45 protein-coding genes and 3 tRNA genes (1 of these 48 only partly in view) are annotated in these 57638 nt (G+C 63.4%); 24 read left to right on the forward strand and 24 right to left on the reverse strand.

Annotation, left to right across the window (positions count from 1 at the left end; translation table 11 throughout):
• A protein-coding gene (gene secE, locus ACTIEZ_RS12520; RefSeq protein ID WP_439547016.1) for a preprotein translocase subunit SecE crosses the window boundary here: on the reverse strand, positions 1-101 show its start. The gene continues 127 nt to the left of window position 1, outside the view; the window shows 101 of its 228 coding nt (coding positions 1-101); it begins with the start codon at positions 99-101; the stop codon falls past the left edge of the window.
• A gap of 178 nt (positions 102-279) precedes the next feature.
• Positions 280-355: transfer RNA gene (locus ACTIEZ_RS12525), tRNA-Trp, on the reverse strand.
• A 102-nt stretch (positions 356-457) separates the two neighbouring features.
• Here ACTIEZ_RS12525 and ACTIEZ_RS12530 point away from each other — a divergent pair.
• The 5 genes from ACTIEZ_RS12530 to rlmB all read left to right on the forward strand — a co-directional run bounded on the left by ACTIEZ_RS12530 (position 458) and on the right by rlmB (position 3640).
• Positions 458-531, forward strand: a tRNA-Gly gene (locus tag ACTIEZ_RS12530).
• Between the two features lie 353 nt (positions 532-884).
• A complete protein-coding gene (locus ACTIEZ_RS12535; protein ID WP_439547017.1) occupies positions 885-1970 on the forward strand; it encodes a diguanylate cyclase in 1086 nt (361 codons plus the stop codon).
• A gap of 89 nt (positions 1971-2059) precedes the next feature.
• Positions 2060-2146, forward strand: a tRNA-Tyr gene (locus tag ACTIEZ_RS12540).
• Positions 2147-2297: 151 nt separating this feature from the next.
• The gene (locus ACTIEZ_RS12545; RefSeq protein ID WP_439547018.1) at positions 2298-2810 is read left to right on the forward strand and encodes a hypothetical protein; all 513 of its coding nucleotides are present in this window, start codon (positions 2298-2300) and stop codon (positions 2808-2810) included.
• Between the two features lie 74 nt (positions 2811-2884).
• Positions 2885-3640, forward strand: coding sequence for a 23S rRNA (guanosine(2251)-2'-O)-methyltransferase RlmB (gene rlmB, locus ACTIEZ_RS12550; protein ID WP_439547019.1), 756 nt, complete (start codon positions 2885-2887; stop codon positions 3638-3640).
• A gap of 77 nt (positions 3641-3717) precedes the next feature.
• Here the strand turns inward: rlmB and ACTIEZ_RS12555 are convergent, their stop codons facing one another.
• Together ACTIEZ_RS12555 and ACTIEZ_RS12560 are read right to left on the reverse strand one after the other, a co-directional pair.
• Entirely contained in the window at positions 3718-6702 is a 2985-nt protein-coding gene (locus ACTIEZ_RS12555) for a TonB-dependent receptor plug domain-containing protein (RefSeq protein WP_439547020.1), read from the reverse strand.
• Between the two features lie 170 nt (positions 6703-6872).
• Entirely contained in the window at positions 6873-8246 is a 1374-nt protein-coding gene (locus tag ACTIEZ_RS12560; RefSeq protein WP_439547021.1) for a glutamate--cysteine ligase, read from the reverse strand.
• Positions 8247-8412: 166 nt separating this feature from the next.
• Between ACTIEZ_RS12560 and ACTIEZ_RS12565 the strand changes: the two genes are divergently transcribed.
• The 6 genes from ACTIEZ_RS12565 to ACTIEZ_RS12590 all read left to right on the forward strand — a co-directional run bounded on the left by ACTIEZ_RS12565 (position 8413) and on the right by ACTIEZ_RS12590 (position 14247).
• Positions 8413-8604: a hypothetical protein gene (locus tag ACTIEZ_RS12565; protein ID WP_439547022.1), complete on the forward strand. Its 192-nt coding sequence runs from the start codon at positions 8413-8415 to the stop codon at positions 8602-8604.
• An 81-nt stretch (positions 8605-8685) separates the two neighbouring features.
• Positions 8686-10431 (forward strand): N-acyl-D-amino-acid deacylase family protein, encoded by a 1746-nt coding sequence (locus ACTIEZ_RS12570; RefSeq protein WP_439547023.1) that lies wholly within the window; start codon positions 8686-8688, stop codon positions 10429-10431.
• A gap of 55 nt (positions 10432-10486) precedes the next feature.
• Positions 10487-10717, forward strand: coding sequence for a type II toxin-antitoxin system VapB family antitoxin (gene vapB, locus ACTIEZ_RS12575; RefSeq protein ID WP_439547024.1), 231 nt, complete (start codon positions 10487-10489; stop codon positions 10715-10717).
• A 2-nt stretch (positions 10718-10719) separates the two neighbouring features.
• A complete protein-coding gene (locus ACTIEZ_RS12580) occupies positions 10720-11121 on the forward strand; it encodes a type II toxin-antitoxin system VapC family toxin (protein WP_439547025.1) in 402 nt (133 codons plus the stop codon).
• 18 nt (positions 11122-11139) lie between these two features.
• Positions 11140-13449, forward strand: coding sequence for a penicillin acylase family protein (locus ACTIEZ_RS12585; protein WP_439547026.1), 2310 nt, complete (start codon positions 11140-11142; stop codon positions 13447-13449).
• A gap of 60 nt (positions 13450-13509) precedes the next feature.
• Positions 13510-14247: a hypothetical protein gene (locus tag ACTIEZ_RS12590; RefSeq protein ID WP_439547027.1), complete on the forward strand. Its 738-nt coding sequence runs from the start codon at positions 13510-13512 to the stop codon at positions 14245-14247.
• Here ACTIEZ_RS12590 and ACTIEZ_RS12595 read toward each other — a convergent pair.
• Positions 14244-15494, reverse strand: a complete 1251-nt coding sequence (locus ACTIEZ_RS12595) for a kynureninase (protein WP_439547028.1) — start codon at positions 15492-15494, stop codon at positions 14244-14246. The genes ACTIEZ_RS12590 and ACTIEZ_RS12595 overlap by 4 nt on opposite strands.
• A 70-nt stretch (positions 15495-15564) precedes the next feature.
• Between ACTIEZ_RS12595 and ACTIEZ_RS12600 the strand changes: the two genes are divergently transcribed.
• Positions 15565-16254: a cell cycle transcriptional regulator TrcR gene (locus tag ACTIEZ_RS12600; protein WP_439547029.1), complete on the forward strand. Its 690-nt coding sequence runs from the start codon at positions 15565-15567 to the stop codon at positions 16252-16254.
• Between the two features lie 61 nt (positions 16255-16315).
• Positions 16316-17428 (forward strand): alkaline phosphatase D family protein, encoded by a 1113-nt coding sequence (locus tag ACTIEZ_RS12605; RefSeq protein ID WP_439547030.1) that lies wholly within the window; start codon positions 16316-16318, stop codon positions 17426-17428.
• A 248-nt stretch (positions 17429-17676) separates the two neighbouring features.
• Here ACTIEZ_RS12605 and ACTIEZ_RS12610 read toward each other — a convergent pair whose 3' ends face one another.
• The 6 genes from ACTIEZ_RS12610 to argS are packed head-to-tail and all read right to left on the reverse strand — an operon-like array spanning position 17677 to position 23796.
• The gene (locus ACTIEZ_RS12610) at positions 17677-18819 is read right to left on the reverse strand and encodes an FAD-dependent oxidoreductase (RefSeq protein ID WP_439547031.1); all 1143 of its coding nucleotides are present in this window, start codon (positions 18817-18819) and stop codon (positions 17677-17679) included.
• The gene (gene scpB / locus ACTIEZ_RS12615; RefSeq protein ID WP_439547032.1) at positions 18816-19394 is read right to left on the reverse strand and encodes an SMC-Scp complex subunit ScpB; all 579 of its coding nucleotides are present in this window, start codon (positions 19392-19394) and stop codon (positions 18816-18818) included. Before scpB ends, ACTIEZ_RS12610 begins: the two co-directional genes overlap by 4 nt.
• The gene (locus ACTIEZ_RS12620) at positions 19387-20169 is read right to left on the reverse strand and encodes a segregation and condensation protein A (RefSeq protein WP_439547033.1); all 783 of its coding nucleotides are present in this window, start codon (positions 20167-20169) and stop codon (positions 19387-19389) included. Before ACTIEZ_RS12620 ends, scpB begins: the two co-directional genes overlap by 8 nt.
• The gene (gene nagZ / locus ACTIEZ_RS12625; protein WP_439547034.1) at positions 20169-21209 is read right to left on the reverse strand and encodes a beta-N-acetylhexosaminidase; all 1041 of its coding nucleotides are present in this window, start codon (positions 21207-21209) and stop codon (positions 20169-20171) included. Before nagZ ends, ACTIEZ_RS12620 begins: the two co-directional genes overlap by 1 nt.
• Positions 21209-22075, reverse strand: a complete 867-nt coding sequence (locus tag ACTIEZ_RS12630; RefSeq protein WP_439547035.1) for an SPOR domain-containing protein — start codon at positions 22073-22075, stop codon at positions 21209-21211. The genes nagZ and ACTIEZ_RS12630 overlap by 1 nt, the downstream gene beginning before the upstream one ends.
• Positions 22075-23796 carry an arginine--tRNA ligase gene (gene argS / locus ACTIEZ_RS12635; RefSeq protein ID WP_439547036.1) on the reverse strand — a complete coding sequence of 574 codons (1722 nt, stop codon included), beginning with the start codon at positions 23794-23796 and terminating at the stop codon, positions 22075-22077. The genes ACTIEZ_RS12630 and argS overlap by 1 nt, the downstream gene beginning before the upstream one ends.
• 45 nt (positions 23797-23841) lie before the next feature.
• On the opposite strand from argS, the gene ACTIEZ_RS12640 reads away from it, so the two are divergent.
• The gene (locus ACTIEZ_RS12640; RefSeq protein ID WP_439547037.1) at positions 23842-25095 is read left to right on the forward strand and encodes a dicarboxylate/amino acid:cation symporter; all 1254 of its coding nucleotides are present in this window, start codon (positions 23842-23844) and stop codon (positions 25093-25095) included.
• Between the two features lie 4 nt (positions 25096-25099).
• Entirely contained in the window at positions 25100-25510 is a 411-nt protein-coding gene (locus ACTIEZ_RS12645; protein WP_439547038.1) for a globin domain-containing protein, read from the forward strand.
• Here ACTIEZ_RS12645 and ACTIEZ_RS12650 read toward each other — a convergent pair.
• A complete protein-coding gene (locus ACTIEZ_RS12650; protein ID WP_439547039.1) occupies positions 25474-27216 on the reverse strand; it encodes an acyl-CoA dehydrogenase in 1743 nt (580 codons plus the stop codon). The two genes, ACTIEZ_RS12645 and ACTIEZ_RS12650, sit on opposite strands and share 37 nt — an antisense overlap.
• 58 nt (positions 27217-27274) lie before the next feature.
• Between ACTIEZ_RS12650 and ACTIEZ_RS12655 the strand changes: the two genes are divergently transcribed.
• Positions 27275-28264, forward strand: a complete 990-nt coding sequence (locus tag ACTIEZ_RS12655; RefSeq protein WP_439547040.1) for an L-threonylcarbamoyladenylate synthase — start codon at positions 27275-27277, stop codon at positions 28262-28264.
• Here the strand turns inward: ACTIEZ_RS12655 and ACTIEZ_RS12660 are convergent.
• A complete protein-coding gene (locus tag ACTIEZ_RS12660) occupies positions 28261-28518 on the reverse strand; it encodes a hypothetical protein (protein WP_439547041.1) in 258 nt (85 codons plus the stop codon). The two genes, ACTIEZ_RS12655 and ACTIEZ_RS12660, sit on opposite strands and share 4 nt — an antisense overlap.
• 162 nt (positions 28519-28680) lie before the next feature.
• Between ACTIEZ_RS12660 and ACTIEZ_RS12665 the strand changes: the two genes are divergently transcribed.
• Complete coding sequence (locus ACTIEZ_RS12665; RefSeq protein WP_439547042.1) at positions 28681-29121, forward strand: hypothetical protein; 441 nt, start codon at positions 28681-28683, stop codon at positions 29119-29121.
• A 115-nt stretch (positions 29122-29236) separates the two neighbouring features.
• Here the strand turns inward: ACTIEZ_RS12665 and ACTIEZ_RS12670 are convergent, their stop codons facing one another.
• Both ACTIEZ_RS12670 and ACTIEZ_RS12675 read right to left on the reverse strand, forming a co-directional pair.
• Positions 29237-30271: a potassium channel family protein gene (locus ACTIEZ_RS12670; RefSeq protein ID WP_439547043.1), complete on the reverse strand. Its 1035-nt coding sequence runs from the start codon at positions 30269-30271 to the stop codon at positions 29237-29239.
• Positions 30271-31347, reverse strand: coding sequence for an alpha/beta fold hydrolase (locus tag ACTIEZ_RS12675; protein ID WP_439547044.1), 1077 nt, complete (start codon positions 31345-31347; stop codon positions 30271-30273). Before ACTIEZ_RS12675 ends, ACTIEZ_RS12670 begins: the two co-directional genes overlap by 1 nt.
• A 186-nt stretch (positions 31348-31533) precedes the next feature.
• On the opposite strand from ACTIEZ_RS12675, the gene ACTIEZ_RS12680 reads away from it, so the two are divergent.
• Positions 31534-34830 (forward strand): VPS10 domain-containing protein, encoded by a 3297-nt coding sequence (locus tag ACTIEZ_RS12680; RefSeq protein WP_439547045.1) that lies wholly within the window; start codon positions 31534-31536, stop codon positions 34828-34830.
• Positions 34831-34871: 41 nt separating this feature from the next.
• On the opposite strand, the gene ACTIEZ_RS12685 is transcribed toward ACTIEZ_RS12680, so the two are convergent.
• The 7 genes from ACTIEZ_RS12685 to ACTIEZ_RS12715 form a co-directional block, all read right to left on the reverse strand.
• Positions 34872-36962 (reverse strand): beta-glucosidase, encoded by a 2091-nt coding sequence (locus ACTIEZ_RS12685; protein ID WP_439547046.1) that lies wholly within the window; start codon positions 36960-36962, stop codon positions 34872-34874.
• Between the two features lie 144 nt (positions 36963-37106).
• The gene (locus ACTIEZ_RS12690; RefSeq protein ID WP_439547047.1) at positions 37107-37529 is read right to left on the reverse strand and encodes a Na+/H+ antiporter subunit G; all 423 of its coding nucleotides are present in this window, start codon (positions 37527-37529) and stop codon (positions 37107-37109) included.
• Entirely contained in the window at positions 37526-37795 is a 270-nt protein-coding gene (locus ACTIEZ_RS12695) for a K+/H+ antiporter subunit F (RefSeq protein ID WP_439547048.1), read from the reverse strand. Before ACTIEZ_RS12695 ends, ACTIEZ_RS12690 begins: the two co-directional genes overlap by 4 nt.
• Positions 37792-38277, reverse strand: coding sequence for a Na+/H+ antiporter subunit E (locus ACTIEZ_RS12700; protein ID WP_439547049.1), 486 nt, complete (start codon positions 38275-38277; stop codon positions 37792-37794). Before ACTIEZ_RS12700 ends, ACTIEZ_RS12695 begins: the two co-directional genes overlap by 4 nt.
• A 1-nt stretch (position 38278) precedes the next feature.
• Positions 38279-39796 (reverse strand): monovalent cation/H+ antiporter subunit D, encoded by a 1518-nt coding sequence (locus ACTIEZ_RS12705; RefSeq protein WP_439547050.1) that lies wholly within the window; start codon positions 39794-39796, stop codon positions 38279-38281.
• A complete protein-coding gene (locus tag ACTIEZ_RS12710; protein WP_439547062.1) occupies positions 39793-40170 on the reverse strand; it encodes a Na+/H+ antiporter subunit C in 378 nt (125 codons plus the stop codon). Before ACTIEZ_RS12710 ends, ACTIEZ_RS12705 begins: the two co-directional genes overlap by 4 nt.
• Positions 40170-43025 (reverse strand): monovalent cation/H+ antiporter subunit A, encoded by a 2856-nt coding sequence (locus tag ACTIEZ_RS12715; protein WP_439547051.1) that lies wholly within the window; start codon positions 43023-43025, stop codon positions 40170-40172. The genes ACTIEZ_RS12710 and ACTIEZ_RS12715 overlap by 1 nt, the downstream gene beginning before the upstream one ends.
• 453 nt (positions 43026-43478) lie before the next feature.
• Here ACTIEZ_RS12715 and ACTIEZ_RS12720 point away from each other — a divergent pair, with 453 nt between their 5' ends.
• Complete coding sequence (locus ACTIEZ_RS12720) at positions 43479-44855, forward strand: tyrosine-type recombinase/integrase (protein WP_439547052.1); 1377 nt, start codon at positions 43479-43481, stop codon at positions 44853-44855.
• Positions 44856-45018: 163 nt separating this feature from the next.
• On the opposite strand, the gene ACTIEZ_RS12725 is transcribed toward ACTIEZ_RS12720, so the two are convergent.
• Both ACTIEZ_RS12725 and ACTIEZ_RS12730 read right to left on the reverse strand, forming a co-directional pair.
• Positions 45019-45942, reverse strand: coding sequence for an ArdC family protein (locus tag ACTIEZ_RS12725; protein WP_439547053.1), 924 nt, complete (start codon positions 45940-45942; stop codon positions 45019-45021).
• A 354-nt stretch (positions 45943-46296) separates the two neighbouring features.
• A complete protein-coding gene (locus tag ACTIEZ_RS12730; RefSeq protein ID WP_439547054.1) occupies positions 46297-46650 on the reverse strand; it encodes a hypothetical protein in 354 nt (117 codons plus the stop codon).
• Between ACTIEZ_RS12730 and ACTIEZ_RS12735 the strand changes: the two genes are divergently transcribed.
• The 5 genes from ACTIEZ_RS12735 (at position 46633) to ACTIEZ_RS12755 (ending at position 57369) form a co-directional block, all read left to right on the forward strand.
• Positions 46633-46818 carry a hypothetical protein gene (locus ACTIEZ_RS12735; protein WP_439547055.1) on the forward strand — a complete coding sequence of 62 codons (186 nt, stop codon included), beginning with the start codon at positions 46633-46635 and terminating at the stop codon, positions 46816-46818. The genes ACTIEZ_RS12730 and ACTIEZ_RS12735 overlap by 18 nt on opposite strands.
• A gap of 165 nt (positions 46819-46983) precedes the next feature.
• Positions 46984-48294 carry a DNA cytosine methyltransferase gene (locus tag ACTIEZ_RS12740; RefSeq protein WP_439547056.1) on the forward strand — a complete coding sequence of 437 codons (1311 nt, stop codon included), beginning with the start codon at positions 46984-46986 and terminating at the stop codon, positions 48292-48294.
• On the forward strand, positions 48291-50390 hold the full coding sequence (locus ACTIEZ_RS12745) for a hypothetical protein (protein WP_439547057.1): 2100 nt from the start codon (positions 48291-48293) through the stop codon (positions 50388-50390). Before ACTIEZ_RS12740 ends, ACTIEZ_RS12745 begins: the two co-directional genes overlap by 4 nt.
• A 236-nt stretch (positions 50391-50626) precedes the next feature.
• Positions 50627-51907, forward strand: a complete 1281-nt coding sequence (locus ACTIEZ_RS12750; RefSeq protein WP_439547058.1) for a hypothetical protein — start codon at positions 50627-50629, stop codon at positions 51905-51907.
• Positions 51904-57369, forward strand: a complete 5466-nt coding sequence (locus ACTIEZ_RS12755) for a hypothetical protein (protein WP_439547059.1) — start codon at positions 51904-51906, stop codon at positions 57367-57369. Before ACTIEZ_RS12750 ends, ACTIEZ_RS12755 begins: the two co-directional genes overlap by 4 nt.
• The last annotated feature ends 269 nt before the right edge of the window (positions 57370-57638 follow it).

The raw sequence follows: 57638 nt of genomic DNA on the forward strand, positions 1-57638 counted from the left end.
CTTGGCCAAGCGATCTTGCGCGCTTCGGTCTGCACCTGGCGCACGAATTCCGCCGGAGAAACCCGGGGCTTTTTCGCTACGTCTGCCTTGCCGTCGCTCACAAATATTCTTCCTGTTCAACGCCCATCCGAATCAGCGGGCCAAATTTGCCTGCTGCCAGCAACACCAATAACCGGCACGGGATGCCCCGAGGCCGGCTGCAGGCGACGCGATCCGCACCAGGCTTTCAACCCAGAAGACCAGTGATTCGCGTGACTTGCACGTGTCTCACCAGTCCGCTGGCAGGAGTGGAGGGGCTCGAACCCCCGGCCCTCGGTTTTGGAGACCGATGCTCTACCAACTGAGCTACACTCCTAGGCGCGGGATGCGGGCTATAAAGACGGTGGCAAGGGGACGCAAGGGGGGGCAAGTGGCGCCATTGAAACTGCGCTTGGTCTGCCGTATGAGCACCTCCAGCGCGGGTATAGCTTAGTGGTAAAGTTCCAGCCTTCCAAGCTGGCCATGCGGGTTCGATTCCCGCTACCCGCTCCATCGAAGTGCGGCTGGCTGCGTGCCGCAGCCAGACTCGCACGAGATCGGCCGGCGAGCAAAAACGGCGGCCCTCCGCCGCCGTTTTTTTGGCTCGTCTGACGGCGCGGCTTTGCCGCGTTCTTCCTTGCTTCTCCTCTTTCGAGGACGAAACGGACTCGGCGGCTCCGCCGCCGGCCGTACGCCCACAGCACGAGCCCCCCGCCCTTTCACATACGCGCGATGGGCCTCGGCGTTCGCCGGGGTGACGGGCAAAAGCCACCCCGCCCCCGCAAAAACACCGCAATTCACCTTAACCCCCTGCCCCCACCGCCGTTCTCCTGAACGCAGTTTGCACGCGCAGAAGGGTCAGACATATGCAACATCAACCAGGGCCGATGCAGGCCGTCGCCGCCGTGCCGCCGCCTGCCGATTTCGGCATTCCCACGCGCGCGCGCCAGGATGCCATTGCCTGGTTCGATCAGATTCGCGGCCTGTTGCTGTCCACCGGTCTGCCGCCGGAGCCCGCCGTCTATGATGTGCTGTGGCGCTATGTGCGCGATGATGATCATGAGCTGTCGCTGGCCATCGATCGCGCCATTGCCCATGACGCCTTGACCCTGGCCACGCTGATGGGCCTGCGCGAGACACATCTGGGGCAGATCAGCGAAGCACAGGTCAACCAGTTGATCGCCGAGGCGCATGATCAGGCCGAGGCACTGGGCCGGCGCATCGAGAGCGGGCAGACCGATCTGGCGGATTACGGCAAGGCGATTGCCGATGGTGGTGAACGGCTGGCCGGCCCGATGGACGCTGCCAGCCTGGGCGTGCTGCTGGAGCAATTGAGCCAGGCCACATCGCTGGTGCAGGCGGCCAATGCACGGCTGATCGAGGAACTGGACCAGGCCGCCGCCGAAAGCCGTTCGCTGGCCGACAAATTGACTCAGGCAGAGCGCGCGGCCGTGACCGACGCGCTGACCGGGGTGCTGAACCGGCGCGGCATCATGGCGACGATCGAGAAGGCGCAAGCCGAGGCGGTGGCGACTGGGGTGCCGCTGGCCCTGGCGGTCGTGGATATCGATCATTTCAAGCGGTTCAACGATCGATTTGGCCATGCGATGGGCGACGATGTGCTGCGCTTCGTGGCGCAGCATCTGTCCGATCGGCTGGAGGCGCATGGCGGCGCGGTCGGCCGGCTGGGTGGCGAGGAATTTGTCGGCCTGTTGCCGGGTGTGAGTGTACAGGCCGCCGCGGGCCGCATCGATCGCATCCGTGCCGACCTGGCAGCGCAGGTGCTGCGCAGCGCGGTGGACGGCAGCAGCATGGGCCGCATCAGTTTTTCGGCCGGCGTTGCCGAACATCGTCACCCGCAAGGCGCCGATCAGTTGATCGAGCGGGCCGACGGCGCCCTGTACACGGCCAAGCGGCTGGGCCGGGACCGGGTCGTGCCGGATCGGGGATAGAAAATGCAACATTGACAGGCTGGCCCGGCTGCCGCACTAGGCCGCCTCCCGCACGGCGTCTGTCTGCAGCGCCATGCCTGAAGGGCAGTGGAGGGGTGGCCGAGCGGTCAATGGCAGCAGACTGTAAATCTGCCGGGTTTCACCCTACGTTGGTTCAAATCCAACCCCCTCCACCACTTCTGTTCAACTGATATCGCGCATCGGGCTCGCCTCGTCCTGATTGGGCCACGGCCCGTCCTTCCATTCACTTTACGTTTCGCGCCGTTCGTCCAGCGTGGATGTGTCGAGGAATCGAACATCTGTCTGAACAGCAACGGGAGAATTTTCATGCGCATACTCACCACTTTGGCCGCCGCAATGCTGCTTGCGGCTCCGGCGCTCGCCGCCATCACCGTTGGTTCGACGGTCAAGGACACGTCGGGCGGCGTGGTCGGCACGGTCGCCAGCGTGGCCGACGGCAATGTCGTCGTCGACACCGGCAGCAACAAGGTGACCATCCCTGAAGCCAGCTTTGGCACCACGCCGGAAGGCCCGCTGCTGGCCATGACCAAGGCCCAGCTCGACGCCGCGGCCGAAGCGGCGGTGGCTGATCAGAAAGCGCAACTCGCCAGCGCCATCCAGCCGGGTGCCACCGTGCGCGGCACCGAAGGCGGCGTCATCGGCACCATCACCAAGATCGAAGGCGAACTGGTCGCGGTGAAAGGCGAAAACGGCGAGGCCCGAATCCCGGCATCCGGCCTGACCCTGCAGGACGACGGCTTGCATTTCGGCATGAGCGCTGCCCAGTTCGCTGAAGCCGTGAAGGCCAGCGCGCCCGCGGACACCGCCAGCAACGGATAATCGGCTCTCGCCGCCGCCAGCGCCCCTCACCTGGGGGGCTGGCGGCGGCGGCGCTTGGCCGCTATGCCGCCATCATGGGCCGTAGACCACATCCGAAAAGCCAACAGGGCCAGAAAAGCCCCTTCCCGCGCCTTTATGGCCGCCACACGGTGTTTGCAGCGCTGGACAATCCGGAGCGCAGCTTTCGCAAGCTGTGGCTGACCCCGGCCAGCGCCAAGACCATCGAGCTGCCCGAAGGCCTGACCGTCCAATATGGCGACGATCATGATCTGGGCCGGCTGTGCCCCACCGATGCCCCGCATCAGGGCTTTGTGCTGGAAGTGGAGCCGCTCGACACGGTGTGGCTCGATGAAATATTGGCGCAGGCCAATGACGGCGACAATCGCCCGATCGTGGTGCTCGATCAGGTGACCGATCCCCACAATGTCGGCGCGATCATGCGATCGGCGCTGGCGTTTGGCGCACGGGCGCTGGTGACACAGGATCGCCACAGCCCGGCCGAATCCGGTGTGCTGGCCCGCAGCGCCAGCGGCGCTCTGGAGAAGCTGCCGTGGGTGCGCACGGTCAATCTGGCACGGGCCCTGGGCGAGATCGGCGAGGCCGGTTTCTGGCGCATCGCACTGGATGGTGAGGCGGAAATGACCGTGGAGGCTGCCTTGGGCAGCACGCAGCCAGCGTTCGTGCTGGGCAGCGAGGGCGAAGGCCTGCGCCAATTGACCATGCAGAATTGCGATGTGACCGCCAAGCTGCCGATTTCCGGCGTCGAGAGCCTGAATGTGTCGAACGCGGCGGCCGTCGCGCTCTACGCCAGCGCGCGGCGCCACCCATAAAGGCAACGCCGCGCCCCAGCGCAGGCTAGACTTTGCCAGCAGGCGGGCGGAGGCAAGCTCCCGCCCGCCGCTCTGGCTTACATGATCACCCGGATGCCGAAGCGGAACACGCGGCCAAGCCCGTTGCCGATGAACGGATCATAGGACAGTTCCAGCCGCGAGGCCGGCGGCGCCTGATCGGTGAAGTTGTCGATCGAGAATTGCAACTGCGTGGTCAACCCACCAATCGGGATATCGTACAGGAAGTTGATGTCGTGCTGGGTGAAGCTTTGCACCACGGCGCCGAAATTGGTCGGGCCGAAATTGGTGCTGGCGCAATTGGCCAGGCCCACGCAGCGATCATCGTCCACACCGCCAACATAGCGGACCTGATAGCGGGCATTGAAGCCGTCGATGGCGTAGTTGATCCAGCCCGACCCGCGCAGTGGTGACACGGTCAGCGGATCACGGAAATAATTGGTGAAGCCCTTGGCCTGATAGCCGGCCTGCACCAGGACGCCGCGGAACACGAAATCATCGAACGTATAATCCAGCACGATACTGGCCTGCGCCCCGACATTCAATTTGCCGCGGCCGAGATCGGTATTGTAATCAAGCGACAGATCGATGCCGCTGGTCTTCAGGCCGGGACCGTTGACCCAATCGGTGCGCACGCGGCTGATGTCGAGGCCGGTGGTGACGCCCTGCACGCAGCCACCCTGGAAGGTGACCAGATTGGCGAACACGCTGCTGCAATTGGCAAAGCGCGTATTGTTGGGCGCCAGCGCCCCGCTGGCCACCGACGTGGCGATGGCCTGGCCCGGCGTGGTGGTTACCCGGTCCTTGACGTCAAAGCCCCAGTAATCGGCCGAAAAGGTGATGCCCGAGGTCTTGATCACTGCGCCGACATTGTAGGTGAACGCGGTTTCTGGCCCAAGGTCGTTGGGGTTGCCGAAAATATCCACCGATTTGAAGTTGTTGGCGGCGGCCTGGAGGCCGGCCAGCGTGGTGACCTGGTTGGGGACCACCTGGTTGGCTAGCGGCCCACGGAAGGTGGTGCCTAACGATCCGCGCAGCACCAGCCAATCGGTGGGGTTCCAGCGCACCGAGCCCTTGGGATTGAACGTGGAACCGACCGAGCCGCCGTAATCTTCGAAGCGGGCGGCACCGGTGACTTCCAGCGTGTCGGTGACGGGGATCTTCACTTCGGCGAACAGCGCCTTGACGCTTTGAGTCACCTGCTCCGGTCGGCTGCCACCAAGGAAGATGAAGCTGCCGACGCCTTCGATCGGCGTGCCGACGCAACTGCGATCGCCTTCGCGGAAGCAGGGATTGATGGACAGATCCGATTCCGGCCGCAGGGGCCGGGTGGACCATTCGTTGCGACGATATTGGGCCCCGAAGGCATAGGCAATCGGGCCGCCGCCCAGATCAATGGCGGTTTCACCCGAGAAGATCGCATCGGCAACAAATTGTTCTTCAACCTGGCGGGTGCCGTTGTTCACCTGGATGAAGTTGATCAGCTCGGCCGAATTTTCCGCACCGGGAACATAATTGGGGTTGGTCAGATTCTGGATCGACACCGGCTGATTGGCGTTCAGGAACGGATTGAACCATTGGCACCCATTTTGCCCTGGCGTGTTGGCGGCCACGTTGCAGTTTGGCCCGCCAAGGCCGTTGAGGGCATTCTGCAGCCGCGACCCGACCATGTCACGCGCGAAGGCGTCACGTTCGGAGCGCCACCATGTGCCATAGAATTGCGCACGGAAATTGTCGGTAAATTCCTGCTCCAGCCCGCCGGACAGGCGATAGCTCTTGTTTTCGGCACTGCCGAGGCCAGCGCCGCGCACCGGTTCCGACAGATTGCCGAGCCAGCCGAACGGGCGCCACAGAACGGCGTTGATCCCTGTCAACGGGCGCTCAGCCGTGCTTGGCAGCAAGCCGTTCTGGGCCAAGAAGGCCGGTACGCCCGGGTTGTTGGGGCTGACGGTGAAGGCGTTGGCGGAACCCGAACCACGCGGGCCCTGGGTGGGCGGGAACGACGGTGACTGGCCGACAGTGGTGTCGGTTTGGGCATAGGTGAATTCAAAATGCAGCTTGGTGCGGTCCGACACGTCGATATCCATCTGGGCATAGCCCTGATAGCGATCTTCCTCTTCGATGATGTTGTTCCAAGGCAGGAAGCTGAACCGGCAGATCGGAAGCCCCGTATTATTCGGTCCGGTCGTATCGTTGATACCGCCAACGGCGGAACAGCCGGCCGTGCCGCCATCGCGGACAAGGCCGGTGGGCGCACCGTTATAAAACGGCAGGAACGTGCCCGGCGTCGAAAGTACGGACCAGGCCGACGGGTTGACCTGGTAAGGTGTGCGGCTGAAATCACGTGAGAAGCTGGGCAGGGTCGAACGATGCTGCCAACCACCGCCGACCATCAGATTGACCTTGCCGAACGTCTGACCGACGAGGGCCGACATGGTCCAGTTGCCACGCGAGCCTCTGATCGCCGAAAAATCGCCCTGAATGATGGCGCCGTTGAAATCGCGGCGGGTGACAAAGTTGGCGACGCCGGCAATGGCATCCGAACCATAGGTCGCGGCGGCGCCATCCTTCAGGATTTCGATCGAGGAAAGTGCGAAGATCGGAATCAGATTGGTATCGGCAAAGCCGTCACCCGGCGCCAGCACGGTGCGGCGGCCATTGAACAGCACCAGCGTGCGCGTGGGGCCAAGCGCGCGCAGGTTGATGGAACCATTCCCCTGGAACCCCTGCGACGAGGTGGAAAACTGGTTGGTATCCCCCAGCGAGGCACCGACACCCGGCAACTGCTTGATGAAGTCCAGGGGCGACGTGATGCCCTGCTTGTTGAGATCGTCGGCGGTGAACACGTCAATCGGCACGGCGGCATCTTCACGGGTACCGCGGATGAAGCTGCCGGTGACGACGATTTCGGCATCGGCCGGATCGTCTGCGGCGTTATTCTGAGCCACAGTCTGGGCGGCCTGCGCGTGGGCGGTGGCGCCGTAAAAGGTTCCTGCAATCAAGGCAACAAGCGCACAACCCGAGCGCAAACGCAGTGTGGACATCGATGGCCTCCCCAAATGGGTCACCGTCTCACCTGTTCCCAACGCGGGCTGGCAGAGATCATGGCCGGAAGTTCGATGCTCAATCGCATTTCTGAGCCGGTCAAGAGACAAAATGTCACGAAATTGCGCCGAACCGCCCCCAACCTTACGATTATGTTAGAGGTGTGCTTTCAATACGCCTCGGTCTCATAGACCCGGGCAAGATTGCCGCCCCAGTTGCCATGAAACTGCGCCAGCAGGCGATCGGCATTGGTCAGGCCACTGGCCACGATCTCGCGCAGCGGGCCCAGGAATCCCTGCTCGCTGTCGCCGGCGTCGTTCAGCCGGGCGCGCGCCGCCAGCCCGGCATCGGCGATCTTCAGCACTTCGCGGCCCAGATCCTGCAGCGTGCCGCCATTCGGGCTGGCAGCGCCCAAGGCCAGCGCCGGCACTTCGCGGCGCAGGCGATCATGGTCGGCCGGCGACCAGTGCTTCACCAGATCCCAGGCGGCATCGAGCGCGGTCTGATCATAAAGCAGGCCGACCCACAGCGCCGGCAGCGCACAGATGCGATCCCAGCGCCCGCCATCGGCGCCGCGCATTTCCAGATACCCCTTCATGCGCACTTCGGGAAAGGCCGTGGTAAGATGATCCTTCCAGTCGGCCAGCCGCGGCTTTTCGCCGGGCAGGACCGCCAGCGAGCCTGCCAGGAAATCACGGAAGCTGTGCCCGGCGGCATCGATGTAGCGGCCGTCGCGATAGACAAAATACATCGGCACATCGAGCGCGTAATCGCAATAACGCTGATAGCTGAAACCGTCTTCAAACACGAAGGGCAACACGCCGGTGCGGGCCGGATCGGTGTCGGTCCAGATATGGCTGCGGAAGGATTTGAAGCCGTTGGGCCGGCCTTCGGTGAACGGGGAATTGGCAAACAGCGCGGTGGCCAGCGGCTGCAAGGCCAGGGACACGCGGAACTTCGTCACCATGTCGGCTTCGCTGCTGTAATCCAGATTGGTCTGGATGGTGCAGGTGCGCAGCATCATGTCGAGACCGAGATTACCGACCCGCGGCATGTGGCGCAGCATGATGTCGTAGCGGCCCTTGGGCATAACCGGCAGATCGGCGCGCGCCTTGTCCGGCCAGAAGCCGAGACCCAGAAAGCCGAGGCCCAGTTCGTCGCCGATTTCGCGGCACTGGCGCAGGTGGCGGTTGGATTCGGCGCAGGTGGCGTGCAGATGTTCGAGTGGCGCGCCCGAAAGTTCGAACTGGCCGGCCGGTTCCAGGCTGATGTTGCCGTCGGCACCCTTCAGCGCAATCACATGATCGCCTTCGAAAATCGGCTCCCAGCCAAAGCGGGTCATGCCCATCAGCAGATCGCGGATGCCGCCGGGTTCGGCGTAGGAGGGCGCCTGATGGTCGGTATGGCGGAACACGAATTTCTCATGCTCGGTACCAATGCGCCAGGCATGCTTCGGTTTGGCGCCGCCTTCGAAGACGGACATCAGTTGATCGAACCGTTCGATCATCGCGTCATCGCCAACGGTAGTGACCTGGTTGCTCATGATCTGCGCTCTAGCCGGGCACGGGGGGCGACGCAATTGAGCCGGGCTTGGAAATTTTGCGATATCCGGACCATCCATGAACTCGGGCCTGCACCGCTATCCGTAGAACGCCGGATGGGTCAATAAACCCCTTGCAGTCGGGCGCTGTTCACCCACATTGCCGGCGATGAAGTTTCTGTTGTCACTTTCGTTGATTGCGCTTGCGGCGTGCGGCGTTGAACAGAGCCGGCCAGCGCCGGTGGCCAATCCTGATGATTGGGGTCTGTTGGAGCCCGACGCGGCACGGCCGATGCAGGCCGAAAATGCGCCGCCTGCCGACACCCCGCCAACCGCCGCTGCGGAACGCCGCCGGGCCTGAGCAATGGCCTGACAAAGCCGCAAGGTTGCAGCCCGGCCCATATCTGTCATGCTCCCCCTTTCCCGTGGGAGGGTTTTTGACATGCATGATCTGGTCATTCGCGGCGGCACCATCGTTGATGGCAGCGGCCAACCGCAATTCGTGGGCGATATCGCCGTCGATCGTGGGCGCATCACGGCGGTGGGCCGCATCGCCGCGCAAGGGCGTGAAGAGATCGACGCCGCCGGCCTGATGGTGACGCCGGGCTTCGTCGATATCCACACGCATTATGACGGCCAGGCGACCTGGGATGCCGAAATGGCGCCTTCGTCGTGGCATGGCGTGACCACGGTGGTGATGGGCAATTGCGGGGTGGGCTTTGCGCCGGCCGCGCCGGATCGCCACGAATGGCTGATCGGCCTGATGGAAGGCGTGGAGGATATTCCCGGCACGGCGCTGGCCGAAGGGTTGACCTGGGATTGGGAAACATTCCCGCAGTATCTTGATGCGCTGGAGAAGAAATCGCGCACCATCGATGTGGCGACGCATGTGCCGCACGGCGCCGTGCGCGCTTATGTGATGGGCGAGCGCGGCGCGCGCAACGAGAAGCCGACCGAAGACGATATCGCGAAAATGGCGGCGATCGTGGCGGACGGCGTGAAGGCCGGCGCGCTGGGTTTCTCCACGTCGCGCACGATCCTGCACAAGAGCATCGATGGCGAGCTGGTGCCGGGAACCACGGCCGAAAAGGACGAGTTGATCGCCATCGGCCGTGCCATGGGCGAGGTGGGCCACGGTGTGTTCGAAATGGCCAGCGACCTAAAACGCGAGTGGGATGAATTCGGCTGGATGGCCGAAATGAGCCGCGAAACCGGGCTGCCCGTCACCTTTGCCATGCTGCAAAGCATCGCCAAGGAACTGCCTTGGGATGAACAGATGGCCGAAACCGCGCGGGCCAATGCCGACGGCGCCAATATCGTCGCGCAGATCGCCATCCGCGGCAATGGCGTGCTGATGGCGTGGCGCGGCACCGTCCACCCGTTCAAGTTCCGCCCGAGTTGGCAGGCGATCGAAGCGCTGCCTTGGGAGGCGCAATGGGCACAGCTGAGCGACCCGGCCTTCAAGGCGAAGTTGCTGGCCGAAGAGAATGTCTGGCCGGAATCCGATGTGCTGCCGTTGATCATGGCCGTCGCGCTGGGCTGGCAGTTGCAATATGAAATGGGCGACGGGTTCAACTACGAACCGACAAGAGAAGAAACCATCTGGGCGCGGGCGCAGGCGGCAGGACAAGATCCGGCCGATTATGCCTATGACCTGCTGTGCCGTGATGGCGGCAAGGGTTTCATCTATTTCCCGATTTTGAACTATGCCGATGGCAATCTCGATTTCGTCGCCGGCCTGTTGCAGCGCGATGATGTGGTGATTTCGCTGTCGGATGGCGGCGCGCATTGTGGCACCATTTGCGACGCGGCCAGCCCGACCTATCTGCTGCAGCATTGGGTGCGCGACCGGACGCGCGGCACTGTTTCAATCGAGAACGCCATCCGCCGCCAGTGCCACGACACTGCACGGCTTTATGGCCTGCACGATCGCGGTTTGATCGCGCCGGGTTATCTGGCGGATCTCAACATCATCGACATGGCGGCGTTGAAATTGGGCAAGCCGTGGATGGCGTTCGATCTGCCGGCCGGTGGCAAGCGCCTGCTGCAGAAGGCCGACGGCTATGTGGCGACGATCAAGCGCGGGCAGGTGACGTTCCGCAATGGCGCGATGACCGGCGCCCTGCCCGGCGAACTGGTGCGCGGGCCGCAGGCGGCGCCGGAGGTCGCGGCGCTGGCGGCGGAGTGAGTGGACGGCTGGGCAGCATTGGGATATACACGTGGGATATCCCACGGAGATTACGATGTCGAAGAGCGTTGCCACCAAGTTGTTCCAGTCCAACCGCAGCCAGGCCGTGCGGCTGCCGCGCGACGTCGCCTTTCCCGATCATGTGAAGGAAGTGGTGATCCGGATTGAAGGCAACCGCCGGATCATCGAGCCGGCGCAATCGGGCTGGGCAGCGTTTTTTGCAAAGCCTGGCTTTGACATGCCGGAGATTGAACCGCGCATCGATGTGGAGCGTGAGAGCTTCTGACGGTGCTGCGTTACCTGCTGGACACCAATTTGTGCGTGAGGGTTCTGAGGGACCGCCCTACCGAGATCCGCAAGCGCTTTGAGGCCGAAGCAGGAAATCTGTGTATCAACATCATTGTCTTGCACGAACTTTTGTTCGGTGCCGCCAAGTCAGCTCGCCCACAATTGGGCCGTCAGATTGTCGACGAATTCGCGAGCAATCTGGTGATTCTGCCTTTCGATCTTGAGGCCGCCGTCCATGCCGCTGACATTCGCGCCGAATTGGCAGCCACTGGCCAGAGCATAGGCGATATGGATGCCTTGATCGCCGGACAAGCGCGCAGCCGAGGCCTGATCGTGATCACTGGCAATTTGCGCGAGTTTCAGCGCGTGTCCGGCCTGCGATCCGAAGATTGGCATGCATGATTGCTCGGGGGAACTGACATGACACGAACCATTTTCGCTGCCTTGCTGCTGACCAGCGCCGCCAATGCGCAAGAGGCACCGCCGGCCGTCCATACCGAAACGCGCGCCCTGCCCGGCCTGTCGGCGCCCGGCGAGATCGTGGTGGATCGGGCCGGCATCCCGCACATCTATGCCGCGAACGCCCGCGATGGGTTTTTCCTGCAGGGTTATGCGGTGGCCCGCGACCGGCTGTGGCAGATTGATCTGTGGCGCAAGCGTGGGCTTGGCCGGCTGGCGGCCAGCTTCGGGCCGGCGTTCGTGGCCCAGGATCGCGCGTCGCGATTGTTGCTGTATCGCGGTGACATGGCGGCGGAATGGGCGGCCTATGCGCCGGCCGCCAAGACCTGGACGCAGGCCTTTGCCGATGGAATCAATGCCTTTGTCGGCGATGTGGAGGCTGGCCGCCAGCCGCTGCCGATCGAGTTCACCGCCACCGACAGCCGCCCCGAACGCTGGCAGGCCGATGATATCGTGCGCATCCGGTCGAACGCGCTGGCCAGCAACATCCCGTCCGAAGTGCTGCGCGCCCGCGCGCTGTGCGGCGGCGATGTGAAATACGAACCGCTGCGCCGGCAATTGTCGCCGATGCGCCCCGTCACCATCCCCAAGGGCCTCGATCCGTGCAGCATCCCCGACAATGTGCTGGACGTTTACATGGCCGGCACCAGCGATGTGCGGTTCGATGGCAAGAAACTGGTGGTCGCCAGCCGGGTCGATCCGGACACGCTGGAAGGATCGAACAATTGGGTGATTGCCCCCGGCCGCAGCGCCACCGGCCGGCCGATCCTGGCCAATGATCCGCACCGCGCCCATGCCGTGCCCAATCTGCGATATTTGTCCCACATCGACACACCGGAACTGAAGATCGCCGGCTCCGGCGAGCCGGCACTGCCCGGCGTCAGCTTTGGCCACAACGAGGATGTCGCCTGGGCGCTGACCATCTTTGCCATCGATCAGCAGGACCTGGTGGTAAACCCCAAGGGCACCAAACTGACCGAAGTGCGCGAGACCATCGCGGTGAAAGGCGCCGCGCCACAGGAGGTGGTGCTGAAGTTCAGCGCCGATAGCCCGATCATTCATGAGGATGCCGCATCCGGCCGCAGCTTTGCCGTGCGCGCGACGTGGAGCAAGCCGGGGGCTTCGGCCTATTTCAATGCAAGCTGGGCGTTTACCGCCAAAAACTGGGACGAATTTCTGATCGCGCGCAACCATTGGGGGGCGCCGCCGCTCAACCTGCTGTTCGCCAGCCGCGCCGGCGATATCGGCTGGGCACCGGGCGGCTTTGTACCGGTGCGCGCCGGCGGCGATGGCTTGTTGCCGGTGCCGGCCGGCAAGGCGCATGACTGGACGGGGCTGCTCGATGCCAAGCTGATGCCGGTGGTGTACAACCCGGCAAAAGGCTGGTTCGCCACCGCCAATGAGTTCAACGTGCCGGAAGGCTATCCCCACCTGCTCGCCTTGGAATGGGGCGATCGCAGCCGCATCACCCGCATCAACGAAGTAATCAGCGGCAAAGCCAAATTCAGCCTGACCGATGCAATGGCGCTGCAGAATGATGCGACATCGGCGATGGCGCAGCGCGCGGTGAAGCTGCTGGCCGGGCTGCAGGGCGATACGGCCGCCAATCGTGCGGCGCTGGCCCTGCTGCAAGGCTGGGATGGCCATGAAGGGCCTGATTCGGCCGCCGCCGCTCTGTACGAAATCTGGGCGGCGCGGACCCTGCCGGTCAGCGCCGTTAAGTCGATCGTGCCGCAGGACAAACGCCTGAACTTCGGCCGCACCAGTATCGGCAATATTCTGCCCGTGCTGGAAGACGGCGTTTTGCTGGGGAACAATCCGGCGCTGGCGCGTCGGAACATCCTGCTCAGTTCGCTAAGCATCGCGTGGGAAGAAGCGGTGCGCCTGATGGGCCCCGATCCGGCGAAGTGGCGCTGGGGCGCGCTGCATGTCGCGGATTTCCAGCCGGCGCTGACCATCGCCGGCCGCGAAGCCGAACGCCGGGTGGGGCCGCTGCCCATCGGCGGCAGTGGTTCCACACCCATGGCGATGGGGTCAGGCCCCGATTTCCACCTGGTATCGGGCGCATCGGTGCGGGTGGTGCTCGATGTCGGCGCCTGGGACAACAGCGTCGCCATCAACACGCCCGGCCAGAGCGGCGATCCGGCCAGCCCGCATTATCGCGACCTGTTCCCACGCTGGGCCGCCGGCCAATATGTGCCGTTCGTCTGGAGCCGCGAACGGGTGCTCCAAGAGGCAGAGCGCATCATCCGCATCACGCCAGCGTCTTGATGCCACAGCCCGTCGCGCGTCGGTTGTGACGGGTGCAAGTGGCTGTTAGCCGCTACCGCCATGAAACAACGTCTCATGGTGGTGGCCCTGGTTGCCCTGCAATCCAGCGCCACGCTGGCTGCCCCCGGTACAGTGCGCGGAAATCCCGAACAGGGCGGGGCTGGCTATCCGGTAATTCCTGAACCGATGCTGTTTGACATGGTACGGCCGCTCGGCGCGCGCCGCGGTGAACTGGAAGCCAATGTGCTGCTGACCAAGGGCTTGAATGGCAGCCCCCTGGAATGGGCACCTGAGGTGGAACTGGCCGTCGCCGATGGGTTCGCGGTCGAACTGGAGCTGCCGATGACCGGCGTGCGCGTCGACAGTTTCAAGATGGGCCTGCAGGGCACGTTCGGCACCGGCTTTGGCGGCAATTTCGTGCACGGCGTGCAATATCTGGGCACGATCGACCGCAAGAGCGGCATCTGGGGTTCAAGCCTGCTGTATCTGGCCGGTGTGCGGTACGACACGCATTGGTCCAGCATCACCATGATCGGCGCCAAGGCCAAGGACACGCGGCAGCCGGGCCAATCGGTGCTGTTGGTGAACCACAGCCTGTTCCGCGACGTCGGCAAGACCACCACGGCCGGGCTGGAATTCAACCACGAGGGCGGCCGTGACGGCGGCTGGGTGCTGTTGCCACAAGTGCATCAGCGCCTTGGCCGGCGATTCGTGGCCCAGATGGGCGCCGGCATGGAAAAACCGCGCGGCGAGCGCAAGGTGGCGCTGGCCTCCCTGCGGGTGATACGCGAGTTCTAACTGACGACGCCCTTTGGTGCGAAGCGATCATCCTGCCATTCGCCGCTGGCCAGCACAGCCTGCAGCGCCGCGAGCGCCAGGCCGATATCGGCAAAGCGGGTGGTGAGCGCCGGGAAGCCGAAGCGCATGGCATCGGGCGGGCGACAATCGCCAATGACTCCGCGGGCAATCAGGGCATTCATCACGCGGCGGGCCTGGGGATGGCGGATGATGCAATGCGCGCCATGGCGGCCGGTTGGGAGCGGATCGACGGTGACGCCCGCGATCGCTGCCGCGCCGGCGGCGAACAACTGCACCAACGCGCGGCTCTTGGCTTCGGCCGCAGCCATGTCGATGCCGGCGAATGTGTCGATCCCGGCCTCCAGCGCGCGCATGGCAAGGATGGGCGGGGTGCCGGTGAGCAGACGGCGCGCGGCCGGCGCCGGTTCGTGATCGGCGGCAAAATCGAACGGCGCAGCATGGCCCATCCAGCCAGTGAGCGCTGGTTCACACGTCGCCCAGTGCCGGCGCGCGACATAGGCGAAGGCTGGCGCGCCGGGGCCGCCGTTCAGATATTTGTAGCCGCAGCCCGTGGCGAAATCCGCGCCATCGGCATCAAGCTGCACGGCAATTGCCCCGGCCGAATGCGACAAATCCCAAAGCGTGAGCGCACCGACAGCCTGCGCTGCCGCACTCATCCCCGCCATGTCGTGCACCTGGCCGGACAGATAATGCGCGTGGGTGAGCAGCAGTAGCGCGACATCATCGTTCAGCGCATCCGGCAGATCGGCCCGCGGCACCCGGCGCAGCGTCACCCCGGCCAGCCGCGCCAGCCCCTGCATCACATAGGCATCGGTGGGAAAATCTTCCGCCTCCATCAGGATCGTGCGCCGATCAGGGCGCAACGCCAGGGCGGCGCTGGCCAGCTTGAACAGGTTGATGCTGACGCTGTCACAGGCCACCACAGCGTCAGGTTCGGCGCCGATGATCGGCGCGATGGCGGCGCCCAGCGTTACTGGCAGATCGATCCAGCCGGCATCGTTCCAACTGCGGATCAGGCCCTGACCCCATTCATCTGCTACTGCCTGCGCCAGCAGCGCCGGGGCAGTGGCTGGCAGCGGCCCAAGCGAATTGCCGTCAAGATAAACCAGGCCATCGGGCAACAAGAAGCGCGCCCGCGCAAAACCAAGCGGATCAGCGGCATCAAGCGCGGCGAGATGATGGGGATCGGGCAACATCGCGCCCTTGCGCCACAGCCGGCGCTCCATTACAAGATGTGACGTCCAGCCGCTCCGCAAGGGGCGGCTGTTTGCATTTTTTCCAACAGGAGCTCAGCCCATGGCCGCGCCCAGCGTTCCCTTGATGCCCCACGCCACTGCCGCCTGGCTGGTGGACAACAGCGCCCTCACCTTCTCGCAGATCGCCGAATATTGCGGGCTGCATATCCTGGAAGTGCAGGCCATCGCCGATGATACGGCCGCCACCAAGTTGAAGGGCCGCGATCCGCTGCGCGCCGGCGAACTGACCCGCGAGGAACTGACCAAGGGTGAAGCCGATCCCGATCATGTGCTGAAGATGGCGCGGCTGCCCGAACAGGCGCGGCGCACCAGCGGGCCGCGCTACACGCCGGTGTCGAAGCGTCAGGACAAGCCGGATGGCATCTTGTGGATCATCAAGAATCACCCGGAAATCAGCGACGCGCAGATTTCCAAGCTGATCGGCACCACCAAGAACACGATTGGCGACATCCGCACCAAGACGCACTGGAATTACGCCAATCTGCAGCCGCGTGATCCGGTGACGCTGGGCCTGACCAGCCAGCGCGAGATGGACGCGCTGGTCGCTGCCGCCGCCAAGAAGGCCGGCATCGACATGAGCGTCGATCCGGAAAAGGCCGCTGCCGATCGCGCCGCACTGATCAACCAGCTCCAGGCCGAGCGTTACGCCGCTGCCAATGCGCCGGAAACGCCGGTGTCGAACACCCCCGGCACGGCGCTGGAACAGGGCGAGGCGCTGTTCCGCCGGTAAGATTGTCATCATCCTGCAACAGCTTTGCGTTCAGACACGCAAGCTGGTTGCTGGGGATGGCATGATGATGAATTTCGATCGACGCGCGCTGCTGGGTGGCCTGGCGGGCAGCGCGCTGTTGCCGGGAATGGCAAAGGCGGGCACGTTCCCCACGCTGGCGGGCGTGCTCGCTGTGCCGGTGGCGCCCACGCTTGATCCCGAACTTCGGCTGACGCGCATTGGCGTCGGCTCCTGCTTCAATCAGAATCGCGACGGCGCCCTGCTGGAAACCGCGCTGCGCACCAAGCCCGAACTGTTCCTGTTCATGGGCGACAATGTCTATGGCGATACGCGCAGCCCCGATCTGAACGAACTGATCGGCGCCTATGCCGCCGCGCTGGCCCGGCCGGATTATCGCCGGTTTCGCAGTGCGATGCCGATGGCCGCGGTGTGGGACGATCATGATTTCGGGCTGAACGATGCCGGCGTGACCTATGCCTGGAAAGATGCGACGCGGCCGTTGTTCTTCGATTTCTGGAACGTGCCGGCCGATGCCGCGCGCCGCCAGACGGGCGGGATCTACGACGCCTTCGTCACCGGGCCGAAGGGCGCGCGGGTGCAGGTGATCCTGCTCGATACCCGCAGCTTCCGCAGCGATTGGACGAAAAGCCCGCAGCGTGGGGTCCCGGGCATGGAGGCCTATGTCGAAAATCCCGATCCGCAATTGACCGTGCTGGGTGACACCCAATGGCAGTGGCTGGAGGCGCAACTGGCGCAGCCAGCCGATGTCCGGATCATTGTCACGTCCTATCAGTTGCTGGCCGATGGCCATGGCTATGAATGCTGGCGGCTGTTCCCGCATGAACGGGCACGCTTTCACGCGGTGGTGAAGCGCACGCGCGCCAATGGCATACTGCTGGTGTCCGGCGATCGCCACCGCGCAGGCATCTATCGCGAGACCATCGGCACCGCTTACCCGATGGTCGAAATGACCGCGTCAGCGTTCAACATGGGCAGCAATGGCCCGCATCGCGAGGAAGCCGGGCCGAACCGGCTGGGGCCGAGCTTTTCGGCCAACAATGTCGGCCTGGTCACGCTGGACTGGGAGCGCGGCATGATCGGCCTGCGCATCATGGATGCCAGCGACACGGTGGTTTTGTCCCACGATGTCGCGATGGCAGCGCTGAAGGCCTGAGATTGCCTGCGGCAGGGTTCAAACAGACCCGCTCAGGCTGAGCGGCGTTCTTGAGTTGCAGCAATGCGGGGAAGCAATGCGGTGACAGGGGCTGTCCTACACAGCCAGACCCTGTCATCATCCCGCTGTTTTGTCGATGCCCGGCAGAGCCGCCAAAAAAGTCCGAATCCTGCCGGATTCGTCAAGTGTGTCTAAACTCAAGACCGAATTCCGATGCTCTTTCTCATGCGAATCCGACCAAAACCGCGTCAGCGCGAAAAAATTGCTGCCACGGTGGCGATGGCCCGTTCGGTCTCGCCACGATCCGGCTCTTCGCTGTCGTTGCCGACGCCGTACATGTCGCTGTCTCCGACATATTGCACGACCATGCCATCGGGGCGCGGCAGCACCGAGACCGACCGGTAATAGACGCCGTAATTGACCCCCGGCTGCGGCGCGAGCCAGCTGATCTGGCCGCGCACCGGCACGATGCTGTTATCGTTCATCAAGGCTCGCGCGCCATAGCCGGTGCAATTGACGATGACGCTCTGGCTGAGCCGCGCGAAATCGGCCGGGGTATTAAAGGTCGCGGTTTCGATGCGACCGCCCTCGCGCAAGAAATCGGCCATCATCTGCTGGCCCAGCGCCGCGACGTTGAACTGCATCGATGTAGACCGGCGGACATTGGCCACCGGAAACGGATGCTCGCCGGCGCGCAAGGCCCGGCCGCGCGGCACCAGATCGTTCAACATGCCGCCATATTCGGCAAAATGGATGGCGCCCTCGGCGCGCGGCGGGCGCGGGCCGACGGCGTCGAGCAGGGTGTAGCGATCGCTCCACGCCACCGGATCGCCGGGCAGGCCCACAAATGTCCGGTGCATATTGTAGCTATGGCGCGCCATCGCTTCCCAAGCGGCGGGGAAACCGGGCGCAACCTTGTCCACCGCAGCGATGCGCGAATCGGGGGACCAGGTGCCGGTGGCGCGGGCCGACCGCGATTGCGGCAAGCGCTCGGCGGCATAGATCGTCACCCGGGCGCCGGCGCGCTGCAAGGTGATGGCGGTGGTCAGCCCGATGGCGCCGCAGCCGATGACGGCAATATCGCGGCGGCCATCCGCCAGCGCCAGTGGCGCCGCAACGGCGGCCGATCCCCACGACAAGGACCAGCCGCTGCCGCCATGGCCATAATGATGGACGACCCGCTTGTCGCCGATACTCTCCACCTCGATGCGTGGCCCGGCAGCGCGGAACGGGCGCAGGCAGACGGTGATGTGGGTGAGCTGCGTCAGTTCGAGCCGCAGCGGCACCAGCGGCGGCGCGGCAAAGCCAGAGTGTCTCGGCGCGGCGGTGGTGCAGCCCGCCAATCCGATCCCGCCGATACCAGCGATGAGGTGGCGACGCGTCGTGATCATTCGGACCCTCCGCTGAACGGAAGATTGAGTTCGCGCGGCGGCTCCCGGTCGAGCAGGCCAGCGGCTTTCAGATCGGCCAGACCGGGCAGGTCGCGGCGACTGCCGAGGTTGAAATGCGCCAGAAATTCCGGCGTGGTGGCATATTGCAGCGGACGTCCCGGTGTTTCGCGGCGGCCGGCGGGGCGCACCCAGCCCGCCGCCATCAGCACATCGATGGTGCCGCCCGATACCGCAACGCCGCGGATTTCCTCGATCTCGGGGCGCGTCACCGGTTCGTGATAGGCGATCACCGCCAGCGTCTCGACGGCGGCGCGGGACAGTTTCTTCACGGTCTCGCGGGTGGTGCGCAGGTGATGGGCCAGATCGGGCGCGGTCTGGAACTGCCAGCGGCCGCCGCGCTCCACCAGATTGATGCCGCGCGGCGCATAGGAAAGGCTGAGCGCCTGCAGGGCCGGCAACAGATCGCCGCGCTCCCCGACATGGCGGATGATCTCGGCCAGGCTGAGCGGCGTTTCGCTGGCAAACAATATCGCCTCCAGCGCGCGCGCCAGTTCGGGATCATCGCCGTCACGCATCGCGGCGCGCCTTCATCAGGATGGGGGCGAAGGCGGCGCCCTGCGACAGCTGCAACTTGCCCTGCCGCGTCAGTTCCAGCGCGGCGACGAAGCTGGAAGCCAGCACCGAGCGGGCATAGGCTTCGTCGGCAAGATCAGCAGGCAGAAAGCGGACCAGTTCTGTCCAGTCGATGCTGCGGCCGAGCAGATGTTCCAGCCGTTCGATGGCTTCATCCAGCGCCATCACCGGGCGGCGGCGGACAATGTGAACACTGCGCGTGCGCCGCGCGGTGATCGCGCCATAGGCGCTGAGCAGATCATAATAGCTGCATTCGTAAATCGCCTGACGGTCTTCGGCCAGGCCTTCGGGATTGGGGCGGCGGAACATGTCCCACCCCAGTTGCGGGCGGGCGAGCAACTGCTGGCCGGCGCTGCGCATCGCTTCCAGCCGTTGCAACTGGAATTGCAGTTTCAGCGCCAGTTCGGCCGGATCGGGATCGGCTTCCGGGTCTTTCGGCAGCAGCAGCGCGGATTTGAGATAGGCGAGCCAGGCCGCCATCACCAGATAATCGGCGGCGAGTTCCAGGCTGAGCGCCTTCGCGTCGCGGATGAAGGCGAGATATTGATCGACCAGCGCCAGAATCGAAATCTGCGCCAGATCAACCTTTTGCGCGCGGGCCAGGCCGAGCAGCAGATCAAGCGGGCCTTCCCAACTGCCGAGTTGCAGCACCAATGTTTCACGCGCCGGCAATTCCCGGACCGGCGCGTCGAAATCGTCCGGCGCCGGATCGGCCATCAGCCCAGCGCCAGCAACATGTCGCGCGCCGCGGCCCATTCGGCGGCCGGGGTGGCATCGCCTTCCCCCATCCACGCCATGGCGGCGGCGAGGCGGGCGGCGGCGGCATCATTCATCGCCGGGGCCGCCTCAGTGATGGCGCGCATTTCAGCGAAATCGCCGGAACAATGCAGCGCGATATCGCAGCCGGCATCGAGGCAGGCCAAAGCACGCGCACCGAAATCCGCCAGCGCATTGCTGCCCGGCGGATGGCCGCCCGATTGCGGATTGCCGAGCGCATGCATACCCAGATCATCCGACATCAGCAGCCCGCCAAAGCCGATATCATGGCGGATCAGATCGATAACCGTTGGCGACAGCGTGGCGCAACGCTGCGCATCCAATGCTGTGTAGGTGATGTGCGCCGTCATCGCCATCGGCGCATCAGCGAGGCGGCGGAACGGCTCGAAATCGCGTTCCAGGTCTTCGCGGCTGGCGTGGACCACCGGCAATTCGAGATGGCTGTCGGCCAGCGCCCGGCCATGGCCGGGAATATGTTTCACCACGCCGCAGATGCCGCCGCGCTGGAAACCATCGAGCACGGCGCGGCCCAGCGCCGACACCAGCATCGGTTCGGCGCCGAAACTGCGATCGCCGATGATATCGTGGGCGCCCGGATCGCGCACATCGAGCAGCGGCAGGCAATCGACGTTGATGCCCAGATCCCGCAGCAGCGCCGCCAGCGCCAGCGCGTTCAGCCGGCACGCCTCGATCGCGGTGATCGGTGCGATATCATAAAGCTGCCCGAACCGTTCGCCGGTGGGAAACTCCGGCCAGTGCGGCGGCCGCAGCCGGGCGACCCGGCCGCCTTCCTGATCGATGAGGATCGGCACATCGCGGCCCGCCAGTTCGCGCAAATCCGCGGTGAGCGTGCGCACCTGATCTGGCGTGTCGATGTTGCGCTTGAACAGGATATAGCCGGCCGGGTTGGCGGCGCGGAACAGTGCGCGCTCGTCATCGGAGAGCGCCAGCCCGGCGAGGCCCAAGAACAGCGGCTGCATCAGCTTTTCACCACTTCGCAGGCGCCGTTGGCTGCCAAGATGGCCTGGCAAGCGGCGGTCGCATCATTGGTCTGGCCGCGCACCCGCCACAGCGTCTTGCCGGCTGACGTGGTGAGCTTTTCGACGCGCTTGCCGGTCAATTTGCCCTTGCCGGCGACTCGCGACCATTCTTCTTCGGCCTTTGCCTCGCTGGAAAAGGCGCCGATCTGCACCAACGCCGCGCCAGCGGCGGGTTTTGGCGGCGTGGCCGGCTTTTGCAGGGCGGCGGCAATATTGGCGAGCGGTTTGGCCTGGGCTGCGGGCATTGTTGCCGGCTGGGCGACGGTGGTCGCAGGTGATGGCCTGCCCGCCACCGGCGGCGCTGCTGCCGGCCGCGTATCTGTCAGTGTCTCCGGCTTCACGGCGCGTTGCTGCGCCGGCATCACCTGCACCGGTACGGGTTGCCCCGCCGCCACTGGCGGTGCCGGCACGCCGGCGCCCGGCGGCAGCAGATCGCGCGGGCGGCCGATCGGTTCTTCGGGCACGGCATTCAGATCGATCTGGCTCTGCACATCCTCGCCGCGCACGGCCTCGTGGATGACTTCGCCATCGCCTTCCAGCTCCAGGCCCTGGCGATCCTGCGGCGCCACCTTGTAGGGGCCGGCGTCGGCTTCGATCAGCGGCGCTTGCGATGCTTCCATATAGCCCTGACTGCTGCCGCCATCCTTGCGGCCGAGCAGCATCAGCAGGCCGACCGCGGCGATGGCGCCAAAGGCCAGCACGGCGATGGCGATGTTGAGCATCGGCCGGCGCCGCGACGCGTCAGCGGGCTGGGCCAGCGGCGGCGCTTCGGCCAGCCAGGGGGCGTCTTCGTCTCTACCTGCCATCAGTGCAGTTCCTCCGCCGCGGCCACACCGATCACCGCCAGACCGTTCCGGATGACTTGCCCCACGGCGCGCGCCATGGCGAGGCGGGCCGCGGTCAGATCGGGCCGATCGGCCAGCACGAAGCGGCGGGCTGCATCATCATTGCCGGCGTTCCACTGGCTGTGGAAGGCAGCGGCGAGATCGCCGAGATAGAAGGCGATGCGGTGCGGTTCGCGCGCTTCCGCGGATTGCTCGACGATGCGCGGGAAGTTTGCTGCCATTTTGATCACACCCAGTTCGTCGGGATCGAGCAGCGCAAGATCCGGTTCGGGGAGCGCAATGCCGGCTTCGACCACCTTGCGGCCGAGCGAGGCGATGCGGGCATGGGCATATTGCACATAGAAAACCGGATTTTCGCGGCTCTGTTCCACGACATGCGCGAAATCGAAATCCATCGGCGATTCCGGCCGCTTGGTGAGCATCACAAAGCGCACGACATCCTTGCCGACTTCCTCGACCACTTCATCCAATGTGACGAAATTGCCGGAGCGCTTCGACATCTTCACCGGCTCCCCGGCGCGCATCAGCTTGACGAGATTGACGATCTTGATGTCGAGCGGCACGCGTCCATCCGACAGCGCCTTCACCGCCGCCGTCACCCGCTTGACGTAACCGGCATGATCGGCGCCGAAGATGTTGACCAGCGCATCGTAATGCCGGGTCAGCTTGTCCCAGTGATAGGCGACGTCGCCGGCGAAATAGGTCCAGCTCCCGTTGGATTTGCGCATCGCCCGGTCCTGGTCGTCACCGAATTGCGTCGAGCGAAACAGCGTCTGCGGGCGCGGCTCCCAATCATCGCTGGTCTCACCCTTGGGTTTTTCCAGTTCGCCTTCGTAGATGAGGCCCTTGCCAGCCAGCGTGTCGAGCGCTTCCTGCACACGGCCGCCCAGCCCGGCTTCGGAAAAATACACGTCCTGCACGATGCCGAGCAGCGCCAGATCGGCGCGGATGCGCACCATCATCAGGGCGACGGTGCGAGTGCGGAACAGCACCAGCCAGTCGCTTTCCGGCGCATTCACATAAGCATCGCCAAACTCGGCGGCCAGCGCCTGGCCCACCGGCACCAGATAGTCGCCGGGATAAAGGCCTTCGGGGATGGTAATCGTCTCGCCCAGCGCCTCGCGGTAGCGCAGGTGCGCCGAGCGGGCGAGCGTATCGACCTGGCCGCCAGCATCGTTGATATAGTATTCCTTCGTCACGTCCCAGCCGGCGAAGGCCAGCAGGCCCGCCAGCGCATCACCAACCACCGCGCCGCGGCAATGGCCCATGTGCATCGGCCCGGTGGGATTGGCGGAGACATATTCGACATTGATGCGCCGGCCCTGCCCCACGGTGCTGCGGCCATAACCTGCGCCGGTACCAAGCATGGCGTTCAACTGCGCGTGCCACACGCTGTCGGCCAGGCGCAGATTGATGAAGCCGGGCCCGGCGACATCCACCGACGTGATGCCGGGCATGGTGCGCAGCACGATTGCCAGCGCTTCGGCCAGGGCACGCGGATTGGTACCCGCCGGTTTGGCCAGCACCATCGCGGCATTGGTGGACAGATCGCCATGCGAAGCATCGCGCGGCGGTTCGACGGTCACATTGGCCGTGGCCAGGCCGGCTGGCAGTGTGGCTTGCGCAACCAGTGTTGCGATGGCCTGTTGGACCAGCGTCCGATATTCAGCGTAAAGGTTCATGCACAGGCTTTAGCGATGGCCGACGGCGGATGAAAGGGGGGCCGGGTGCACGCACCACAGACCAGCAGCCCATGGCAACGCCTGCAGGCCATGCCCTTGTGGCAGCGCGTGCTGGTGGCGCTGGTATTGGGCGCGGCGGCGGGTTGGCTGATCGGGCCGCCGGTGTCGGCGATCGGGTGGGTGGGGGAACTGTTCGTCCGGCTGATCCGCATGCTGATCGTGCCGTTGGTGTTTTCCACCCTGGCCGCCGGCATTGTCGGGATGCAGCAGCCGGGACGCATGGTGGCGCTGGGTGTCAAGGCGGCGGCGCTCTATCTGCTGACCACGGTGGCGGCAGTGGGCATCGGGTTGGGGCTGGCGGTGCTGCTGGAACCGGGGCGCGGAATTGAGCTCGGTAACGGCACGGCGGTTGCAGTGGCGCCCGGGCCGTCACCGATGGAACAACTGCTGGGCATCGTGCCAGACAATATCGTGGCGGCCTTTGCCAGCGGCAATGTGCTGGCGGTGATCCTGGTGGCGGCGCTGGTCGGGGCGGGCGTGGTGACAGCCGGCCCGGTGGCGCGGCCGCTGGCCGGCCTGTTGACGGCGTTGGCCGCAGTCATGCTGAAAATCACCGGCATGGTGATGCAACTGGCGCCGATCGGCGTATTTGCGCTGGTGGCGGTGACGATGGCCGAACAAGGGCCCCAGGCGTTCGTGAATGTCGGCATGCTGGTGCTGGTGGTGTATCTGGGCGGCCTGCTGCACATGGGCTTCACGCATTTGGGCCTGGTGCGCCTCGCCGGCGGCATGACGGCCGGCCAGTTCCTGCGCGGTGTGCGTGCACCGCAATTGATGGCTTTTTCCACCAGCAGCAGCGCCGCCACCCTGCCCTTGTCCATCACGGCGGCCGAAACCGAACTCGGCGTGAGCCGGCCGGTGGCGGCGGGATTGCTGCCGTTGGGGGCAACCGTGAACATGGACGGCACCGCGCTGTATGTGGCGGCGGTGGCGGTGTTTGCCACCCAGGTGTTCGGCGTGCCGCTGGCAGCGCCCGATTATCTGTTGATCGCACTGACCACGGTTTTGGTGTCGGTGGGCACAGCATCGGTGCCATCGGCATCGCTGTTTCTGATCGCCGCCGTGCTGGAGGTGACCGGCATCACCCCGGCACAAACGGCGCTGGTGATCGGCTTTGTGCTGCCGTTCGATCGCCTGCTCGACATGTGGCGCACGCTGGTGAATGTGACCGGCGATCTGGCCGTGGTGCGCGCCGTTTCGCGGTGGGAAGGCGCAGCCGATTCAGATGGGGATGGATGACAGGATGCAGCACGCCGAGGCCATCACCGCCAGCCTGGAACTGGCCGCCGCGCGCATCGGCGATCCCACGGCGCTGGTCTATGCCAGGCTGTTCGCGCTGCACCCGGCGATGGAAGCTGAATTCTGGCGGGACACCACCGGCAACATCCGCGGCGAGATGCTCAATCGCAGTTTCGAGGTGATCCTTGATCTTGCCGGGCCAAAAGCCTGGGGCGATCAATTCCTTGCCAGCGAAATCCACACCCACAATGCCTATGGCATCCCGCCGGCCGTATTCGCCGATTTCCTGCCGATCGTGGCCGCTGTGATCCGCGATGGGTGCGGAGATGGCTTCACGGCGGCGATGAGTGCGGCATGGGCCGCCGTGCTGGCGCAGGCTCAGGCCACGGCCAGCCCATCCTCCGGGATCGCATAGAACAGCGCCGCCCCCCGCATCGCACTTGCGGACAGTGCCTGCACTTGCGGCAGCAGTTGTTCGGCGAAGAAGCGCGCCGTGGTGCGCTTGGCGGCGGCGAAATTGGGGTCTGGGTGGTGGCGCGACGCCAGCGCCTGTTTCGCCAGCAGCCAGCCGCCCAGCGTGAGGCCCATCAGCCGCAGATAGGGCGTGGCGCCGGCGGCGACATCATCGGGATCGTTGGCGCTGGCCAGCCACAGGGATGTGGTTTGGGCGGCGTCCGCTGCATCCTGCAGCCAGGGGGTGATCAGCTTCAATTCGGCGTCTTCATCCAGATCGGAGAGCGTGGCACGCACCTCGCCGAGCAGCGCCTTCCAATGCTGGCCACCATCTGCATGCAGCTTGCGGCCAACAAGGTCCATGGCCTGAATGCCGTTGGTGCCTTCGTAAATCGGGGCGATGCGGGCATCGCGCAGGAACTGCGCTGCGCCGGTTTCCTCGACATAGCCCATGCCGCCGAACACCTGCACGCCCATGCTGGCCACCTCGACACCGATATCGGTGGCCCAGGCCTTGGAAATCGGCGTAAGCAGATCGGCCAGCCCCAGCCCGTCCGCGTCGCCGGTATGGGCACGATCGACGGCTGCGGCGTTCAGATACACCAGCGCCCGCGCTGCTTCGGTGAACGCGCGCATGGTCATGATGGTGCGGCGCACGTCGGCATGCTCGATGATGCGCACCGGATCGCGGCCGCCGCCGAATTTCGCAGATTGCACGCGCTGCCGCGCATAATCCAGCGCATGCTGGGTGGCGGCTTCGGCCACGGCGACGCCCTGCAGGCCGACCTGCACGCGGGCATTGTTCATCATCGTGAACATGGCGCGCATGCCGCCGCCTTCGTTGCCGACCATCCAGCCGACGCAATCGTCATTGTCGCCAAAGCTCATCGTGCAGGTGGGCGAGGCGTGGATACCCAGCTTGTGCTCCAGCCCGACGCACTTCAGATCGTTGCGGGCGCCATCGGGCAGGATTTTCGGCACCAGGAACAGGCTGATGCCCTTGGTGCCGGGCGGGCTGTCGGGCGTGCGCGCCAGCACGAGATGGACGATATTGTCGGCGGCTTCATGCTCGCCCCAGGTGATGTAGATCTTCGTGCCCTTGATGCGCCAGCTGCCGTCACCGGCCGGTTCGGCACGTGATTTCAGCGCGCCGACATCGCTGCCGGCGCCCGGTTCGGTGAGGTTCATGGTGCCAGTCCACTCGCCGCTGACCAGCTTCGACAAATAGGTGGCCTGCAATTCCGGGCTGGCGTGGGCGGCCAGCGCTTCGATGGCGCCCTGCGACAGCATCATGCACAGCGCAAACGCCATGTTGGCGCTGGTGATCTGTTCCTGAACGGCCACCGCAACAGCGAACGGCAGGCCCTGGCCGCCATGGGCTTCGGCGACACCAAGCCCGGCCCAACCGCTGTCGCGATATTGGGCATAGGCATCGACAAAGCCAGGCGGCAATGTGACGACGCCATCGGCCAGCGTGGCGTGCGCCTTGTCCCCGACCTTGTTCAGCGGTTCAAATACGTAACTGGCCATCTTGCCGGATTCGGCGAGAATCGCCTCGACCAGATCGGGGGTGGCATTGGCATAGGCCGGCAGCGCGGCGAGGCCGGGCAGATCGGCGATCACATCGAGCACGAAACGCTGTTCTGTGGTGGGGGCGGTGTAGGGCATGGGTTCGGCGCCTTGGATCATTTGCGGGTTGATTGCCCTCCCGGTATAAACGCGACACATGGTTGCCGAAAGCCGCATCATTGCCGCCGACACCGCTGGCATCGCCGCAGCGGCGGAAATATTGCGCGCGGGTGGGCTGGTCGCAGTGCCGACCGAAACAGTTTATGGCCTGGCAGCGCGGGCGGATCAGCCCCTCGCGGTGGCCGGGATTTACGCGGCGAAGGGCCGGCCCAGCTTCAACCCATTGATCGTGCATGTTGCGGACGTGGCGCAGGCGCAGACTCTGGCGGTGTTTTCGCCGTTGGCATTGCGATTGGCGGCGCAGTTCTGGCCGGGGGCGTTGACCCTGGTGTTGCCACGGCGCGCGGACGCGGCAGTGGCGGCGCTGGTGACGGCCGGGCTGGACACAGTGGCGCTGCGCTGCCCTGCGCATGGCGTGATGCAGGCATTGATTGCCGCCGTTGGGCCGTTGGCGGCGCCTTCGGCCAATGCATCCGGGCGGATTTCCCCGACGCGGGCTGCTCATGTGGCGGGATCGCTGGCGGGGGTGTTGATATTGGATGATGGGCCGTGTGCGGCGGGGGTGGAATCGACGATTGTTGCGGTGGCAGATGATGGCTGGCGGTTGCTGCGCGCTGGGGCGGTGGCGGTGGAGGCGTTGGTGGCGGTGGCTGGGCCACCCCTCACCCCGCTTGACTGCGGCGAATCGCCCTCTCCCCCCGGATCAAGTCCGGGGCAGGCTACAGGGGGAGAGGGGATAGAGGCGCCCGGGATGATGGCGTCGCATTATGCGCCGAGGCAGTTGGTTCGACTGGAAGCGGTCACTGCCAAAGCCAGTGAATTTCACATCGGGTTCGGGCCTGTCGCGGGTGATGCCAACCTGTCTGAAACCGGCGACCTCACCGAAGCTGCCGCTCGCCTGTTTGACCTGCTGCACCTTGCCCAAGCCTCCGGTCGCGCGGCCATTGCGGTGGCACCGGTGCCAGCCCATGGGCTTGGGCTGGCGATCAATGACCGGCTGCGCCGCGCAGCAGCGCCCAGGGCCTAGAGTCGCTCGATCTTCTGCGCCTTGGCGTCATCCAGCGCGGCACGCCCCGCATTGGTGATGGCATAGCGGCGGCCGCGGCGGGGTCCGGCGCGCGAACGGCCGCCCGGGCCACCGCCCCAGTTGCTGCCCAACTCGTCGGAAAAGGCCTGGGCAAACGCCGCCCAGCGCGCGCCCTTGCCAGTGAAGGCACGATCGATGCCGCGCGAAAAGCCCGCGCTGAAACTGGGGCCGTCACAGTTGAAGCGCAAGTGCATCGGGGCTCAATCCAGAGTGTTGATGATTGATCCAAGATATATCTTGAGCCGCTGTGTTGTAAGAGTCATACAGGATATTCCGCTTCCTCGTACGCCATGGAAACTTCGCTATTGCGACGCGTTCGCAAATAAGCCATCATGGCCTGACAGAAGCGGGAGAGCATGATGTTCCTGAAGCACGAAGCCGACTGGCCGGCCGGCGAGCCGTGGCGGCAACCGCGCGGCGACGACCCGAACCTGTCGGCGGCAATGCGCGACCTGCTGTGGTGCCTGCGCCGTATGGCGATGCTGCAGCCGATTGGCAGCGTGCGCGATGCCCATGTGCATGCGCTGTTGCAACGGCGCTTTGGCGAACATGGCCTGGGGATCGAACATCTGTTGCGTTGCCTGATCATTGGCCTGGCGCGCCGCGCGGTGCGGCCGCTGCTGCTGCATGTGCCGTGCCGGGCGGCAATCACCGAGGATGAACGCCGGCTGTTGTGGGCACTGGGTACGATCGACTGGCCGGCGCAGTCCACGGCGCTGCTGGCGCCGATGGTCGGCACGCGCGGGGCCGAATTGCTGCCGTTGCTCGCCGGCATCGCGGCCTTGCTGCCGCGCTGATCGCTGCTGAAGCTTTCTCCCTACATAGGGGGATTAACTCTGCGTCATCTGATGTTTGCCGCCCTGCCGGGAGCCGCAGCTGGTCGCTGCCCGGCAGAATAAGCTATCGGCAAAATCAATGCCCTGACTTGGTGATCTCCACGATGATGTCGCCAGGCTCCAGCCGCTGCGCGCCGTCATCGAACCAGCCAATCGGTTGCCCGGCCCGGATGATGCGCACGCCCAGCCCAGTGGTGATCGCCGACAATGGCTGACCCTGCTCTTCGGCGCGCACCAGGCGTTCGCACAGCGCCACACGGCCGTGCGCCGCAGCAAGATCCTTGATATAATCCACGGCATGGCCGTTGGTGGCGGCGCGCGCCAGCAGATGCCCGCCCAGCACCACCGGATTGATGATGGCGTCGGCGCCGGCCTGGTGCAGCAGATCCTCGTTTTCGGCCGCGCGCACCGCCACGCTGATTCGCGCGTCGGGCGCCAGCCGGCGGGCCGACAGCACGATAAGCGCGGCAGCATCATCGCGGCTGGGCGCCACGATCACGCGGGCAGCGCGGCTGACGCAGGCCGTGGCCAGCACTGCATCATGGGTGGCATCGCCCGTGATGCCGAGCACGCCGGCGGCACAGGCATCCTCGATCCGGCCAGCATCACGATCGATCACCACGATGCCATCGCAGTTGACCCCCTGCGCAATCAGTTCGGCAACCGCGGCAGCGCCACTGGTACCATAGCCGCAGACGACGACATGATCTTTCAAATTGCGCTGCGTCATCCGGGTCCTCACTTGTTTCCAGCCACGATCCAGGAAGAACCCATAAGCAGTGCCGATGAAGATCAACCAGACAAACAGCCGGATCGGCGTGACGACAAATGTATCGAACATCCGCGCCGCGTCGCTGACCGGCACGATATCGCCATAGCCCACCGTCGTCACGGTCACGGCGGTGAAATAGAGCACGTCGGTAAAGCTGACATGGCCGTCGATCTGGTCTTTCAGGCCATCGCGCTCAAGCCAATGGCCGCCCACCGCCGTGGCGAACAGCGCCAGCACCAGCAGGACACGCAGGCCAAGGCTGGCGGCAATCGACAATGTGGCCGGCTGGCTGAGCACCGGACCAAAGCCGCGGCCGGCAGAGGAACCGCGCTTTGCCATCACTGACTGCGCGCCAGCAGCGCTTTCAGCTCATCTTCCCAGAAGATGCTCCAGGTGTGGGTGCCGTGGCCACGGCTCTGTGCGGTTTCGGGGATCAGCACGAATTTGCCCTGCGGCATGCGCCGGGTCCAGGTTTCGGGATCGCCGACGCCCGGCGGATTGATGAAATCATCGGCGCTGTTCACCCAGGTGACCGGCACGGTGATCCGGTCCAACTGCGGCCCTGGATTATAATGTCGGCTGGCGTCCAGTTGGAAGATGCGATCATTGGCGTCGGCGCTGTTGGCCATCCCTGCGGTCATCGCGCGTGTGGCCTGTGCGTCCGTGACCACACGGGTGGGCAGATCGGCCTGCATGCGAACCGGCGCGGAACTGGCCATCACCTGCAGCGCCACACCGACGCGCAGACCGTTCAACGGCGGTTTGGTGTAATTGCCGCCCTGCCAATCCGGATCGGCCCTGATCGCCTGAATGGCCATCGCCCGCCACATGCGGTTGCGCCCGGCCAGTTCGATCACATTGCAGGCCATTGGCATGATGGCAGCGGCGCGGCCGGGCAGGTCGACGCCGAATTGAAACCCCATCATGCAGCCCATGGACGTGCCCATCAGCAGCCGCAATTTCTTCACCTTCAAATGATCGAGCAGCAGGCCCTGGGCGCGCACCATGTCGGCATAATCATAGGCCGGGAATGCCATCTTCAGGCCATCGGATGGTTTGGACGACTGGCCATGACCAATGGCATCGGGCAGGATGATGAAATATCTCGATGCATCGAGCGCAGCGCCGGGCGCATAGAGGCGCGCGAACTGCGGCGCCAGAAATTGCGCGCCGCTGCCGCCGGTGCCGTGGCCGACCATCACCGCGTTGGTGATCTCGCCGGCCGCATTTCGGATCGGCGTGCCGATCGTGCGATAATGCTGGTTCAACGCGGGCAGGGTCTGGCCGTCGTTGAAACGGAAATCGCGGGAAGCGAAATCGGCTTCGGTGACGGGCGGCACCGCCGGCTGAGCAAATGCGGACGTTGCTGTGGCCGTGGCGAGCAGCAGGTAGGCCAATAAGGTGATGATGTGCATGGTCGTCTCTCCCCTGCTTGCCTTGATGCCCAGCCGGCCGGGCAACGCAACAGGAAACACTGTGCCGCCAACATTGCCCAGCAGACAGTGGATTGGAAGGGCAGGAAATCGTCGGAAATCGGCGCCTGCCGGTTGCTGCCTGCATCTGGCCTGCTACCAAGGCGCTAAATAACTTGGGGATTCGAAATGCGGGCAATTTATCTGGCAGGCGTGGCTGCGGCGGCTGTGCTGGGCACTGCTGCGGGATGGGCGCAGCCGGCATCGACACCAGCGCCAACACCGGCACCAACCGGCGTTGAGGCCTATTTCGGCGGCCTCAAATGGCGCAACATCGGCCCGGCGCGCGGCGGACGCTCGATTTCGGCTGTGGGCAGCGTGGCGCGGCCCAATGAATATTGGTTCGCGGCCACCGGCGGCGGCCTGTGGAAGACGGTTGATGGCGGCGTGTCGTGGCAGCCGCAGACCGATGGCAAGGTCGATACCGCGGCCTTTGGCGGCGTGGCCGTCTGTGAAGCCAACCCCGACATCGTCTATGCCACCACGGGCGAAGCCCAGTTGCGGGGCAACATCCTGCCCGGGAATGGCGTGTGGAAAACCAGCGACGGCGGCAAGACCTGGGCCAAGATCGGGCTTGAAAAGGTCCAGAATTTCAGCCGCGTGCGCATCCATCCCAAGAATTGCGATACGGTGTTCGTCGGCGGCTTTGGCCATTATGGCGCCGATAATGAAGATCGCGGCCTGTTCCGCACGACTGACGGCGGCAAGAACTGGACGAAGACGCTGTATCGCGACGCCAAAACCGGCGCAGTGGATATCAGCATCGATCCGACGAACCCGGACGTGGTCTATGCCGCGCTGTGGGAAGCCTGGCGCAAGCCCTGGGGCATGTCGAGCGGCGGGCCGGGCAGCGGCCTGTTCAAGAGCACCGACGGCGGCAGCAACTGGACCGAGATCAGCCGCGCGCCGGGCCTGCCCAAGGACGGCCTGCTCGGCAAGATCGGGGTGAGCGTGTCACCCGCCGATCCTACCCGCGTCTATGCCATCATCGAGCATGAGGCGGCCGGCGGCGTCTATGCCAGCAACGATGGCGGCCAAAGCTGGGAAAAACGCAACGAAAGCCGCGATTTGCGCCAGCGCGCATTCTATTACACGCGCATCCAGGCCGATCCGAAGGACAAGGATCGCGTCTATGTGCTGAACGTCAATTTTTTCCGGTCGGATGATGGCGGCAAGACCTTCCCCAAGAAGATCAAGGTGCCGCATGGCGATAATCACGATCTGTGGATCGCCGCCGACAACAACCAGCGCATGATCCAGGCCAACGACGGCGGCGCCAATGTCAGCGTGAACGGCGGTACCAGCTGGACCCGGCAGGATTTCTCCACCGCGCAAATCTATCGTCTGGCGCTGACCGGGCATCAGCCGGCCTTTGCCTGCGGCGGCCAGCAGGACAACACCACGATCTGCGTGCCGGTGCGCGGCCATCGCCATCAGAATGTGCTGGGCGGCGCCTATGGCTTTGCGGCCGGCGGCGGTGAGAGCGGCTATGTCGCATCCGATCCGCGCAACCCCGATATCTTCTATGCCGGCAGCTATGGCGGCCTGCTGACACGCTATGATCACAAGACCGGCCTGCGCCGGGTGATCAATGTGCGGCCCGACAATCCGATCGGTTATTCGGCCGGCGACATTGCCGAACGGTTCCAGTGGACCTTCCCGGTCGTGTTCGATCCGCACGATCCCGGCGCGCTGTATGTGACCTCGCAGCATGTGTGGCGCAGCCGCAACGAAGGCCAGAGCTGGGAGAAGATCAGCCCTGATCTGACCGCGCATGATCCGACCACGCTCGGTCCATCGGGTGGCCCGATCACCCTCGATCAGACCGGCGTCGAAACCTATGCCACCATCTTTGCGCTGGCGCCGTCGCGGCGCGAACAGGGCGTGATCTGGGCCGGCAGCGATGATGGCCTGGTGCATATCTCCCGCGATGGTGGCGCGACCTGGGCCAACATCACCCCGCCGGCGATGCCCAAATTTGCCAAGATCACCACAGTGGAGGACAGCCCCCACAGCCCCGGCACCGCCTATGTGGTCGCGCATCGCTTCCTGATGGACGATTTTTCGCCGATCGGTTTCAAGACGACCGATTACGGCAAGAGCTGGACGCCGATCACCACCGGGTTGCCGGCGGGCGAAATGCTGCGCTCCATCCGCGAGGACACGGTGCGCCCCGGCCTGCTCTATCTCGCCACCGAACGCGGCGTGCGGGTCAGCTTTGATGGCGGCGGCGCCTGGCACAATCTGCAGGCCAAGCTGCCCGATGTGCAGGTGTCCGATCTGGCAGTGTCCGGCCAGGATCTGGTGATTGCCACCCATGGTCGCGGTTTCTGGGTGATGGACAATGCTGGGCTTCTCCGCCAGGTGCCGGCCGACATCAAGTCCGGCGCGACGCCCGCCACCCGGCTGTTCACGCCGGCGATGGCCCAGCGCGGGCTCGATCCCGGTGTGGCGATCGATTACCACCTCGCCGCTGCCCCCAAGGCGCTGGCCATCGAGATTCTCGACAGCGCTGGCACGTTGATCCAGCGTTACGAGGGCAAGGTCGAGACGACGAAGCAGGAAGCAGCAAAGGCGCAAGCCGCCAAGACGGATTCGGCCAAGCTGGACCCGCAGAAGAAGCCGACGCCAACCGCTGACGCGCCAAATGCCGGCGGGGCGGCTGCCACCGGCGGCGATGATGACGAGGAGGACGGCCCGCCCAAGAAGCCGACGGCGACGATGAAGCCGGGCATGAACCGCTTCACCTGGAACATGCGCCACCCCGGCTACACCAGCTTTGACGGCATGATTTTCTGGGCGGCCGGCAACGGCGGCGTGGCGGCGCTGCCCGGCAATTATCGCGCGCGGCTGATCGTGGACGGCAAGCCGTTCGAACAGCCCTTCAACATCGGCCCTGATCCGCGCGCCCAGGCGACTCCCGACGCGCTGAAGGCGCGCTTCGATCTGGCCCAGGCGGTGACGGCGCGCGTGAACGAGGCCAACAACGCCGTGCTGCTGGTACGCGGTATCCGCGCGCAGGTTGATGCCTTGGCCAAGGGCGGCAAGCCGGTGCCCGCCGCGGTGCCGGCGTTGATGACCCGGTTGTCGGCCATCGAAGCCGAAATTTACCAGGTGAAGATGCAGAGCCGGCAGGACCCGCTCAACTATCCGATCAAGCTCAACAACAAGCTGGCGGCCTTGATCGGCATCATCGAAAGCGCTGAGGCACCGCCCACAGAAGGCACCCGGGTGGTGTTTGCCGATCTGTCGGCACAGCTCGATGTGCAACTGAAGGCGCTGGAGGCAGCACTGGCCGAGGGGCTGCCGGCAGCGAACGCCGCGTTGAAAGCCGCCGGCATGGCGGCGCTGGAACGCAAGCCGTTGCCGCCGGGTGACAACAAGCCGGTAGCCGGTGACGATGCGGCCGGCCAGAAGCTATGGTGAGATGGCCGCCGGGTGGCGGCTGAGGTTCTGGACGGTCATGATCACAGGCGAAGCGTGGCGATCAGCGGTGCTGGATCAGCCGCGTCGGTGGCCGACAGGATGTGATAATCACCCGGCTCCAGCAGCCAGCGCCCACCGTCACGATACTGCAAGCGGCTGATCGGGACCTGCGCTGTCACGATGCGGGTTTCGTCCGGCTGCAGGTCGACCCGCGCGAACGCGATCAGCTTGCGTGGCCAGCGTTCCACCATGCGCGCCGGCGCTTCGGCGAAGAACAGCACGACATGGCCGGCCGCCATCGTGCCATCGTTGCGCACCGCCACTGACAGGCGCAACGTATCGCCCGCCCGCTCGGCCCGCAGCGCACGCCGGTCGAACCGCGCATAGGACAGGCCGTGGCCAAAGCCATAGCGCGGCGAAACAGCATCGCGCAGCAGCTTGGGATAGCCGTGCCACAGATCATAGACGATGCTGTCGGCCACCGCATCGAAGTGCGGATAATGGCTGGCATCGCGCGCCACGCTGAACGGCAGCCGGCCCGATGGTGACACGTCGCCGAGCAACAGCCTGGCCAGTGCCCGGCCGCCTGCCATGCCGGCATAGAAGGACTGCAGGATGGCGCTCACGTCGCTGCGCCATTCCTCCACCATGATGGCTGAACCGGACACGATGACCACGATCACCGGCTTGCCGGCCGCCGCGCGTGCCGCCGCCTTGATCAAATCGACCTGAGGGGGCGGCAGGCGCAGATCGGCACGGTCACCACCACGATCTCGGGCTTTCGCCGTTAGTTGCGCCGGCGCTTCCCCACCCTGGCCCAGATTGAGGTCGCCGGGGATATATTCGCCTTCCTCGTCAGCAGTGGTGCCGACGACGATCACCACCGCATCGGCCGCCGCCGCAGCGGTTGCCGCAGCCGCAAGGTCGTTCTCGTCGCCGGTCAAAATGGCATCAGCGCCCAGCGCCTCGACCAGGCCCGCCAACGGCGTGATCACCTGCCGGGCCCGCACCCGCGACGAGCCGAAATCGCCGGTGTTTTCCAGCACCGCGAGGCGGCCGAGCACTGCCAGCTTGCGCAGCGCCACCCGATCAAGCGGCAGCGCGCCGTCGTTCTCCAGCAGCACCGCCGATTTTTCCGCCGCCTCCAGCGCCAGCGCGACATGCGCCGGCGCGGACACCAGGCTTTCCGGATAGTCCGGCAACGGCGCCTCGGCCGCTTCGACACGCAACAAGGTCGTCAGGATGCGCCGGCAGGCTGTGTCGATCACCGCGGGTTCGATTGTCCCAGCCTCCACCGCCGCGCGCAACTTGTCGCCCCATGCCCGTGGCTCCGGATTCTCGATATCCAGCCCGGCTGCGGCGCCATAAGGCTGGTAAACGCCCATCACCCAATCCGAATGCACGAACCCGGCAAAGCCCCATTCGCCGCGCAGGATGTCGGTGAGCAACTGGCGATGCTGGCCGCAATATTCGCCATTCATCTTGTTGTAGGCGCTCATCACGCTCTTGATGCCGGCGCCGAGAATCTCGCGGAAATGCGGCAGATACACCTCGTGCAGCGCGCGCTCATCGATTTGCACATCCACCCGAAACCGGCTGTTCTCGATCGAGTTCAGCGCAAGATGCTTGACCGTCGCGATCACATTGTGGGCCTGAATCCCGGTGCCGAGCGCGATGCCCATTTCGGCGAGATGCACCGGATCCTCGCCATAGGTTTCCTGCGCCCGCCCCCAGGCCGGATGGCGCAACAGGTTCACGCACACCGCGCCCGACAGATTGCAGCCCTGCGCCCGCGTCTCGATGCCCATCACTTCACCGATGCGGCGTTCCAGCGCCACATCGAAACTGGCGCCACGCGCCATGGTGCAGGGGAAACAGGTGGATTGGCCGCGCGCCACCCCGCGCGGGCCGTCGGTGAACCAGAGCGCCGGCACGCCCAGCCGATCAAGCCCGCCGCCGGCACGATACGGCCGCGCCGCCCATATCCGGCCATCGGCGGCAAAGGCCTTGAAGAAACCCTTGCCCGACATCATCGCGACTTTCTCGGCCAGCGTGGCTTCGGCCAGGATGCGATCGACCTCGCGCGCGATGCTGTCGGGGCTGTCACCGGACGGGCGGGCAGGGTCGGTCATGGCGCCTGGTTATCCTCTGGCACGGCGACGAAAATCGCGCTGGCTGTGTAACCATAGCTCAAGGCGCGCGATTCGATACGGCACCGCGCGGCCGTGTCTGACGTGCCCGGGTCCGCTAACCGACAAACGCCATCTGATCCGCTGTCAGTTTTCCGACGTGTAAGAGGGGCTGCTTGGGTTTGGCGCTTCATATGTGGCCCAGTTACTGGCGCCGTGCGTTGGCGGCGGCGGCCCGGCCGGGCCTTGCTCTTCCTGCACGCCGGCGATGCGAATCCGATGCAGATGGACCTTGGCGATCAAATTGGCCGAGATCGGCGCGGTGATGAACAGAAACAGCGTGATCAGCAGCTCATGGCCAGACCAGGTGCCGTTGCGCAGTTGAAAGAACAGCACCGATCCGATCAGCATGCCACCCAGGCCAAGCGTCGTCGCCTTGGTCGGGCCGTGGAGCCGTTCCATCAACGTCGGCAGGCGCACGAGCCCCCAACTGCCGATCAGCGCAAACGCCGATCCGATGACAATCATCAGGCTGACGGCGATCTCGATGAGGGAGAGGGACCCGATCATTCGACAATGTCGCCGCGCAGCACGAATTTGCAGTAGGCTACCGTCCCGACGAAGCCGACCATGGCCAGCAACAGGGCGGCTTCGAAATAAGTGTCGTCGGTCTCGGCAATTCCGAACAGCACGATCAGCGCGATGGCGTTGATCACCATCGTGTCGAGCGCAGCGATGCGGTCACCGATCGTCGGCCCCCGCAGCAGCCGCCACAGATTGAGCAGCAGCGCCAGCGACAGGCACGCAAAGCCGAAGATCACCGCATAGCCGATCATGGAAACACCTTTTTCAGTCGGGCCTCGTAACGCGCCTTGATGCGCGCGATTTCGGCTGCCGGGTCGGCTGTGTCGAGCGCATGGACCAGGAGATAGCGCCCGCACGCCGAAACATCGGTCGAGACCGTGCCGGGCGTCAGGCTGATCGTGCCGGCAAACACGGTTATCGCCTCTGGCGTCGCGAGGTCCATCGGTATCACCAGCCACGCCGGCCGCAGGTCTCGGTTGCGGCGGAACAGGATGATTGCCGCGATTTCGAAATTCGCTACCAGGATATCGCGAACTACCAGCACCAGATAGGCAAAACCGGCCACAAAATTCACCCGCGGCCGGCTCGGCCAGAACGGCGCGGTGAAAATCGGCAACACAAGCCCGATGACGATGCCCACCAGCAGTACGCCGACGCTAAACCGGTTCGCCATCAACAACCAGAAGACGACCAGCAGGACCGATAGGCCCGGATGCGGGATCAGGCGCCGCATGTCAGCGCGGCCCCAGCACGGCACGCGCCGTGGTTGCTGGATCGAGCAACTGTTCCGCTGCGGCGCGGGCAAAGCCCGTCATCGGTCCAGCGCCGACGAACAAGGCCCCCAGCAGCACCAGTATCGCTGTCACCGCAATCAGGTCGGCACGGCCAACGCTGGCCGGCAACGCCACGCCGATTTCCGGTTCGCTTTTCCAGAAAATCATACTGCCACTGCGCGCAAAGCCGATCACGCCGATCAGGGTTGTCCCCAGAATGATCGCCCACGCCCATTGCCAGCCGGGCAGCCCCGCTACCGATTGCAGCACCAGCAGCTTGCCGATGAAGCCCGACAGCGGCGGCAGCCCGGTTGCGGCAATCGCCGCCAGCATGAACAGCAGGCCGATGCTGGCCCGCTGGGCAAATACCGGCCCGGGGCTGGCCTGATCAACCTGATTGCCCCGGCGGCGTGCAACGATATCGGCAACCAGGAACAGGGCGGCGCCGGTCAGCGTCGAATGGACCAGATAATAAAGAGCCGCCGTCAATGTTTCGACGTGCCAGCCGGCAACCGCGATCATCAGCGTGCCGGTGGACCCGATCACCGCAAAGGCCGCCTGCTCCGAAAGGCTGCGCGCCGTGAAGACGCCGGCGAAGCCCACCACCGCCGTCGCCAACGCCGCCGGCAACAGCCATGGTGCCGGCACCCATGCCGCCGCGCCGGCATCATGGCCGAAGATCTGCGGCACAACGCGGATGATGGCATAGACGCCTACCTTGGTCATGATCGCGAACAGTGCCGCCACAGCCGGTGTCGTCACCGCATAGGTGCGCGGCAGCCACAGATGCAGCGGCACCAGCGCCGCCTTCAGCGCAAACACGCTGACCAGCAGTAGCGCCGCCACGCGCAACAGGCCCTGGTCATCAGGGCCCACGTCCGCCACCCGCTGCCCCATGTCGGCCATGTTGAGCGTACCGGTCAGCGCATAGAGCAGCCCCAGTGCGATGAGGAACAGCGATGAACCGACAATGTTGACGATGACATATTGCACCCCTGCCTTCAGCCGCGCGCGCCCTTGGCCATGCAGCATCAGGCCATAGGAGGCGATCAGCAGCACTTCGAAGAACACGAACAGGTTGAACAGGTCGCCGGTCAGGAAAGCGCCGTTCAGCCCCATCAACTGGAATTGAAACAGCGGGTGGAAATGCCAGCCGGCACGATCGGTGCGGGTGACGACAGCATGCACCAGCGCAATCAGACAAAGCACCGCCGCAAGCACCAGCATCATTGCACTCAACCGATCAAGCACCAGCACGATGCCGAACGGCGCCGGCCACTCGCCCACGGCATAGCTGCGAATCGTGCCATCATTCGCCTGCAGCAGGAGCAGCAGCGCCGCCACCAGCATGGCGGCGCTGGATGCCAGCGAAATCCCGACCCCAAGCCAGCGCCGGCGGCGCATGACCAGCAATGCCAGCGGCGCCGCCAGCGCGGGAATGACAACCGGGGCGATGATGAGTTGCTCCGCCAGGCTCATGACGTCCCGCCGTTCGTCGGATCGTCGGTTTCATTGGCGCACGCGGCATCGTCACCATCGACCTGGTCGCTGCCCGTTTCAAGAAAGCTGCGCAACGACAACACGACGGCAAAGGCGGTCATGCCGAAGGTGATGACGATCGCCGTCAACACCAGCGCCTGCGGCAGTGGATCAGCATAATCGGATATGGATTTGGACCAGATCGGGGGCTGGTTGATGGTCAATCGCCCCGAGGCGAACAGGAACAGATTGACGGCATAGGAAAGCAGGGTGAGCCCGAGCACGACCTGAAATGTGCGGCCGCGCAGCGCCAGATAGATGCCGCCGGCCGTGAGCACCGCGATGGCGCTGGCCACAAGAAATTCAAGGCTGATCATGGCTGGCGCACTGCCGGTTCAGCCGCAGGTCCGCCAGCGTCTTCTGCCGTGCGGGCAGCACGGGCGGCGCGCTGGGCGATGTGGCTCAGTTGGGCCAATGCCAGCATGACAGCGCCGAAAACCACCGCGAACACGCCAAGATCGAACAGCATTGCGGTGGCCAGCTCGACCTCCCCGATCAGCGGCACATCGAAATAGCCAAAGGCACTCGACAGGAAATTGGCGCCGAACAGCAGTGAACCCAGCCCGGTTGCGATTGCCACCAGCACCCCGAAGGCGATCAGAACATGCTCGCCGATCCGCCTGCGGTCGTCCGTCCAGTCAAAGCCCGATGCCAGATACTGGACGAGCAAGCCGATCGCGACGACCAGCGCCGCGATGAACCCGCCGCCGGGCTCATTATGGCCGCGCAGGAAGATATAGATGCCGGCTGCCAGCACCAGCGGCAACAGGATGCGGCTGGCCATCACGAACATCATCGGGTGCCGTTCCGGTGACACCGGCATGTCGGCCTGCCAGTTGCGCAGCCGTGCCCCAGCCGCACCGCGTGCCGTCGGATCGAGCAGGGCATAAATCGCCAGTCCGGCGATGCCGAGCACGATGATCTCACCCAGCGTATCGAAGGCACGAAAATCGACGAGCGTCACGTTGACGACATTGGTGCCGCCGCCGCCCTTGTAGCTGTTGGCAATATGATAGGCCGAGATAAGCTCCCCCGGATCACGGGTGAGCATCGCCCAGGCCAGCGCGCCGACGACAAGGCCGCCCGCGATCGCGAGCGTGGCGTCACGCAGCCGGATCGCGTTGCTCGATAGCGCCGGCGGCGTCTTGGGCAGCAGGTTCAGCGCGAGCAGCAGCAGGATGATCGTCACCACTTCGACAGCGATCTGCGTCAGCGCCAGATCGGGCGCCGACAGCAAGACAAACCCAAGCGCGATGACCAGCCCGATCACACTGACATAGATCAATGACAGGAAACGCTGACGCTGGCTGCGGACCATCGCCGCAGTCGCTGCCATCATCAGCGCCCAGGCCAGGATCGCGGCCGGCGGCGCCGGGATGCCGCCGCGCGCGCCGGTCAGGCGGCCGCCGCCGGCCAGGCTGCCCTCGACCACCGCCAGCACGACGACGGCAAATACGGCAAACAACATGCGCTGCAGCGATGGCGCATGAAGGGCAACGACAGCCCGCCGCACCGCCGCGTCCGTGGCAGCAAGCCCAAGATCGAAGAATGTCTTCGCATCCGGGTGCCGCCGCGCCTCATACCAGCGCAGCAGCGCATCGTGCTGCCACAACAGCAGCACACCGGCCGCGACCGCCGCCACGCTCATCGCCAGCGGCAGATTGAGGCCATGCCATAGCGCAAGATCAATGGCAGGTGCCGGCCCGCCAATCACGGCGCCAGCAACCGATGCCACGAATGGCCCGGCAAGCAACATAGGTGCCAGCCCCAACAGCACCGCAAGCGCAACCAGCAGCGCCGGCGGTGCCCACATCCCCGCAGACGGATCATGGGCCCGCGCATGGGGTTCGGGATCGCGGGCGCGGCCAAGGAACAACTGGATGGCAAAGCGCAGTGAATAACCGGCCGACAGCGCCGCCGCGAGCGTTGCCACCACCGGCACCAGCCAGGATATGCCGAACAGCGTGGCATGCAGCGTTTCGTCGAGCATCATTTCCTTGGAAATGAACCCGCCCAGCGGCGGCAGCCCGGCCATGGCCGCGGCCGCCAGCATCGCCACGGTGGCGGTGATCGGCATTACCTTGGCTAGCCCGCCGAGGCGGCGAATATCGCGTGTGCCGGTTTCATGATCGACAATCCCCGCCGACATGAACAGCGCCGCCTTGAACGCCGCATGGTTGAGGATATGAAACAGCGCCGCGACCGCCGCCGCTTCGATCGAGAAGCCCAGCAGCATGACCAGCAGGCCCAGTTGGCTGATCGTGGAATAAGCGAGAATGCTTTTCAGATCATGGCGCAGCAGCGCCACCCAGGCGCCGAACAGCATCGTCACCAGCCCGACGCCACTGACGATCACGGTGTAAAGTTCAGTTCCCGCCAGCACCGGCCACAGCCGCGCCAGCAGGAAAACGCCTGCCTTCACCATCGTTGCCGAATGGAGATAGGCGCTAACCGGCGTCGGCGCCGCCATTGCGTGCGGCAGCCAGAAGTGAAATGGAAACTGTGCCGATTTCGTGAAGCAGCCGATCAGCACCAGGATCAGCATCGGCGGATACAGCGGCGACGCGCGCACCAGATCGCCGCGGCCAAATATGGTCATCAGGTCGAACGAGCCTGCAGCCATCCCGAGAAGCAGCATGCCGCCGATCAGCGCCAACCCGCCGCCACCGGTTACCGTCAGCGCCATCCGGGCACCCTGCCGCGCTTCGGCCTTGTTTTGCCAGAAGCCGATCAGCAGGAAGGACGACAGGCTGGTCAATTCCCAGAAGATCAGCAGCAACAGCACATTGCCCGACACGACGATCCCGAGCATCGCGCCCTGGAACAGCATCAGGCTGGCAAAGAACCGCCCGGTGGCTTCATGCGCGGCCAGATAGAAATGGCCGAAGACGACCACGAGCAACCCGATCCCCAGGATCAAGCCGGCAAACAGCAAGCCCAGCGGATCGAGCATCAACGAAAGCGCGAGACCGATGGCCGGCACCCAGGGGACCGAAACCGCCAAAACGTCGCCGTCCATCACGCCCGGCGCGGCCGCCGCCACCAGAGCCAACCCAAGCCCGCTTGCCACGGCTGCCGGGCCGGAATGCCATATGCGGTTGCGACCACCAGCGGCAGCCACCACCGTTGCCGCCACAAACGGCAGCAAGATGAGCAGGGACAAGGTCACAAAAGTTAACACTGGCTGTTCGCGTTGCTTCGCTGTTCGGGAAACGGGATACCAGCCACTATCATGTGTTTGGGCCATTTGTAGACAAATGACCGCAAACCGATTGCGGACATGGATCGATCATTGTCTTGCGCATGACGGCTCCACCTTCTCAGGCGTTGGAGCCTCCGGCAAACCCGGCGCGGTTCACGCCCCGGCTGCCCCCTTTCCCTATCGGGAAGCGACTCTGGAAGACTGCTGCCAAATATACGGAAAGCTGGTGCACCCGACTGGATTCGAACCAGTGGCCTCTGCCTTCGGAGTGGGATTTGGGCAGCCGACAGCAGCCGAAACTCGCCGACATTAGCCATATGATTCAATGTTTTAGTTGACCACGGGCCGACACCGTCCGACTGTAGCGCGAGCAAATTCTGTAGCCCGGCTGTAGCTTGGCTGTAGCTCGGCAGGGACGAAATGAAGGTCAAACTGACGCTCCAAACGGTCAAAGCGATCAAGCCGGATCAGCGCTCGACCGTATGGGACACCGAGGTCAAAGGCTTTGGTCTGAGGGTAAACGCCGATGGCACCAAGACCTACATCCTGAAGTACCTCTTCCAGGGGCGGCAGCGCTGGTACACGATCGGCAAGCACGGCTCCCCCTACACGCCGACCGCTGCCCGCGATGAAGCCATTCGCTTGCTCGGCCAGGCCAAGAGCAACGAGGATCCCATCAAGGCGCGCAAGGCCGAGCGCGCCGCCAAGACCACCGTGGCCCAGCTGTGCGACGACTATCTCACGGCGGCCGAGGAGGGACGCCTGCTGACCAAGTCGGACCGGCCCAAGAAGCCATCGACCCTTGCCACCGATCGCGGCCGTATCGAGCGGCATGTGAAACCGCTGCTGGGCAAGAAGCGGGTGGTCGACGTGACGCAGAAGGACATCGAGAAGTTCATGTTTGACATTGCGGCGGGCGCGACGGCCGCGAACGTGAAAACGAAGAAGTTTGGCCGCGCCATCGTCGAGGGCGGCCAAGGCACCGCATCAAGGACGGTTGGCTTCCTGGGCGGTGTCTTCACCTACGCAGTCAAGATTGGCCTGCGCAGCGACAACCCGGTTCGCGGCGTGCGGCGGTTCAAGGACAGGAAGAATGAGCGCTATCTGACCGCTGAAGAGCTTCGCCGCCTTGGGCGCGTTCTGCAGGATGCCGAGGACGCCTGGAGAGTCTTTGAGTGCCAACGGGCTGCCTGGATCGAACGAAACCGGGCTGGCGAGGCACCTACGCCAGCGCCGGAAGCGGAGGACCCGGTGGCAGTCGAAGCGCTTCGCTTCCTGGCACTGACCGGCGCCCGCAAATCCGAAGTGCTGGAGCTGACCTGGGACTGTGTTGACCTTGAGTATGGCTATCTGCGGCTGAAGGACAGCAAGACCGGTGCCAAGGCTGTGCCGTTGGGCAAGGCCGCCATCGATCTGCTCCAGCGCATGCCAACCATCGAGGGCAATCCTTATGTCTTTCCGGGCAAGCTGCCGGGCCGGCATCTGGTTGGGCTGCCCCGCATCTGGGAGCGGCTGCGCGTCCGGGCCAATCTGGCCGACGTACGCATGCATGATCTTCGCCACAGCTTTGCCAGCATCGGTGCGTCAGGCGGGGACAGCCTACTGATGATCGGCGCCCTTCTCGGCCACCGGGATACAAGGACCACCCAGCGCTATGCCCACCTTGCCAACGAGCCGGTCCGGGACGCTGCCGACCGGATTTCTAGTGTGATCAGTGCGGCACTCGGCGGCCTGCCTTCAGCAGGGGCCAAGGAGATTTTACACAACGAAGTGCCGACTTCTGAAGTTGTGGGGTAGCATCGCGACCGGCACATATGCTCTCTAGCCGACAGTGGGGTCTTGGATCCCGCTTGATCGAACGAATCGGCAGGTACGCATATGAATGTTTTCGAGCTCGATCGGTCCCTTGTTGATCGCTATGCCTCGTTCGCGCGGTCATTTTCGGCAAATATGGGCACCTTCAAGCTGCAATCCTCGTCGACGTGCTTGAATTGAGGTCGTCGCCATCGGCCGCCGTACTTGCCGCCGCCTCAGCCAGAGCAATTATGAAATCGGCGGCTGCCTGCGCCCGGCTGGCCGCTGTCACAATGGCCTTGGGATCACCGCCGAGCACGCGCAGCCATGTCTTGATATAGGGCGCGTGATCGGTACGGGGTTCACACCCAAGTCCAAGATGCCCGGTGAGAAACGCTGCACCGAGCTCGGCCACCAGTTCCTCCATGGCATAGGCCTCCGAGCCGAACCGCCCGGACAGGTCACGATCGAGACGCTGCTTGGAGCCGGTCCAATGGACCAGTTCATGGCTGAGGACGGAATAGAAGGCATCGGGCGAGATGAACGCCTCAAAGGACGGCATGGAGACCGTGTCAGAGTGCGGATCATAGAATGCACTGTCGCTGCCATGCCAAATGCTGGCCGGGACTCGGCCCAAGAATGCCTCGGCCCGGTCGATGCGCTGGCACGGGTCCAGCTTTGCCGCCGCTGGCTCGACCGCGTCGAAACCATCAACCTGGTCGGCATTGAACACCCGGAACGCGCGGGCCACAAAGGAACCGGAGCGGGCGTCAGTGGCGTCGTCCTCGGAAGCGCTTTCCTGCCCCACCGGCTTCCACAGGAACACCGTGGTGGAGCGCTCGCCCTTGCGCACTTGGGCGCCGTTCTGGGCCCACTGCTGGTACGTTGCCCACTTGTTGGTGCGGTAGCCAACACGCTCGGCGGCAGCCCAAAGGACAAGGGTATTGATGCCCCTGTAGTACCGGCCCGTGATCGCGTTGGACGGTAGGCGCAGGCCTGCGGGATGATGCCATGGCATCCGGTAATTGTCGGCACCCGATTGGATCGCATCGATCACCTGGCTGGTGATCAGTTGGAACATGGAACGCATGAACAGCCCCTCCGTTGGGGCGAGGTTCAATTGTCTGGGGGAGAAGTTTCCGCTTTCGCCTCAATCCCGGAGATTCGCGCTGGTTTGGGGGTGCACGTCAGAACGCCTGTCCATGGTCGGATTCGGCCCAGGTTCGACGGTTTATGCCGACCAGATCGAACATGGCCGATAAGCAGAAAGCAACGGGTTACGGCATTGCTGCCGCCCACATCCCGCATCAGCGCATGTGTGCTCCGCGCCAACTTTGAAGGTCGAAAGTCTTACACGGTGTCATCGCTCGGGGGCGGGAACAGCCGAAGCACGCGGAGACGACCGAAACTCCAAGGGAACGGCGATAAGGCCAGAATCGTCGAGCTAAAGTCGAGCGGGCTCCATTTCGGTCCAAGGCTCGGCTTCCGTCTTCCGCGTGATGCCGCCGATTGCTGCCGCGACAGAACGAATGATAGAAAAATCTAACGGACTGTAGTCTACCGTCACCATCGTGCTAGGTCCAATAAAGACATTCGCATAGTCGTCTGCTGCCCATGATTCTAGAAACACATTAAAAGCTGACCAAGATCCATCAAGGTGTTCCACCTCGATTATCTTGTATTGCGGGCGCTGCATACTTCGGACATTTACTGCCCCGGCCACTTCCAATTTGATCAGGCGGGCAATCTCTTCCACAGACACATGGCCTGCAAGGATGGCTTGGCTTTCGATGCTCATCGTCTGCACTCCTATCACGTTAAGCTAATCGTTCCTTTCGCCTTCTGCCAGTGGCAGCCTGAAAGATTTGACTCAAAGCGAATTTATTTTTCTTCTCCTGACGGCTTGCGGAGCAAACTGGTGCTGGTGCTGGTGCTGGTGCTGGTGCTGCGTGCAGCCGACTGCTGACCGGGTTGGCTACTCTGCGATATCGTTGCTATGCAGGATTTCTTAGGGGGCAATCGCTGGGGCGAGCTCATTCACGGGCGGTCGTGCCGTTGCAATGACCCCGCTATATCCGGCGCTGTCACCGGACGGAATGGATGAGTGAGTTGAATGCTAGCGCGTACATTCGTGGATCTGTTTGCTGGGTGCGGCGGCCTGTCGCTGGGGCTCTCTTCGTCGGGCTTGCGCGGGCTTTTTGCAATTGAGCGTGACCCAATGGCGTTTGAGACGTTCTTAACCAACTTCGTACGAGAGAGCGCCCCGTCATCCCATCAGTTTCAATGGCCAGCGTGGCTTGAGCAGCGCGCTTGGGGGATCGATGAACTGCTTGACGGGCATAGGGATAACCTTATCCAACTCGTTGGCAAGGTAGATATTCTTGCCGGAGGCCCTCCTTGCCAAGGCTTCAGCTTTGCAGGCCGTCGCATTGAGGACGATCCGCGCAACGCCCTATTCAGCAAGTATGTAGAGGTGGTGAGGGCGATGCAACCGGCCGCATTGATCCTGGAGAACGTGCCTGGGATGCGGGTGGCTCATAAGAATGGCAATGTGGTTGGTCTGCAGGGTGGTCTCCGGGTGCGAAGGGAGTCGTTCTACGACAAGCTCGTGACCAGTCTAGACACCGCAGGTTACGAAGTGAGTGCGGAGCTGGTGGACGCTTCACGCTTTGGCGTGCCGCAGAAGCGGTCCAGACTGATCGCGATAGGCGTTCGGAAGGACCTTCATAAATGGCTCGACACCGGGATGTCGCGGGTATTTGAGCTGTTGGAGGAAGAGCGAACGAAGCAGCTCGGCATTTATGGGCTAGTCGAGCCCGTTTCTGCCCACGATGCCATATCCGATCTAGAGACTGCAGGTCGGCCCCTCGTCGGTTGTACCGACGATCAATCCCCAAGGGGTTTCCTCGAGGCAGTTCCACACAAGGCTGAGTCCACATATCAGAAACTGATGCGACGTGGTGCGACCGGCACTCCAAATAGCATGCGTCTTGCCCGGCATCGCGATGATGTTCGCGAGCGGTTTTCGCGTATCTTGTTGGAGTGTCGCAAGGGGGTAAGAATGGATGACAATTCAAGGCTAAGCTATGGCCTCAAGAAGCATCGTATATACCCAATGTCTGCTTCGGCGCCAGCGCCAACAATCACGACACTTCCCGACGATGTGTTGCATTATTCTGAGCCGAGAATCCTCACGGTGCGGGAAAGTGCCCGCCTGCAGTCCTTTCCCGATTGGTTTGAGTTCAAGGGCAAGTTCACTACGGGCGGGGATCGACGCACGCGGGAGTGCCCTCGCTATACTCAGGTCGGAAATGCTGTGCCGCCGCTTATGGCAAGAGCCATTGGCTTGGCAGTTTCGCGCGCTCTGGACGAGATCGAACTGACCCGGCGGGTATTCGGCGCTGAGGGCCAGAAAGTCAGCAAACGGCAGAACGGCCTATGATCGAGGGCGATCCGGAGTTCCCCGCGCTCCTGTTGGAATGGGCGGGAAATCGGTCTGGAGGGGTTCGCAGACCGTTTGATGACGCAAGCGGCAGGCCAAGCGGCAGCGTTGAGACCAACCTGCTATCCCGCCTTGAAGCTTGGTGCCGAGAACTGGGCGCCGGCCTGCCTGAAGCGCCTCGCATCGTCCTGTTGGTAGGTGGCCCGGGCAATGGCAAGACTGAGGCAATTGAAACAACCATCGGGTATCTGGACCGAGCACTCGGTTGCGATGGAGGGCTCGTCCTACAGTTTGCCGACGCCTTTCGTCCGAGAGAGGGCAAGGTGCCTCGCTTGGTAACGGCCAGCGTCGGCGAACTGGCTGAGCCAGCGCGCAATGGCCTTACCGTTTCCGTCGTTCAAGATGCATCAGTCGTCGCCGGTACATCAGGCATGACGGCTGCCGAACTTCTTCTAGACGAACTTGACACTGCATGTCGCGCGGGCGCCGAGCACCTCTACGTTTGCTGTATCAATCGTGGCGTGCTGGATGATGCCCTCATTTCCGCTGCCGAAACGGGACGGCTGCAGGTTCGGGCGTTGCTAGAAAAAGTGACCCGCGCGGTTAGCTTGTTTCCCGATGCGCCTTCATGTTGGCCTTTGCAAGATCACCCGCACGTCGCCGTTTGGCCGATGGACATGGAGTCGCTGTTCGTACCATCTGAGGGTAGCGGCCTGCCCCCAGCAGGACAGATACTTCGCTACGCGGTGGCTCAAGAGCGGTGGCCTCAAGCCGGTTCTTGTGATGCAGGCACACGATGCCCATTTTGCGCCAGTCGAGAGCAACTTTCGCACGCTCGTGAAGAAGGCGCATTGCTTGCGATGCTCCGTTGGTACGAGCTCGCGAGTGGTAAGCGGTGGAGCTTCCGGGATCTCTTCTCACTCTTCTCGTACTTGCTCGCTGGCCACCGCCATGAATCGCGCGCTTCCGGTCTGGCCCCCTGCGCATGGGCTGCACAACTTGTAACTGCGGACGATCAGGCGGTTCGTAACTCCAGGCCCAATCCTCGAAGCTCAACAGCAGTATTTGAACTTGTAGCTGCTCAATATCAGCATGCCTTGTTCCATTTATGGGACAGAGATGCGGGACCAGCACTACTGAAAGACCTCAAGGAACTTGGTTTGCAGGAGAATAACACTGCGATGGGATTGCAGTGGTTTTTGTCCTCTCGCAGGCCTCCGTATCTGCCAGCAATGATCGAAGGTCTGCTCGACAGTTTCGCTAGCTTGCTCGATCCTGCGCTCACCCAGGCCGAAACGCTCGCGGCCGTCAGTCGCACCACCAGTTATCGTCTTCGAGACATCGACATACGTTTTAGTCGATCAGTTTCTGAGGGACTGGAGTTCATCCGAAAATCGCGTATCTTGACACCTATTGAGGTAGATTTGCTGTTGCGTTTAGCCGAACTCGATACGCACTTGTCCCGCCAAGATGTCCGCAAGAAGCGCCCTGCGGTAGCAACGCGCGTGCAGCGAGTGTTGCGCGATTTTTCTTGTCGTCTAGTGAGGCGGACAATTGGAGTCCGGACGGGCGAGGTGATGGATGCACCGCTTTTGAAGCAGTTCCAACAGATCGTCGAGGATGGCGATGACGACGGGTTTTATGAAGTTGCACGTGAAATCGAGTCACTGCTGAATAAAAATCAGGAGTTTGAGGTCTCGTTGACAACTACATTTGGCCAACCTCTGCCTCCCCCGACCGCCCAGGCGTTGCTTGTTGTGCCTCGGCGACATGTCCAGCCTGCAGAAGTTTCTGTCCAAGGTCGGCCATTAGCTCCTTTACGTTTCCTGGAAGTCGGCGAAGGAGCCTCAGCTCAGGCCGTCGCTCTAACGTACGACCTCTTCAAGGCCGTCAAGGATGTGAAGCGTGGAATGTCAAAGGCTTCATTGCCCCGATCGGTGCTCGCGCTCCTCGATACCACCGGTGCCCGCCTAGCGGGGCCCATCGTACGCGACGCTACAGTCTTGAGGCGCGCAGAGATTTGCCTCGGCAACGGTGTCAAGGTTGAGCAACGGCGCACAAGCTTTGGTGTGTCTGGTCGGGGCCAGCGTCCATGAGCCTAGCCGATTTTCGGGAAGCTCCCTGGGGTAATTCGCACCAAGTATACAGCAAGGGGGTTCTGGCCATGTCGCCGGCTCCCGAGTACGCGACGTCAGAGGTGGTGCTTGCCTCACTCTACCGGGTTGTTGGACACCCTGGGGTGACAGAGAGCTCAGTTACTCCCCAGGGCACTCGCCTCCAGAACTTGATCAGGAAGGCGCGTGAAAGATCGTCCGCGCAAACGTTAGGCGCCTTGGACGCCGACAGCTTTGACACGTTGTTGAATTCGGTGCTCGAGAGCCCAAAACGCTCTAACCAATCTGCCAAGCGGTTTTTGCAGGTCACCCCGCTAGTGCCGCAGCTTGCTCTGTTCTCTAGCTCACCCAGATTGGCGGGCAATCCATGGACCCCTGGGGCGCTCGTCCGACGCATGATTTGCCTCGGATCACCTACCCTGGCAGATGCCGAGTTGATGTGGCGGAAGCTCTTCGACGGCCTAGCCGTAGCCGATGATGATGACGTTTTTGCTCGCTTTCTCCAGTTGGAGGTTGAGGCCTGGCTGCCTGAGCACAAGTGGACGTTCTCGCCCCTGCCCGCGGACAATGCGCCGTCGGGGCCTGACGTGGGCGACGGAGCATTCCCAGCCAGGCAGTTTGTCCGAGATCTGTCGTCCATAATTGACTGCAAGGCGCTTCTAACAAGGCGACAGTGGACCAGCTTGCTTGAAGCAGTGCTGCGTCTCGGGACATCAGCCCATGTAGTCTGGCTTTGCGAGCTACATTCCAGGGTTTGGGGATGTCTATCGGAAGCGTTAGAAGGGGCTGGACCGACGTCGGCCGCCGAAGCGCGTCTGCGAATGTTTCCCGAACGCTTCTCGTTCCTACCGCTTTCAAACAAGCCCCTGCTTGGTATCCGCGACAGCATCTCCCGCTATCTCACCGCCAGACTCGGCATCAATGCAACGCTCTGGGCCTTGGATGAGGTTGTCAATCGACCGTTGGATATTCTCGGATCAGCAGAGGGACTTGCCGAAGCCTGTGACCAGATACGCCGCCTCTGCACGGGCGCCCGGGCGAAGCACATCCGGGAGACAGTGGAGGAGCTTGCTGACAGGGAGACCAGAACCCTGCTGTGCAGAAAGGGGATTGGCTCGAACATAAATGAGTTCGTGACCTATAGCCTTCAGCAGCGCCAAACCGCCAATGCGCGCCTTCGGGGGTACGACCAAGGCTACATTCTGCGCAAGCGCGGGGCCCACAGCAGCAGTCCGTGGATCGTCTCGCTTGGCCCTGTTGCGACGATCGCCTTAGTTCATTGCTCGCTATCGGATGTCGCGGGGCCGCGCTCGGTTCACCGACTTGCTCAGCACCTTTCGCAGTATGGCGTGGCGATGGATCATCGGGACATTCCACAGAACGAGCTGGGCCACCAGCTTCGGATGCTTGGGCTCGTTTTAGATAGTCCTGATGCTGAAAGCGGGATGCTGCTCGTGCCCCCCTTTCAGGCGATTTCTGCGGATAGGGTAGGTTCGTGACAAAGTTGGCATTGGCGCTGGCCGATCGCGTTCGATCGCAGATTTCCGCTACGTCCTCAGCGGATGGTCCGCGTGAGGTTAGGCTCGTTTTCCTGGGGCCTCCGCACGACCTGATGGCGGATGTTTTTAAGTGCCTCGTTGAGCCTCAAGACCGGTCGGACGCAATCAATCTGCCCTTCCTACTGCAGGTCTCGCCGGACAAGCTTCGTCAAGGCAACCCGGCTGTCGGAGCCTCCGGTTGGTGCGATGAGGATCATCTTCTCGATCTGCGCAATCTTTCTGGGTCGGCAAGCTTCGTCGCCCTGATCCCACCCGGGGAGCATAGTATCCTCTCCGTTGGCAGCACGACCGACAAGTTCGGCGTTGCTGAAAATAACAACGGGCTTAATGCGACCTTCGAGGCATGGTGGGAGGACGGCTTTGTTCAGAGCCTAGTCGATCAAGCGCTTCATCAGGCAGGCGTGCCTACAGCGTTAATCGAACAGGCTAGGCTGCTAGTAGAGGCCGCGACCCTTGCAGCCGACGACGTTGAATCAAGTTCGTCACCTCGTTCGGGCGCCTGGCAAGTTCTATCCCGGCTTTTCTCCATTGATGGCGCGAGTGGCCTAAATCCGTGCGCCGCCGTTAGCTTGGCATGTGGAGTGCCACCGATGCGGAGTGGCTCTCTCTCCGCAAAGGAGCAGCTTGGCACTCTCAAGAGTATCGCCGATGCGATGTCCGAGGGATTTCGGAGGGGCATCGATCGACTTTCCGAGGGGGCCAGCGATGAAGACCGGGAGCATCTAGAGAGCTTTCTGGAGCACATCCGTTCCGAATGCGAGGTAGCCACGTCATTCGAAAGAGCTACTTCCGCCTACTATAGACCCTCGGATCACTTGGCTGCGGTTCCCGAATGGTGGGCGGCGCTGGACGTTGAAAAGTGGGCCGAGCTTTTAGCTGAAGAGCCCACCGCAACGGGCGACATCGCCATGACCTGCATCAATGTGCTGGCGGTTCTTAGTAAGTCGATGCCGGCGATCGTTTCCGATCAGGTCGAATTACAATTCCAAACAAAGGGCGGGAACCCAAGCGGCGCCCGTATTGAAGTGACCCGAACGCCCGCGGCCGGTAATGGGCTGATCGGAGACGTGGCAGCAGATAGCGGAGAGACGCTGGCTGACCTGAAACCGCCCCCTCACAAGCTTCCAATGACGTTCAGGGCCACAGCACCAGGATTTAAACCCGGGTCGATGAAGGTGGTTTCTCTGGCCACGTGGCAGCCCGGTGTGGTCATCGCGTGCCGTCAGGCGCGAAAGTTCTCTCCCCCCCGCAAGCCTGCAAAGAGGGGCGGCAGGTCTGGAGCCGACTGGGAGACTAGCCTCAGCTTGCCAGGACCGGGACGGTACGAGCTGCTGGTTTTCGTTTCGCCGGATATTGAGCTGGACGCATCGGCACTCCTCGCTTCGGATCAGTCAGATGGCAACACAAGCTCGCCGACATCTGTCCCCCTTCGAATGGAAACGCCGGAGGTTTATCGGGCGGAGATCGAGACCGAAGGCAATTGTCAATTTGACGTTTTCTTCTCTCGTAATGGCAAGGACGGCAAATCGGGCCGTGAGAATTGCCGGACATTTGTCACCTGCGAAGACGCGCCAGAAGTGGGATGTCGCAGCGAGTTCGAACGGCTGATCAAGGCAAACCGGCGTCAACTCGAAAGCTTTGATGCCAAGGTCGTGATCCCCATAAACCGGGCTGTGCGTTCGACCATGTTGCAAGACTGGTTGCTTGCCGAGGACGTCGTGTTGGTTTCGTATCAGCCAATAGTCATGGCTGAGGATTACGGCGACCATTGGGCTCCGCCGGCCTGGGGCGTAGGCGGCGGGCCTATCCTGTCCAAGGCCTCCTTTGTCCAAGACCCACGGCCGGCGCCGGGCGAGTTCAACCCACCGACAGCCTTCTTAGATGCTCGCGAGAAAATCGCCCGCCGCGTGCGCGGCGATGGCGACCAATCGGGAGTGTTCGAAACGGCCAGACTTGGGGAGTGGGCACTGAGGGACCATGAGTTTGCTTCCGTCGTCGAAGCTTACGTCGACTCCTACCAGGCCTGGATCGCATCGGACCCTGAGATCGCCTGCTGGTCGGACGTGATTGCAGTTACATCCCTGGATGCCAGCGGTCGAAGCCTCGCAAGAGAACCAATCGCCATCATGCTTTCGCCGCTGCACCCTCTGCGTGTAGGCTGGCATGTGGTGGCTCAGCGCCTGTTGGCGGAAGCAGACGAAGCGGGAAAGCCGTGTCCCGCAGCAAGCGTCCTCGACCCGGACTGCGTGCCCGACATTTTCTCGGTGTTTCTCCGGTCTCCTGGCGGGCTTGATCAAGTCGACTATCTGGCTGTCGAAAATGGCACGGACTACTGGTCTACTCTATGGAACGGGCGTGAGCTGGAAAAGCTTCCGACGCGCTCGTTAGATGCGCCATTCGGTGAAGCCTTCGGGGTAAGTGTCGGCGGCATATCGGTTGGATTCAGCCCAGCGCAGGTCATGCGTGCCCTTGACGATGTCACAGAGCTTCTTGCGGCCAAACCGACCATAGCCGTTGCGGTATCAAGTGCGGGGGGCTCTACCGATGCGTGCAATCAAGGCTTGTTAGAATGGTGCACGTCTCGACTTCAGGATGAGTCCCGGAGAACTCGAAGCCGGGCCGTGGGGCCTCGATCAATTGAGGTGTTCGATGATCGTCCACCTGGGGCACGGCCCGATGAGGCAACGATCGCTAACCTGTCGGAAGATACCGGCAACAGTGTAAGGTGGTATTCTGGGCAACCGGCTGACGCCGTTCCTGACCTCGGCATCATTGTCCAACTAGACATGACGGAACCCCGCTCGGAGCGGGTCGACGAGCGCACCCCTCTCAGCATCGGCGGGATGATCAGGCACCGCATTCGGCGACAGCTGCCAGGTGCGTTTCTCGCTGAGAGTCGTCAGTCGATCGCCCCTGAACCACTTGGCGATGTATTGCCCGACAAGGTGGCGGGTCTACTGGCAGCGATGGAGAACCTCGGCGCAGTCCGGACCGGGCTGCAGTTTGCCCCAAACGTCCATGAACTACAGCACATGCTGCATGATCGGCGTGCCGATTTTGTAGCGGTCTCGTCGGCAGCGATCGACCCTGCATGCTTTCTCGGAGGTTGGCTTGAAGGCGCATACCTTTGGGACTTCGACCTGCCCTCGTACTCACACCGGGCCGGCGACACGAATGGCTACTACTTGCTGTCCCAAGTTTCGGATGCCGACCAAGAGGCGCTTTCGCAAGCGTTAGGAAAACTGCCAGGCTGCGGAGGCCTCGATCCTGCTGTTGTTGCGGATGTCCTATTGGAGGTCGCACGGCGGGGCATACCAACAATCAAGGGGCTGGCAGGTGATGATGCCGGCGCCACGGGGGATCTGGGCGTATTCGTAGCGGCTCGGCTCCTTCAGGACAGATTCCGCGGCGCTGGCCGGCCGGGTGACGGCATCCTTCCGGTTATCGGCGGAACTCCCGACGACGCTGTCCTTGCCATCGTTGTACCAGTCGACCCCTTCCGCGGGTATATCAGCGACCTTTGCAAGGCACTTGGCACAGATGCCGGCGATCTGTCTCAGCTTCGGCCGGACGTGGTCGTCATCGGCATGGCCATTTCAGCCGGCCGCGTGCACATCAAGATCACGCCGGTGGAGGTGAAGTGCCGCCCACAAGCTAGATTCAGCGCGGAGGATGCGGGAGATGCCCTTGCTCAAGCCAAGGCGTTGTCATCGCTGCTGCGGGCGATGCAACCTCATGAGGGCCAACCTAAGCTGTGGGCCATTGCATTCCAGCACCTGCTGTTATCCATCATCGGGTTCGGGTTGCGGGTTTATAGCCAGCACGAAGACGTCATTGGCCACTCCGCCCGCTGGTCCGAGTTCCACGAAAAAATTGCCCGCGAGATAATGGCTGGCGGTCTGGGCGTCGAGATCGATGCGCGTGGACGGCTCATTGTCGTCGATGACAATCCAACAAGCCGCCCCTGCGACTTTGACAATGATGGCTTCGACGAGACCATAGTAATTGGCAGGGAAGACGCCGGCCATGTGGTGGCTGGAGACCCTGCTACATTCTACGAAATGGTGCGGGCACGCCTGGGTGACTGGCAACTGATGCCCGCTTCGCCACGCGACGCGGCGTCTAGCGAAATACCACAGGCCCTACCCATTGATGACGCCCCGGCTCACACGGTTGTGATCGATGCCAGCAATGAGCGGGGAATGCCTGCCCAGGAACCGATCGTTGATGCTCCCTTGTCAGAAGCCACTGTGGCCGAACCAACGAGTCCGGGCGTCGTCCTGCAACTCGGCAAGACAATCGACGGCTTCAAGCCTCGCGATCTACAGCTGAACATATCGGATACCCGTCTCAACCAACTGAATATTGGTGTCGTCGGCGACCTTGGGACGGGCAAAACGCAGCTCCTGAAATCGCTGATGGCGCAGATCGCGTCTTCGGGACCCGACAACCGCGGCCACCCGCCAAGGTTCCTCATTTTCGACTATAAGCGTGACTATAGCAGCGACGAGTTCGTGGCCGCCACCGGAGCGCGGGTGATCCGGCCACATCGGATACCTTTGAACCTGTTCGACACACGCGGAAGCGGCGATGTTCCTGCCCCTTGGTTCGAACGATTCAGATTCTTTGCCGACGTTCTGGGCAAGATCTACTCGGGGATTGGCACCGTGCAACGCGACAAGCTGAAGCGTGCCGTTAAGGAAGCCTATGACGGGGCGGCGCAAGACGTCCCACCGACGCTGCGTGAGGTGCATACTGCCTACCATGATATCGTAGAAGGCAAGCCCGACTCCCCCATGTCGATAATTGGCGACATGCTGGACATGGAGATATTTGAGGAAGACCAGTCGAAGATCGTACCCTTTGACAAGTTTCTCGACGGCGTGGTCGTGATAGCGCTAGACGCTTTGGGTCAGGACGATCACAGCAAAAACCTGCTAGTGGCCGTGATGCTAAACATGTTCTACGAAAACATGCTCAGGACCCCCAAGCGGCCGTTCATCGGACAGGACCCTCAGCTTCGTGCTGTAGACTCCTACCTTCTCGTCGACGAAGCTGACAATATCATGCGGTACGAGTTCGATGTCCTACGCAAGCTGCTGCTTCAGGGGAGGGAGTTTGGAACTGGCGTTATCCTAGCTTCCCAGTACCTTAGACACTTCAAGGCGGGCGGCACGGATTACCGGGAACCGCTACTGACCTGGTTCATCCACAAGGTCCCGAACGTGACGCCGGCCGAGCTTTCTGCTCTGGGGCTCACTTCAACGGCAGCTGAGATGACAGAGCGCATTAAGGGCCTTGGTAATCACCAGTGCCTCTATAAATCGTTCGACTGCCCTGGTGAGTTCATTCGAGGCTACCCATTTTACGAACTGATGAGGGAGCGAGCCGGCGAAAGGTAGGCAGGAGCCATGGTAGACTTCTTTAGCTTAGCCGAGCTAGCGCATTACTACAAAATTATACGAAGTGCGTCGATCGATCACCAGACATGTTACGGTAACTGACGGCCGGCAAACAGAGGTAAAGAAGTGAGACGTAACAACTGTGGAAGAGCATCTTCGCGATTTTTATGAATGCCTGAGCCTTGAAGAAGGGTAAGCGGTGTCCTGACCCCATCTTGCTGAGTGCGATGTAAGCCGCGAGTCCTGCTGGCCCGGTTGCTGGCGGTGCT

The organism is Sandarakinorhabdus sp. (assembly GCF_051860625.1).
Lineage (GTDB): Bacteria > Pseudomonadota > Alphaproteobacteria > Sphingomonadales > Sphingomonadaceae > Sandarakinorhabdus.

Coding starts and splice junctions, on each gene's coding strand:
- ACTIEZ_RS12605 (WP_439547030.1), top strand. CDS start 16,316: ATGATGATGAATTTCGATCGACGCGCGCTGCTGGGTGGCCTGGCGGGC.
- ACTIEZ_RS12720 (WP_439547052.1), top strand. CDS start 43,479: ATGAAGGTCAAACTGACGCTCCAAACGGTCAAAGCGATCAAGCCGGAT.
- ACTIEZ_RS12670 (WP_439547043.1), bottom strand. CDS start 30,271: ATGGCAAAGCGCGGTTCCTCTGCCGGCCGCGGCTTTGGTCCGGTGCTC.
- ACTIEZ_RS12745 (WP_439547057.1), top strand. CDS start 48,291: ATGATCGAGGGCGATCCGGAGTTCCCCGCGCTCCTGTTGGAATGGGCG.
- ACTIEZ_RS12645 (WP_439547038.1), top strand. CDS start 25,100: ATGCAGCACGCCGAGGCCATCACCGCCAGCCTGGAACTGGCCGCCGCG.
- ACTIEZ_RS12600 (WP_439547029.1), top strand. CDS start 15,565: ATGGCCGCGCCCAGCGTTCCCTTGATGCCCCACGCCACTGCCGCCTGG.
- ACTIEZ_RS12705 (WP_439547050.1), bottom strand. CDS start 39,796: ATGAGCCTGGCGGAGCAACTCATCATCGCCCCGGTTGTCATTCCCGCG.
- ACTIEZ_RS12630 (WP_439547035.1), bottom strand. CDS start 22,075: ATGGCAGGTAGAGACGAAGACGCCCCCTGGCTGGCCGAAGCGCCGCCG.
- ACTIEZ_RS12675 (WP_439547044.1), bottom strand. CDS start 31,347: ATGCACATCATCACCTTATTGGCCTACCTGCTGCTCGCCACGGCCACA.
- argS (WP_439547036.1), bottom strand. CDS start 23,796: ATGAACCTTTACGCTGAATATCGGACGCTGGTCCAACAGGCCATCGCA.
- ACTIEZ_RS12680 (WP_439547045.1), top strand. CDS start 31,534: ATGCGGGCAATTTATCTGGCAGGCGTGGCTGCGGCGGCTGTGCTGGGC.
- ACTIEZ_RS12595 (WP_439547028.1), bottom strand. CDS start 15,494: ATGGAGCGCCGGCTGTGGCGCAAGGGCGCGATGTTGCCCGATCCCCAT.
- ACTIEZ_RS12545 (WP_439547018.1), top strand. CDS start 2,298: ATGCGCATACTCACCACTTTGGCCGCCGCAATGCTGCTTGCGGCTCCG.
- ACTIEZ_RS12655 (WP_439547040.1), top strand. CDS start 27,275: ATGGTTGCCGAAAGCCGCATCATTGCCGCCGACACCGCTGGCATCGCC.
- ACTIEZ_RS12565 (WP_439547022.1), top strand. CDS start 8,413: ATGAAGTTTCTGTTGTCACTTTCGTTGATTGCGCTTGCGGCGTGCGGC.
- ACTIEZ_RS12730 (WP_439547054.1), bottom strand. CDS start 46,650: ATGAGCATCGAAAGCCAAGCCATCCTTGCAGGCCATGTGTCTGTGGAA.
- ACTIEZ_RS12585 (WP_439547026.1), top strand. CDS start 11,140: ATGACACGAACCATTTTCGCTGCCTTGCTGCTGACCAGCGCCGCCAAT.
- scpB (WP_439547032.1), bottom strand. CDS start 19,394: ATGCGTGACGGCGATGATCCCGAACTGGCGCGCGCGCTGGAGGCGATA.
- ACTIEZ_RS12650 (WP_439547039.1), bottom strand. CDS start 27,216: ATGCCCTACACCGCCCCCACCACAGAACAGCGTTTCGTGCTCGATGTG.
- rlmB (WP_439547019.1), top strand. CDS start 2,885: ATGGGCCGTAGACCACATCCGAAAAGCCAACAGGGCCAGAAAAGCCCC.
- ACTIEZ_RS12590 (WP_439547027.1), top strand. CDS start 13,510: ATGAAACAACGTCTCATGGTGGTGGCCCTGGTTGCCCTGCAATCCAGC.
- ACTIEZ_RS12610 (WP_439547031.1), bottom strand. CDS start 18,819: ATGATCACGACGCGTCGCCACCTCATCGCTGGTATCGGCGGGATCGGA.
- nagZ (WP_439547034.1), bottom strand. CDS start 21,209: ATGCAGCCGCTGTTCTTGGGCCTCGCCGGGCTGGCGCTCTCCGATGAC.
- ACTIEZ_RS12700 (WP_439547049.1), bottom strand. CDS start 38,277: ATGCGGCGCCTGATCCCGCATCCGGGCCTATCGGTCCTGCTGGTCGTC.
- ACTIEZ_RS12665 (WP_439547042.1), top strand. CDS start 28,681: ATGATGTTCCTGAAGCACGAAGCCGACTGGCCGGCCGGCGAGCCGTGG.
- ACTIEZ_RS12690 (WP_439547047.1), bottom strand. CDS start 37,529: ATGATCGGGTCCCTCTCCCTCATCGAGATCGCCGTCAGCCTGATGATT.
- ACTIEZ_RS12695 (WP_439547048.1), bottom strand. CDS start 37,795: ATGATCGGCTATGCGGTGATCTTCGGCTTTGCGTGCCTGTCGCTGGCG.
- vapB (WP_439547024.1), top strand. CDS start 10,487: ATGTCGAAGAGCGTTGCCACCAAGTTGTTCCAGTCCAACCGCAGCCAG.
- ACTIEZ_RS12685 (WP_439547046.1), bottom strand. CDS start 36,962: ATGACCGACCCTGCCCGCCCGTCCGGTGACAGCCCCGACAGCATCGCG.
- ACTIEZ_RS12620 (WP_439547033.1), bottom strand. CDS start 20,169: ATGGCCGATCCGGCGCCGGACGATTTCGACGCGCCGGTCCGGGAATTG.
- ACTIEZ_RS12535 (WP_439547017.1), top strand. CDS start 885: ATGCAACATCAACCAGGGCCGATGCAGGCCGTCGCCGCCGTGCCGCCG.
- ACTIEZ_RS12555 (WP_439547020.1), bottom strand. CDS start 6,702: ATGTCCACACTGCGTTTGCGCTCGGGTTGTGCGCTTGTTGCCTTGATT.
- ACTIEZ_RS12660 (WP_439547041.1), bottom strand. CDS start 28,518: ATGCACTTGCGCTTCAACTGTGACGGCCCCAGTTTCAGCGCGGGCTTT.
- ACTIEZ_RS12725 (WP_439547053.1), bottom strand. CDS start 45,942: ATGCGTTCCATGTTCCAACTGATCACCAGCCAGGTGATCGATGCGATC.
- ACTIEZ_RS12560 (WP_439547021.1), bottom strand. CDS start 8,246: ATGAGCAACCAGGTCACTACCGTTGGCGATGACGCGATGATCGAACGG.
- ACTIEZ_RS12570 (WP_439547023.1), top strand. CDS start 8,686: ATGCATGATCTGGTCATTCGCGGCGGCACCATCGTTGATGGCAGCGGC.